Source organism: Listeria sp. MAN/IMW/UF555, assembly GCF_058684075.1.
In genome coordinates this window covers 1325152-1382822 of the sequence record NZ_JBZWZS010000001.1, presented here as the reverse complement: position 1 = coordinate 1382822, position 57671 = coordinate 1325152, and the positions used below count along the sequence as shown (strand labels likewise).

The window sequence follows — 57671 nt, the reverse complement described above, 5'->3', positions numbered from 1 at the left end:
GCGGCATCAGAAGATTATTATTTAATTGAACAAAATAAACCCGCATCAAAAAGCGATGCATTAAAAATTATCACAGAAATTCCAGACGGGAAAACGAGATTCGATAAATTTATACTGGCGGTATTGGATGAAAATGAAAAACCAATCGGCTTAGTAGATATTGTTTCTGATTATCCGAGAAAAGGTCGCTGGTTTATTGGCCTATTATTATTAACACCAGACGCTCGTGGCAATGGCCTTGGAAAAGTACTTCACCAAACTATTAAAGAATGGGCAAATGATGGTGGAGCCGATTCCTTAGCACTTGGAGTTCTAGCTGAAAATGAAAAAGGACGCGGTTTTTTCGAGCATCTCGGTTATTCGAAACAAGAAACGAAACAAGCGACATATGGTGGAAAAGAGCAAGAAGTTGATATTTACACTATTGATATTAAATAAAAAAGGATGCAGCGTATATGCTGCATCCTTTTCCTTATCTTATAGCATCATTATTTCTTTCTAGAAGTGCTTTCATATTAACATGCCATTGTAGTTTTACTTTTGAAATAATACCAGCTTCTTTTAATTCTTTTAATTGAGAATAGAAAAATGCTTTTGAAAGCGTACAGTAGTTTTTAATAACGGTTGTGCTGACTGCTTTAGGGATTATCGCTACGCCGTCTTCAGGTTGTATATCCAGGATTTTAATAAGCATTTCAAAAACAAAAGCTAATTGGTCTTTTTTATCACGATATTGTAGAAGTGATTTGTAATAGCCGTGTTTAGCAATAGATCGCATAATTGTATACTGGAAGCCAAAGTTTTCAGGGAATAGGGAAAGAGAATACTCAATGTCTTTTTTCTTGTAGATGATGATTTCGCATTCTGTTAAAGTTTGGTACGTCAAAACAAGAGGTCTATTTTGAAAAATGGTGTAGTAACCCATGAAAAAATTAGAAGTAAATATAGAATAAATTTTATCATTGTCAAAATCGATATATCCTGCTAATATACCGGATTTTAATAAATAAACGCAGTCTTTATTTTCGAGAACTAAATCATTTAGTACCGTGTGTTCTGGTATAGTAATGCTGTTGGATTTTAAATTGTACTGTTCCATCATTGTAACAAATTCTTTGTGATTAAATGGATAGGCCATCTTTTATTTCGTCTCCTTCAGGTTCAGTTGTATGTACACAAGTATATTGTATCATCGTACAAGTGAATAAAGGTACTAAAAAAAGACCCTTTAAATAGCTTGTCTTATGCAATTACCCGTTTGTGAGAAAAGTAATCGTAATATTTTTGCCACATTTGTGAGGTAAAACGTCTAAAAAAATAAATAACAGCAAAGAGCTAGGAATAACAGCAGTTGTGCATTCCTAGCTCTTTTAAATAATTTATTTTCCTATTGTATAATTAGCGCCATTACCAGTAACAACGATGGTTTTGTTGCGGTCTGTCCGGTAAACTTTTGCTTTTGCTTTGGTTAATGTGGTAACCGTTTGCGAGGTAGGGTGGCCGTAGCCGTTTTTACCAACGCTTATTATCGCATATTTTGGTTTTACAACATTGACGAAAGCTTTACTAGTAGCTGTTTTTGAGCCTTGAGTGCTTACTTTTAACACGTCAGCTCGTAAAGTTTTCTTCGCTTTTATCATATCTGTTTCTGCTTTTGTTTGAGCATCTCCAGTGAGAAGAAAGGTATTTTTTTTATAAGTTAGGTGAAGGACGGCGCTCCAATTATTGCGATCTGTTTTTCCGTATGTTTTTACAGGACCTACAAATTGTGCGTTTACACCTTTAATTGGTAATTTCACACCAGCTTTTGCCGTTTTGATTGGTAGTTTCTTCTTTTTGGCTGTATTGACAAAATCTTTGTAAGCAGCTGTTGTGTTTGTGGAGTTTGGCGCATAGAGGCTCTTGACTTTAATGCTATTCATCACTTCGGGCAGACCGCCAATATTATCTGCATCGGGGTGAGAAGCAACCATGACTTCAATATCTTTTACTTTTAATTTCTTCAAATAGTTAACTACAATTTTCCCTTTTCCTTTGTTGCCGGCATCGATTAAAATATCTTCGCCACTAGGAGCCTTGATGTAAATGGCATCCCCTTGACCAACATCAATGAAATGCACTTTTATCGTTGGTGTTGCGGCTTCGGCTTGAATGGAGCTTGGTACCGAAATCCCAGCTACTAAAGCTAACACTAGAAACAACTTTAAAATCCCTTTTTTCATCCCTTTTCCTCTTTTCCTATGAAATGAATTCTTTTAGAAATTTGTAAACCCCATCTGCTTCATTCGTGTCTGTAAGTTGATTTGCTGCTGCTTTGACATTATCGCTTGCGTTAGCCATTGCAACACCAGTTCCTGCATATTGTAGCATGCCAATATCATTTTCACCATCACCAAATGTGATAATTCTTTCTCTAGGAATACCGTAATATTTTCCAAGCGCTTCCACAGCAGTTTTTTTGTCAGAATTAGCAGGGAGAATCTCTAAATTATTATGGTGAGAGGAAAGTACGCGAATTCCATTTGCTTGATTTAACGCTTGACGCACATCGGCTAGTCGAGACGTATCGTCCTCTGAAACTACGATGGCGTTTAAAAATTGATTCATGTTTTCATCAAAAACATGCGAATCATTAATAGAAACGAGTGAAAAACTATTATGTCCAGTATCGAGTCGGCTTTTATCAGCAAGCTCTCGGAAAAACTCAGGTGGTTCTTTTGTGTAGAATAATGTATTTGTAGAGAAGAAAAATAGTGGTAAATCAAAATCGCGCATAATATCATATGTTTCACGAATGGCTTTTTCTTCTAAAGTAGTTTTAAGAAACTCTTCGTCACGAATGGCTGCGTAAGAACCATTGGATGCAATAACATGACCAGACTTACTAACTTGAAAACCTACTTCACGGGCGGAACGATACATCCGTCCAGTAGAAATTGAAAAAATATGACCGTCATTTTCTAAAGTTTGGATTAAATCACGTGTTTTTTCAGAAACAGTCTGATCTTGGCGCAGTAGTGTACCATCAATATCCGAACAAATTAAATATTTATTAGTCAAATAAAATCATCCTTTTTAGTTAATAACATAAGTATACCATGTGCGAATCGGAATAGTTATATATGATACAATAGTTTTTGACAAGTTCGAAAATAAATATTTGGGGGAATTCCACGATGAAAAAGCTTAACTGGGCAATTCTTGGACCAGGTTCGATTGCGCACCAATTTGCGGAAGGAATGCAAGGGTTAAATCGCGAAATCTATGCAGTAGGAGCAAGAAGTATAGAGAAGGGACAAGTTTTTGCAAATCAATACGGGATTGAAAATGTATACAATGATTTTGATGCGATGCTTGCTGATCCTATGATTGATGTAGTGTATATTGCTACACCTCATTCTAACCACTACGAATTTATTATGAAAAGTTTACATAATGGGAAGCATGTTTTGGCAGAAAAAGCGATTACTGTGAGCAGTGCGGAATTGAATGAAATAAATGCATTAGCTAAGGAAAAAGGGCTAATTGTTAAGGAAGCCATGACGATTTTCCACATGCCACTTTATAAGAAATTACGGGAAATAGTTGATTCAGGCGTAATTGGTAAACTTAAAATTATCCAAGTAGCTTTCGGCAGTGCTAAGGAAAAGGATCCGAAAAATCGTTTCTACAATATGGATTTAGCTGGTGGGGCATTACTTGATATTGGTACATATGCATTGAGTTTCGCGCGTTACTTTTTAAGCGCGGCACCTGATGAAGTATTAACGACGATGAAGAAATTCGAGACGGGCGTAGACGAACAATCAGGTATTTTACTGAAGAACAAAGAAGAAGAGTTGGCCGTAGTGTCGCTTTCTTTCCGAGCTAAAGTACCAAAACGCGGTGTTATAGCCTGTGAAGAAGGATTTATCACTGTAGATGAGTATCCGCGGGCAGACCGAGCAACGGTTACTTACACTGCGACAGGAAAAGTAGAAGAAATCGAAGCGGGTGAAACTGATAAAGCTTTAGAATATGAAATTACAGCAATGGAAGAAAGTATTGCAACTGGAGAAAATACAACCTATCAATTAACGAATGATGTTATCGCGATTATGACGGATGTTAGGTCGCAGTGGGGAATTAAATTTCCTTTTGAAAAATAAGAAAACCCCCGCCACATGTGGCGGGGGTTTTTTAAGTATATTAATCAGTTAAGTTATCTTCTGTTTCTGGGTCAAAGAAGTGAGATTTAGACATTTCAAATGCTAAAGTTAATACTTCATTTGGTTGGTGTTCAGAGCGAGCATCAACACGAGCTACGAATTCGTGTGTACCAACGCGGCTATGAAGCATGAATTCAGCACCAGTAAGCTCGGCAACAATAGTAGTCGCTTTGAAAGTGTAACCTGGGTTTGCTTCAATAACGATTGGTTCATCATGAATATCTTCTGGACGAATACCGAAAACGATTTCTTTACCGTCAAATCCTCTGTCTTTAAGAAGTTTAAGTTTACCTTCTGGAACAGCGATAGTGAAATCATCACCGATAAAGTTAGAACCTTCTAAACGACCTTTGAAGAAGTTCATTGCTGGGCTACCAATAAAGCCGGCTACGAACATATTCACTGGGTGATCGTAAACTTGTTTTGGTGAACCAACTTGTTGGATAACACCGTCTTTCATGATAACGATACGAGTTGCCATTGTCATTGCTTCTGTTTGGTCATGGGTAACGTAAATCATGGTAGTATCTAATTGTTGGTGAAGTTTTGTGATTTCCGCACGCATTTGCACACGTAATTTCGCATCCAAGTTGGAAAGTGGTTCATCCATTAGGAAGACTTTTGCATCACGAACGATTGCACGACCTAGAGCAACACGTTGACGTTGACCACCGGAAAGCGCACTTGGTTTACGTTTTAAGTATTCAGTTAAGCCAAGAATATTTGCTGCATGCTCAACACGTTTTTTAATTTCGTCTTTTGGCATTTTACGAAGTTTTAAACCGAATGCCATATTATCATATACAGTCATATGTGGATATAATGCGTAGTTTTGGAATACCATTGCGATGTCACGGTCTTTTGGCGCAACATTGTTCATTACTTTACCATCAATAGATAATTCGCCTTTTGAAATTTCTTCTAATCCAGCAATCATACGTAAAGTTGTAGATTTACCACAACCAGATGGTCCTACAAAAACGATGAACTCTTTGTCATCGATCTCTAAATTAAAGTCAGATACCGCAGTTACTTTGTTATCGTATATTTTATAAATATGTTCTAATGATAATTGTGCCAACTTACTTCGCCTCTTTCTATTTTTTAACTTGTGTTTATTGTATATGAAAACGCTTTACAAAAACTATGGCAATTTGCACAAAGAAAAAATTCATCTGTTGGGCAACTTGCATAAGTAGCAAAAAAATATAAAGAAGTAAAGTGACAAAAGACCTTTTATGTGAAATATTTTTCATGGCTTTTAATTCTTTAGTCCCAATTCAAAAAAATCCCCAGATATCATTACAAAAAAACTTTATCTTGTGTTATATTATTATAGCAGACACAATATATAGTTAGTGGGGGATTATCATGTACGTGGAACAACTTAATGAACAAATGGTGATAAAAAGGGATGGCCGCAAAGCAAACTTTGATTTAATTAAAATTCGTAATGCCGTTGAAGCATCCATGAAAGCAATTGAATTAGAGGACGAAACTTTTTTAGAAGAGATTTTGCTTGAGGTTGTAAGTGAATTACCTAACAAGACAGATATGACCATCGATGAAATCCAGCAATGCGTCGAAAATACTTTAATGAAATCGACGTATCCTGATGTAGCGAGGGCTTACATAGAGTATCGTCACGACCGGGATCACGAGCGCGAAAACATCACAGATATGCACAAAAGCGTCGAAAAATTACTACAAAAAGACAAAACAGTAGTGAACGAAAATGCAAATAAAGATGCGACTGTTTTCAATACACAACGCGATTTGACAGCAGGAGCCGTAGCAAAAAGCTATGCCTTAAAATACATGCTACCAAAACACGTATCGAACGCTCATTTAAAAGGGGAAATCCATTTTCACGATTTAGACTACAGTCCATACCATGCGATGACAAACTGTTGTTTAATCGACATCGAAGGAATGTTATCAAAAGGATTTACGATTGGTAATGCCAACGTAGAAAGCCCGAAATCAATCCAAACAGCTACAGCACAAATTGCTCAAATCATCGCAAACGTAGCAAGTTCACAGTACGGCGGCTGCTCAGTTGACCGAATTGATGAAGTTTTATCCGTTTACGCGCGCTTAAACTTTGAAAAACACAAAAAAGATGCGGCTGAATGGGTCGTTCCAGAAAAACAAGAAGGTTACGCAGCGGAAAAAACACGCAAAGATATTTACGATGCAATGCAAAGCTTAGAATATGAAATCAATACATTATATACAAGTAACGGCCAAACTCCATTCGTCACACTAGGCTTTGGGCTTGGGGAAGATTGGTTTGCCCGTGAAATTCAAAAAGCAATCTTAAAAGTTCGTATTGGCGGGGTTGGTAAAGATAAACATACTGCCATTTTCCCAAAATTAGTATTTTCGATTCGTCGTGGAACTAATTTAAATGCGGAAGATCCGAACTATGACATCAAGCAATTAGCGCTGGAGTGTTCCTCAAAACGGATGTATCCAGATGTACTTAACTACGATTCACTCGTTCGTTTAACAGGCGATTTCAAAGTACCAATGGGTTGCCGTTCATTTTTACCAGCTTGGAAGAACGAAAACGGGGAACATGTTAACGCGGGACGAAACAATCTTGGGGTTGTAACGCTTAATATTCCGCGAATCGCCATTCAAAGTGGCGGAGACAAAGAACGTTTCTGGGAAATTTTCCACGAACGTATGAAAACCGTCAAAGATGCGCTACTTTTCCGTTTAAATCGTGTTCGTCAAGCTCGTCCAGAAAACGCGCCAATTCTTTATAAATATGGAGCTTTTGGCAAACGACTACAAGACGGTGAAAATGTAGATCAACTGTTCAATAAAGAACGCTCTACGATTTCGATCGGCTATATCGGTCTTTATGAAGCTGCAACTGTATTTTATGGCGGCGAATGGGAAGGCGACAAAGAAGCAAAAAACTTCACGCTCGACATTGTGAAAGAACTAAAAGCCTATGCTGATAATTGGAAAGATGAATATGGCTACTGGTTTAGCGTATATTCTACTCCAAGTGAAAGCTTAACGGACCGTTTCAACCGTTTAGACAAAGAAAAATATGGCGTAATTAAAGACATTACAGATAAAGACTATTATCAAAACTCTTTCCATTACGATGTTCGTAAAAAAATCACACCATTTGAAAAAATCGATTTTGAAAAAGATTATCCAGAATTTTGCTCTGGCGGATTCATTCATTATTGTGAGTATCCAAAAATGGTTCACAATACGAAAGCACTTGAGGCTGTATGGGATTACTCCTATGATCGTGTAGCTTACCTTGGTACAAATACACCAATTGATAAATGTTACGAATGTGATTTTGAAGGTGAATTTGTTCCTACAGAAGAAGGCTTTAAATGCCCAAGCTGTGGAAACACTGATCCTGAAAAAGCAGATGTTGTAAAACGTACTTGTGGTTATTTAGGTAATCCGATGAAACGTCCAATGGTTCATGGACGCCACGTAGAAATTAGCAATCGTGTGAAACATATGGAGAACTTAGGTGAATAATCCAAAACCGTGCGAATGGAAGTCGAATGAATTATCCAGAGGGTATATCGCCGACTATAAAGCATTCAACTTTGTCGACGGGGAGGGCGTCCGGTGCAGTTTATATGTATCTGGATGTCCTTTCCACTGCGAAGGCTGCTACAACAAGGCCGCGCAATCATTTAAATACGGCAAACCTTACACAAAAGAATTAGAAGACGATATTCTAAAAGACATCGGACATGAGAGCGTTCAAGGTCTGACGTTGCTTGGCGGGGAACCATTTTTAAATACCGCCACATGTCTATCTGTCGTGAAACGAATCCGCGCGACATATGGGAAAACGAAAGACATTTGGTCATGGACAGGCTACACTTGGGATGAAATGATGCAAGAAACAACTGACAAACTCGAACTTTTATCCTTAATAGATGTCCTTGTAGATGGCCGCTTTGAACAAAAGCTATTCGATCCAAACTTAGCATTCCGCGGTTCCAGCAACCAACGAATTATTGACGTACAAAAATCACTTGCTGCTGATGAAGTAGTGTTATATGAATTGTGAAAGGAGCCCTCTATCACGGAGGGCTTTTTTAATAAATGTGAACACTTATTTAGGCATAAAATACGCTAAAAAAGCTAGCAATTGACTAATTTTTAACGCAAAGGTTCACAAAAAGCTCACAAAATGAAAACGCATTGATGATATAATGAAAGAAATCGGGTGAATAGTTCGAAAAATTCGAAAACGGTATTGAATAGGCTTAGTTAACATTATTTCTAGAATGGAGAGAATAATATTTTGGAAGATATTAGTTTGAACATACATAACCTACAAAAGAAATACGATGATAAGACTATAATAAATAATTTGAGTATTACAATTAATTTTAATCATAAAATAACTTTAATAACAGGAATGAATGGTTCGGGGAAATCAACATTAGCAAAAATAATAGCGGGAATTATTTTACCTGACGAAGGAACGTTACAGATTTCAAACCATACCAATTTTTCAAAATGGACAAAGAGAACTACGTACTATTTATCAAGTGCAGAACGAGGCATGTTTTATAAATTGAACGGCAGACAAAATATTGAATATTTAACATCATTAAAAGGTACAAATAAAAACGATGTGTTAAAAAAACTATCTAATTACTGTGTGAAATTAAATTGCAAAGATATTTTAGAAATGTCAGCAGAAAAGCTATCTACAGGCCAAAAAAAGAAAGTATTTATCTTGTCTGCGTTATGTTCGAACTGTCAGCTATTATTATTGGATGAACCTACAAACGGGTTGGATGATGAGAGTTTTTATGCATTTATTGAAATTCTGGCTAAATTAAGGCTAGAAAAAAAGATAGTATTAATTTCTCATGATAAAAGATTTTTAGATATGCCGAATATAGAGAGAATAATTTTTGAAAAAAACGGTGAGATTTATTGGGAAGGATGTTAGTATAATGGATTATTTTGGGGCTTGTATAGGAACACTTAAAGCAAATATTCTTATTCTTTTTAAGTACAAGAAAAACCTTGTTTCGGAATTAATAATGTTTACTGGTGTATATCTGGCAATATTAATGTTAAATGATAGCAGTTCAGTAACTAAGTTTTATGGTGCTTCTGCAATTCAGGGGCCTATTCTTTTATTAATTGGATATATGTTTTGGGCATTTTCTGATATGGCATTATCGAGTACGGCCAACTGGATTAGTACGGATGCCAAGATGGGACTGCTGGAACCCAAAGTCCAAAGTATATTACCTTATCCTGTACAATCATTTTTGTTACTTTTAATCAGTATTTTAGAAACGATTATCATTCTTGTGGTAGTTGTCCTTATTTCCATTTTCGCTGACAAAATTAGTTGGTCGCAAGTTCCATTCATTTTTTTATCCGTCATCATCCTTTTGCCGTCTGTTATAGGAATGTTTGGAATGGGTCTGGTATTCGGCGGTTATGCGGTTAAAGAGAAGAGTTTAGGGAATTTCGTAAACTTGTTTGCTGGCGCCTTAATCATTTTTTCCAATACATTTATCGTGGGTCTACCAAAAATCATTTATATCATACCATTTACTTCGGGCGTGGATTTTACGAGCAATCTGTATGTTTCTGGCAAAGCCGATTTAGGTCTCCTAAGCATAAATTTATTTATTAATACAATTTGGCTTATTGTAGGACTGATATTCTTTAATTATTCGTTAAAAAAAGAAAGAACTGTTGGTAGTTTTGATACTTTTTAAAAGATAAATGATCGTTGTTTGTGAGTTTATAAGAAAAACTCCATCTATAACGCAGATGGAGTTTTTATACATCAATTTCTCTTGCTTTTAAATAATCATATACCTCTTTATTCTTAAGAACCCATTCTCTATCGTTTTTCCATATTTTTCCCTGGTCTTTTAAACGCGCTAATTGTTTGTAAAAACTGCTTTTTGAAAGATTACTGTAAGCGGCTATAACACTAGTGCGCATTTCTTTTGGTAAAATGACACTGTCTTTTTCATATGGAGTGCCGTGAAGTTTTCCGATGTTGATAAAAGAAAGCTCTAACTTATCGGAGGAACTCGTTTCGGATGAAAGGCTTTTGAAGAAAGCATGGCGAGCCAAGTCACGCATAATGAAAAATTGAAAACCAAAGTTCTCAGGAAACATTGAGAGAAAATACTCTAAATCTTTAAACGTGTATTTATAAACCGTACAAGTCGATATCGTTTTAAATAAAAAGTCATCTACATTTCCTTGGAATAGACTATAGTAATTGACGAAGGAGCCTTTTCCAAGAATCGTGTAAATACTGTTTGATTCTGGGTTCATAGAAATGGAAACAAATCCGTCGATAATTAAATAGACATGACTATTTCTTTGATCGGCTGTATTAACTAATTCAGTATTTTTTGGAACTTTTAATTTTTCGTAGTTGATGTTACCTTCGTGAGATAACCGAATGAATTCTTTGTGGTTAAATAGTGCATCCATTGTTAGCAGCTCCTTTACTCTTTCGTTAACTATAATACATAATAACAAAATTAACAAAATTTAATCCACATAAATGATACCAAATTGCCACTTTATTGGTGGAAATTTGAAGATTTAATGAGAAATTGTAAAAAAACGCTATTCTGATTTTAGTATAGTTCAGGACGACGGTCGGTAAAAACAGGAATTATCCCTCTAGTTTCAGCGACTAAATTCAAGTCGATTTCAGCATAAATATTGCCTTCCTCTTCGCCACCATGAACAATAACATTTCCTAGTGGATCAATAACGAGCGAATGACCGTTAAAATGATTATTTGGATCATCGCCAACCCGGTTGACAGCAACAACAAAAGCTTGGTTTTCAATCGCACGAGCAATAAGTAGTTGTTCCCATTGTTTAATGCGTTCAGCTGGCCACTGTGCAGAAACAAAAATAACTTCTGAGCCTTCTGAAGTATGTTTGCGAATCCATTCAGGAAATCTAATATCATAACAAATGAACCCTGCGCAAGAAATACCATCTAGTCGAAATAGATTTTTATCATTTCCAGGTTCTAAGTATAAGTGTTCATTCATAAGTTGGAATAAGTGGACCTTTTTATATGAAGAAAGTAGTCCGCCATATTTATCAAAAGCGTACATCGTGTTGGAAAACTTGCTTCCTTCTGAAATAGAAACCGAGCCGCCAATTATAGCGATTTGGTGTTTTTCTGAAAGGCCAGCTAAAAATTCTTTTGTTCTCTCCCCATTTAAATCAGCAACCCCAGCTAATTCATTTAAAGCATAACCTGTATTCCACATTTCTGGTAAAACTGCTATATCGGCCCCATTTTCAGCAGCTTCAACAATTGCTTTTTCAATCCGTGCATAGTTTGCATCTGGATATTTAAAAACTACATCGGTTTGACATAATGCCAACTTCCACATGTTCTTCGCTCCCTTTTTCTTTTAAAAATAACATAAGCTTGGTGGCGAGTCCATACCGGAACACTACGCACCAAGCTCTTAGTAGTAAAATTAATCTTTTTTAAGACGTCTAGATAAGAAATTTCCGAATGATTGTAGTGCTTGTACCATGATAATTAAAATAATGATGGTTGTATACATGACAGTCGGCTCAAAACGCTGGAAACCATATTGATATGCAATCGTTCCAAGTCCGCCAGCCCCAACAAGTCCAGCCATTGCAGTTGCGCCGATAAGACCAATTGTAGCAATCGTTAAACCGAGAACGATACCAGACCGAGCTTCGCGAATAACTACGCTCCAAATGATTTTTGGCGTTGAAATCCCCATTGCTTGGTAGGCTTCAATAACACCACGGTCAACTTCAAGTAGGGCAGACTCCATCAAGCGAGCGATATAAGGTGCGGTGAATACAACAAGTGGCATAATCACACCTTGAATTCCAATTGTAGTACCAACAACAAAACGAGTTACCGGAATCATTAAGAATAATAAAATAATGAAAGGTAACGAACGTAAAATATTAATTACCCAGTTCAAAATACTATATACAACCAGATTTTCTGATTGACCGCCTTTACGCGTTAATGTTAAAAATACGCCAAGTGGCAACCCAATTGCTAGTGAAATTACAAGTGTAATCCCAGTCATTGTAAGAGTTTCTAAAAATCCTTGCCAAAGTATCGGTCCCCATTCTTCAAAAAACAAACTCATAGTAACTCGACCTCCTCAACAACGACTCCAGATTCTTTCAAATAAGCAATAGCTTTACTATATTCGGCTTCGTCCCCTTTTAAATGAACGAGTAGTTTTCCAAGTGTTCCGTTTTTCAAATGATCTATTCCACCAGCTAAAATGCTTGGAAGAACGTCGAATTTGCGTGATACAAGAGCGAGCGCAGGTTCATCAGCCTCATCACCAATAAAATGAAGTGAAACTAATTTTCCGGTCGCGATATATTTTTCAAGCAAATCTTGCGGGATGTCGAAACTAGCTTCCGAGCCAACAAAGCGTTTTGTTGTCGCATGTTTTGCTTTGGTGAAAATATCAAGAACGGTACCTTGCTCTACTAAATGTCCATTTTCCATCACAGCAACCCGGTCACAAATACGTTGAATGACATCAAGTTCATGTGTAATTAAGAAAATCGTAATGCCAAGCTCAGCGTTAATCTTAAGTAACAACTGCAAAATTGCTTCTGTTGTTTCAGGATCCAAAGCACTTGTCGCTTCATCGCTTAAAAGAATTTCTGGTTCATGCGCAAGAGCACGAGCAATCGCAACACGTTGTTTTTGACCGCCAGAAAGCTGACTTGGATAATTGCTTCTTTTATCCTCTAAGCCAACAATCGACAAGTATTTATTTACGCGAATCTCGATTTCGTCTTTTGGAACACCTTCTAATTTTAACGGTTTGGCAATGTTATCATAGACAGTTGCGGTTTTAAGTAAGTTATATCCTTGGAAAATCATACCAATTTTCCGACGAGCGACACGAAGTTCTTTACTTGAGAGGGTAGACAAATTCTTCCCGTCAATTAAAACTTGGCCGGCATCAGGACGTTCAAGCAAGTTGATGCAACGAACGAGCGTACTTTTTCCGGCGCCACTGTAACCAACGACACCGAAAATTTCTCCTTTTTCGACTGTAATAGAAACATTTTTGACGGCTTCTACGGTTTTTCCATTTACATTAAATGACTTTGAAACTTGATGTAATTCGATCAAAATAAAACAACTCCCTAGAATGCAGGTACTACAGACCCATTAAATTCTTTTTCAATAAATGCTTTTACGTCATCAGAATGGTAGTATTTTTCTAATGTTTTAACGACTTCATCATCTTTGTTTTCGCTACGAATAACAAATACGTTTGGATATGGATTGTCTTTTGTTGGTTCATGGTAAATTGCGTCTTTATTAATAGAAAGTCCAGCACCCATTGCGAAGTTAGTATTGATAGCTGCTGCTGCAACTTCATCTAATTGTGCAGGGATTTGAGAAGCTTCAAGTTCAACGATTTCAAGGTCAAGTGGGTTTTCAGCAATGTCTTTTTTTGTTGCTTTTTCTTCCACGCCATCTTTTAATTTAATAATGCCAGCATCTTCAAATAGTTTTAAACCACGGTATTCGTTACTTGGATCGTTTGGAACGGCAATTTTGTCGCCTTTTTTAAGATCTTTTAAGTCTTTAATATCGTTGGAGTAAACACCCATTGGGAATGCTACTGTTTTAAAAGCAACGTCTAATTTGTAGCCTTTATCTTTCTTTTGTTGCTCTAAGAACGGGATTGTTTGGTAGTTATTCGCATCGAGGTCACCGTCGTTTAAAGCTGTATTTGGTGTATTATAATCATCAAAAGTTTTGATTTTGATTTCAAGGCCGTCTTTTTTCGCTAATTTTTGAACTTCTTCAGCGATTTGTTGGTGAGGTCCTGCTGTTGTTCCAATGGTGATTTCTTTTGTGCTTAAGGCTTTATCGTCACTTCCGCCTCCACATGCTGCTAAACCTAGAATAAGGCTTGATGCAAGTAAAATTCCTAACCCTTTTGTTAATTTTCTCATCTTTTTTTCCTCCCTAGTATGTTGATTATTTATCCAGATTTATTCATGAAAGCAATAAAAAAACTTCTCTATTTAGAATAGAGAAGTGGAAAGTCGAACATATCCAGCTCCTCTCATCTACCAAAACGGAATACACCATTTTGCTGGAATTAGCACCTTCACTTTACGCTTAAATAAAGTTAGGTTGCCGGGCTTCATCGGGCCAGTCCCTCTGCCGCTCTCGATAAGAGAAAATATTTTAGAAAAACCTGTTAGTTAAAAATATACGCATTTTAAGATAATTTGTCAATGCTTTTTTAAGTTTAAAAAAAATCATACTGGACAAATACTTCAGAAAACTTTACTATTTTAATCAATGAAACTTGAAAAGGACGGGTGCCAAATGAAAATTTCCAAACGCTTGCAAAATTTACCAGATCAATTTTTTTCTAGCCTTGTAGAAAAAGTGGGAAAGAAAGTGGAAGAAGGTCATGACGTGATTAATCTAGGTCAAGGAAATCCAGACCAGCCAACACCCAAGCATATCGTGGAAGCAATGAAAACAGCTTCAGAAAATCCAATCAATCATAAATATTCGTTGTTTCGTGGAAAACAGGAACTTAAACAAGCCGCGGCTGATTTTTATGCGCGTGAATATAATGTAACCATCGATCCAAATACAGAAGTAGCCATTTTATTTGGGACGAAAACAGGGCTTGTTGAACTGCCAATGTGTTTAATGGATCCAGGTGACGTAATGCTTTTACCAGATCCGGGCTACCCAGATTATTTATCAGGAGCCGTTTTAGGAGAAGTTCAGTTCGAAACAATGCCACTTATTGCTGAAAATAACTTTTTACCAGATTTTAATAAAATTCCTGAAGAAATTGCGAAAAAAGCGGAGTTGATGTATTTAAATTATCCAAATAACCCCACTGGCGCGGTTGCTACGACTCACTTTTTTGAAGAAACGGTTGCTTTTGCTAAAGAAAACAATATCACGATTGCACATGATTTTGCTTATGGTGGTATTGGTTTTGATGGGAAGAAACCGATTAGCTTTTTAGAAACTCCAGGAGCAAAAGAGATTGGAATCGAACTTTATACGCTTTCGAAAACATACAATATGGCTGGCTGGCGCGTAGGATTTGCTGTTGGGAATAAAGACGTTGTCGAAGCAATCAACCTCATTCAAGATCATATGTATGTAAGTTTATTCCCAGGTATTCAAGATGCTGCAATTGAGGCGCTCACAGGCGATCAAACTTGTGTACAAGAATTAAATGCTCGTTATGAAAGCCGTAGAAATGCATTTATAGCTGCTTGTGATAAAATTGGTTGGGAAGCAATTGCTCCAGCGGGCTCTTTTTTTGCATGGATGCCCGTTCCAAAAGAGTTTACAAGTAGTGAATTCGCGGATTACTTATTAAATGAGGTTAGTGTAGCTGTTGCTGACGGAAGTGGTTTCGGAACTTTCGGTGAGGGTTATGTACGCGTAGGACTTTTAATGGATGAAAAACGATTAGAAGAGGCAGTGGCGCGAATTTCCAAGCTACATTTATTTGATAAAGTGGCACAAAATTAAGAGATTATGTGATTTTAAGAGAAAATAGCTTGTAATAATTCAGATAATTAACTGTATGTGTTATAATTGATTAGTAAGTCTATTCTTAGCATGTTGTTTTATGAAGACAGGCCGGAATTTAAAGTATTTAGTGAGATTTTTTTGCATTAAATAAAAAGTATCTGTCCCGGTTAAAGCCGGCGAAATCCAGGAATGAGAGGACTGTAAAAAAATGGCAGAAAAGAAAATTCTTGTAGTAGATGACGAAAAACCGATTGCGGATATAGTTAAGTTTAATCTAAATAAAGAAGGCTTTGATGTATATTGCGCCTATGATGGCGATGAAGCGTTAGAACTTGTAGAAGAAGTTCAGCCAGATTTGATTTTACTGGACATTATGCTTCCAGGTCGTGATGGTATTGAGGTATGTCGTGAAGTACGTAAGAAGTATGATATGCCAATAATTATGGTAACTGCAAAAGATTCCGAAATTGATAAAGTTATCGGACTTGAACTTGGTGCCGATGATTACGTTACGAAACCATTTAGTAACCGCGAATTAATCGCTCGTGTGAAAGCCAACTTGCGCCGTCATAGCCAAGTAAGCTCAAACGCTGCCGAGGAAGAAGAAAACAGTGAATTAGAAATTGGTTCATTAATTATTCATCCAGACGCATATGTTGCTTCAAAACGTGGCGAAACAATCGAACTTACGCATCGTGAATTCGAATTACTTCATTATCTAGCCAAACATATGGGTCAAGTCATGACAAGAGAACATTTACTTCAAACAGTTTGGGGCTATGATTACTTCGGTGATGTTCGTACGGTCGATGTTACTGTTCGACGTCTACGCGAAAAAATTGAAGATAATCCAAGCCATCCAGCGTGGTTAGTTACAAGACGCGGCGTTGGTTATTATTTACGCAATCCAGAACAAGAATAAATAAACAAGAAGTGGTCGCCAAGTAAAAAACTTGGAGGACCACTTTTTTTGGGTATATCCGCATACTTAATAATTATTTTTATAAATAAATTGACCCAAATAACAGGAAAAACAATACGTCTACCCCATAACATATGGTATACTAATTTAAATATATTACCCCGAATAGGAGTAGAAAGACTTATGCATAAAATGAGATTTTTTCAGTCTGTACAATTTAAGTTAGTTATTATGTATTTGCTATTAATTATTGTAGCAATGCAAGTAATCGGCGCGTATTTTGTACGTGAGCTGGAAGGGCAACTGGAGAAGAATTTTCAAGATTCCATCACGAATAGCATCACGTTGCTGGATTATAATGCTAGAGAAGAAATCATAAAAAATAGCGATAACTCAGTGAAGCTACAAAATGATATTCGAGAGCTTTTGGTCGACTATTCGCGTGCAAGCAGCAACATAATCGAAGTAAGAATAGTAGATGACAAAGGCAAAATTCTCGGGACTTCCAATTTAGATAATCAAGGTATCGTTGGGCAAAAAAGTAACGATCCCCTTGTTAAACGAACCTTATCACTCGGAACTACATCTGAGGATAAAATTTATAAAGACGAATCAAATAAAAATAACCGTGTCTGGGTGAACGTATCCTCCATCAAAAATAAAGGACAAGTGATAGGGGCTATTTATCTTGTCGCCGATATTGAAAGTGTATATAAACAAGTGGATGATATTACGAACATTTTCATTACGGGTACTTTGATTGCCATGATCATTACAGCGGTACTTGGAATTTTACTATCCAGAACGATTACGAAGCCAATTATTGAAATGAAACGTCAAGCCTATGCGATGGCGCGAGGAAACTACAGCCGGAAAGTTAAAGTCTATGGCGTGGATGAAATTGGCGAACTAGCTGATTCCTTCAATACACTAACAAAACGTGTTCAAGAAGCACAGGCCATGACAGAAGGAGAACGGCGCAAACTTTCCTCCGTACTTGCCTATATGACCGATGGAGTAATTGCTACAGACCGCCGCGGAAAAGTTATTCTTATTAACACGCCAGCTGAAAAAATGCTACGTGTTAAGCATGAAAGTGCCAATGGTCGATCAATTATTGATGTACTAGATATTGGTGATACCTATCAATTTGAAGATTTAATGGAAGTCGATGGTTCATTAACGATGGACCGTAGCACGCTTGATAAACCATACGTACTGCGCGCTAATTTTTCCGTTATTCAAAGAGAAACTGGATTTAATAATGGCGTTATTGCAGTACTTCACGATATTACCGACCAAGAAAAAGTCGATCAAGAACGCCGCGATTTCGTTTCTAATGTGTCGCATGAATTAAGAACCCCGCTTACAAGTATGCATAGTTACTTAGAGGCTCTAAGTGACGGGGCATGGGAAGATAAAGAAATTGCGCCACGTTTCCTTGAAGTGACTCAAAACGAAACAGAACGAATGATTCGTCTTGTAAATGACCTGCTTAAACTTTCAAGAATGGACGGTGGAAGAGAACAATTAGAAAAAAGCTTCGTGAATTTCACAGACTTCTTCAATCATATTATCGATCGTTTTGAAATGATGAAAAAAGAAACAATCATGTTTAAACGCCACATTCCAAAAGAACCGGTTATCATCGAAATTGATGAAGATAAAGTAATGCAAGTATTAGATAATATTATTTCGAATGCCAATAAATATTCACCGGACGGGGGCCGAATTTCTTTCTACTTGAAAAAATTTGAAGATGAAATTGAAGTTAGTATAGCTGACGAAGGCTTAGGCGTACCAGATGAAGATTTGGCAAATGTATTCGACCGCTTTTTCCGTGTTGATAAAGCTCGCTCGCGGGAAATGGGAGGAACAGGGTTAGGACTAGCGATAGCAAGAGAAGTTATCGAAGCTCATGGTGGCCGAATTTGGGCAGAACGCAACAAGTCCAAAGGTACGATAATTAAATTCACCCTGCCATACAGTGACTTACCGGAGGATGATTGGGAATGATGAAAAAAACAGGATTTCGCTCATTTTTATTAACAGTTCTAGTCGTGCTCAGTATCGTCTTAAGCTACTTTATTTGGAAGGGACAACCTGATTACGAAGCGATTAACGTTAAAGAAGTTGAAAAAACAACCATTGATAAAACCATGACAACATCACAAGTATTTAAACCATATAAATTAGCTGTTAATGCAAATGAAATTAATTACCAAAGCTTAGACTCAGACTTGTTAAATGAGTTAATGGCACAAGGCAAAGCATTTAGTTTCTCAGAAGTAGTTCTTGCCAATAAAAAAAGTAATGAAGAATACGAGAAATTAATCCATAAAAATGGGACGATAGAGATTATTTTCCCTAACAATATTCCATTTTCAATTTTTGCTCAAAATTTCCAAGTGGAAGGAGAAGGGCTAGAATCTGCCTTCTTTAATCGTATTGTATTTGATATAAATAACACGGATACTGGGCTTCATTCCGTTTATTTTGCCAATGATGACCAAGAAAATATTTACCAAAGCTCCTTGCAAAATAAAGATATTGATAAAATTGAAAAAATTGTTAAAAAGAACGAAAGTAAACTCGCGCAAAACGATAAAGTTATTTCCAATAAACGAAATCTGTTCTTAAGCTCCGAAAAAACAAAGCTAAATCGCAAAAAATACATTACGGATTCGCTTGAAATCAATCTATTTACCTCTGCGCTATTTCAAGATTCAGGTACAGTTAAGAGCGAAGGAAATACCTATACGGACGGCTCTAGCGTGATTGAAATGGATACAGAAAATAAGGTTTTAGAATATGTAAATCCTTCTCAAGAGCGCACTAATCCTGAAGATTTAAATAACGTCAAACGAGCTGGATTGATTCAAGATAGTTTCAATTTTGTAAATGATCATGCGGGTTGGACTGGGGATGGCGCTTATTATTTCACCGGTTATGCTGCCGAAAGCGCAACGACCAATTTTAGTTTGTTTATAGATAATTTACAAGTTTATAATGAAGATGGTATGGCTGATATTTCTGTTACAGAAGGCCTCGAAGCAGTTTATAAATACATGCGTCCATTTTTCCGTTTAGACACGGACGTTCCTGGAGAGAAAAAAGAAGTAACTATAGAGTCGTCTTATTCCGTCTACAATGCACTAGTTGAAAATCCTAATGTGAAAGCCGAAGAAATAGAAGATATTGTTCCTGGCTATCACATGAAAAGAAGTGAATCATCTGGTATGAACCGCATTGTTACTTTAGAGCCAACTTGGTTATATAAATATCATGATAAATGGTTCATCTTCCAACCAGAAGCAGAAAAGGCGGGTGAATAAAGATGGATTGGCGTAAAACACAAATGATTTTCATTGTAACGCTCCTCATTTTAAATGTCTTTTTAGCAGTGATTTTCTTTAATAAACAATTATCAGATGATCCAGACACACTAGGAAATGAAACTTTAGAAGAACGATTAAAAGCAGATAATATTTCTCATCCTGATTTATCAAGCAAGCCAACTAGTGGAGCTATCTTCACTACCGAACAAGCCGCTTTTACGACAAAAGATGTTAGTGATTTGACAGGACAAGCAATTACACTCAAAGACAACAATAAACAAATATATTCTGTCCTACAAACACCCATAAAAGCTGGCAAAAAAGGAAACAATCCTGATTTTCAAAAATTCATGGAATCCGATGTGTATCGCGGCGAGTCTTATGAGTTTTGGAACTACGACAAAGATGCGCGAACACTTACTTTCAATCAATTAATCAATAATAATATGGTTCTTTTTGACGAAGCTGGGCAAATTATCTTTTATTTAGATAAAGATGATCGAGTAATTTCTTACGAGCAAACGTGGATGTCAAAACAAGATGATTTAAAAGACAAGACAAACTTAATGTCGTCTACTGATGCGTTAGAAGCTGTTTACCAACACGGTGAGTTAAAACAAGACAGTGACGTTGTTTCTGCGACTTTCGGTTACTATACGACTGTACAATTGCCTTCAGGGAATGTTTATTTCCCAGTTTGGTGTTTTGAAGTGAAACATTCCGGCGAGACTAGTTACGTTCTTGTAAATGCAAAAGATGAACAAGTTATTAACCAATCCGAAAATAAAACAACAACCGAGCCAACCACAGAATTATCCAGTCGTCAAAAAGCAAAATAAAATCAGAGTCAACCTAAATACAATAAAATTTAGGTTGGCTTTTTCAACCGATTGGCATGCAATTTTACCGAATTAGCGTTACAATGGAAGATATATAAGCCTTTAGGGGGATAAAAAAATGTTCGCAAATAAAATTCTAACTGAAAAAGACACGGACCAAATCCGATTTAGTATATTAGCCAGTGGAAGTTCAGGAAATGCAACTCTTGTAGAAACTGGCGACCAAAAAATTCTCATCGACTGTGGTTTAAGCGGCAAGAAAATGGAAGGTTTATTCGCGCAAGTTGGTCGGGATATGAATGATTTAGACGCGATTTTAATTACTCATGAACACTCAGACCATATTAAAGGCCTAGGTGTGCTTGCTCGTAAATATAAACTCCCTATTTATGCTAATGCAAAAACATGGAAAGCAATGGATAATATGATTGGCGAAGTTTCTTCTGAACAGAAGTTTCAATTTGACATGGAAACAGTGAAATCTTTTGGCAGCATGCAAGTAGAATCCTTTGGTGTATCTCATGACGCGATTGAGCCGATGTTTTACATATTTCATAAGGGGAATAAAAAATTTGTAATGATAACCGACACAGGATATGTTAGTGATCGAATGAAAGGGCATATTGCAGGCGCTGATGCATACCTTTTTGAAAGTAATCATGATGTAGAGATGCTTCGAATGGGACGCTATCCTTGGAATGTCAAACGTAGAATTCTTGGCGACGAGGGACACGTAAGTAATGAAGATGCAGCAATAGCAATGAGCGAAGTAATTACAGATCAAACGAAACGAATTTATTTAGGTCATCTTAGTAAAGACAACAATATGAAAGAACTGGCGCGGATGAGCGTAACGCAAACTCTTATTTCAGAAGGAATCGATGTTGGTGGCAAGCTAGAGATTTTTGATACCGATCCTGATAACGCTACGTCTATCTTCACTATCTAAGTTTCACCATTTTTTTAAAGCTTTTTCATTGTTTTTTCATATTTGCGGTTTACTATGGAAGTATATAAATGCGAAATTTGCAGAGAGGAAGGAAGACATGGACGAGAAAGAAAAAAATTTAAATGAAAACAGCGAGAACGAGAGCACGCCAAAAAGAGAGGTCGAGGAGACTTTACATACAAAAGATAGCTCGCAACCAGTCCAAGAAACTCCTATAGTAGAAGGCGTGACACCAGAAGGAGAGAAATTTGCCGGGGCAACAGAAGAAGCTGCTGAGGCAAGCTCTACCAATGCATTTTTTGAGGAAGCAAGTAGTAAAGAACCTGAACCAGCCAGACCAGCTCCAGGGCCAAGACGTCCTAGTGGTGCAGGTGGTGGCACGATTCCACCGAATAGAGTGAATAACGGTGGCGGTGGCAGCGGGAATCAGCCTCCGAAACGCAACAAACACTTACTTGGATACTTTTTAACTGCACTTATTGGCGTTATTATTGGTGGACTTATTATATTCTTCGTAGCATGGGATAACGGCGATAACGCAGATACAACTTCTAACTCAAATAATAAACCGACTAAAGTAGAAAAAGTTTCTGTAAATACTACCTCTGATGTAACTAAAGCGGTTGATAAAGTACAAGATGCCGTAGTTAGTGTACTGAATTACCAGTCATCTTCATCTTTAGACGGAACAACAAGTTCTGAAAAAGAAGCTTCATCAGGATCAGGTGTTATTTATAAAAAAGCAAATGGAAAAGCATATATCGTGACGAATAATCACGTGGTAGCTGATGCGAATAAATTAGAAGTAACATTTACAAACGGTAAAAAATCAGAAGCAAAATTACTAGGAACAGACGAATGGAACGATTTAGCTGTCCTTGAAATTGATGATAAAAATGTTAGCACAGTTGCTGCGTTTGGCGATTCTGATTCATTAAAACTTGGTGAACCAGCGATTGCGATTGGTAGCCCACTTGGAACTGAATTCTCCGGTTCTGTAACACAAGGTATTATTTCCGGTTTAAACCGTGCTGTACCAGTTGATACAAACGGCGACGGAACAGAAGACTGGGAAGCAGATGTTATCCAAACAGATGCAGCAATTAACCCAGGTAACAGTGGTGGAGCTTTAATCAATATTGAAGGACAAGTAATCGGTATTAACTCGATGAAAATTTCAATGGAAAATGTAGAAGGTATTAGCTTTGCGATTCCAAGTAACACTGTAGAGCCAATCATCGAACAACTTGAAACTAAAGGCGAAGTAGAGCGTCCTTCTCTAGGCGTTTCCTTACGCGATGTTGATACAATTCCAGAAACACAACAAAAAAATATCTTGAAATTACCAGATAGCGTAGATTATGGTGCAATGGTACAACAAGTAGTATCTGGCTCAGCAGCAGACAAAGCAGGACTTAAACAATATGATGTTATTGTTGAACTAAACGGTGAAAAAGTAACTAACTCCATGACACTTCGCAAAATATTATATGGCAACGATGTGAAAATTGGCGATAAAGTCAAAGTGAAATACTACCGTGATGGTAAAGAGCAATCAACAGACATTAAATTAGAAGCAGCAAAAACAACGACATGATAACAAAAACCATCCTCTTAAAAAAGAGGGTGGTTTTTTTCTGTGGAAAACTTGTGGATAGTGATTTTTTTCAGATATAGATATGGTAGAGAACAAGAATTCGGCTACTAAATATAGGCAGTTATTGTGGATATGTGGATAACTTCTGTGGATAACCTGTGTGTAAGCAGTGAATATCTTGTGGAAAAGAACAATTTTGATAATTAAATCAATAAACTCAGATTTATTTTTGAAAAAAACACATTTTTTGCGAAAATATAGGTCAAAAAGCAAAAATGTGGATAGAAAGCCATTTATCCACAATTGAAAGATAAATAAGGCGAAAATGTGAAAGCGAAAACAACTTTATTAAATATATAAATCAATGAGAGTGATTGTGGCACAGTTGGTTAGCTTGTTTTCAAAATGTACTTTCGATACAAAATAACAAGTATTTTTGCTTGTGGATAAGCTGTGGATAGTGAAAATGGGGTATCATATATATTGTATGGAATATACGTTCGGACACAAAATAGAGAATCGGCTTGTGGATATGTGGATAGTTTTTGTGGATAAGTTGTGTATAAGGGCGGGATAACCTGTGGAGTAAGTTTTTTGTAGTAATTTCTTTTTTTCATTTTGGCTAGTGTTGCGGGTGTTCTTTGAGGTATGATAAAAGTATTAATAAAGATGAGGGTGACGTAAATGAATATCCAAATTGTGACGGTCGGGAAATTAAAAGAAAAATATCTAGTCCAGGGGATTGCCGAATATTTAAAGCGGCTGAGCGCATATGCTAAAGTGTCTATTGTCGAAGTTCCAGATGAAAAGGCTCCAGAAGTGTTGAGTGACGCGGAAATGAAACAAGTGAAAGATAAAGAAGGCGTGCGAATTTTAGCGAAAATTCCAGATGATGCCCACGTGATAGCGCTGGCAATTGATGGGAAAATGAAGTCGAGTGAAGAATTTGCAGCTGATTTGGATAAACTGGCGACTTATGGTAAGAGTAAGGTGGCGTTTGTGATTGGTGGATCGCTGGGGCTTAGTGAGGCTGTTTTGAAGCGGAGTAATGAGCAAATTTCGTTTGGGAGGTTAACGCTGCCGCACCAGATGATGAGGTTGGTGCTTGTGGAGCAGGTTTACCGGGCGTTTCGGATTGTTCGCGGGGAGCCTTATCATAAATAGCTAGCTGCTTGAAAGGGTTGTAATCAACAACTTAACTTTTGAAAGCTGGTTTACTTTTTTCGATAAGCCATTTTTCACCATTTGAAATTGTATGATCTGCATGATAAATTAATGTTTTTCGAAGTGCTACATAATCTGTGGGTAATGTTTCGTAGTTTAGAAAATGATAGTTTAGTGCGATGCTTTCAGGAATAATTCCAACGCCAAGTTCATTATTGCAGATTTCGACAAGTGTTTCGGGAATATTGATCTCTGATATGGAAACATTGGGGATATTAAAATCGTTAATGAGAGAAGCCAAGGCGCGGTATGAATAACATTGTTTGCTGAAGACGTATAATCGTTCTTCAGCTAATATTTTTTGGACTGATTTTCCAGCTGTGTTGCCTGCGAAAACTAGTTTATCCCATGAGAGCGTTTGTGAGATGATTCGGCTATCTTGAAATAAATTTTCTTTTTCGAGTTCAGCGACATAAGCGATGGTTAGTTCTCTATTAGCTATTTTTGGTATTAATTCACTTGTACTTCCGCTAACAATAGATAATTTTTTATTTGGAAACTGTTGATAGAACTCTTTAATGATCGTGTTAAATTCCATGGGCAAAGAAGATTGCGTAATACCGATTGAGATCGTTTCTTCTTCGTTATTGATAATATCAATCGTTTCCTCCCATAATAAGATCATTTTTTTGAATTGCTGATAGATTTTTTCGCCCTCTTTAGTCAATTCCACACCATTCGAGTGCCGGAAGAAAAGCTGAGTTTGGAACTGTTTTTCGATATTTTTTATTTTATTGGACATATTAGACTGTAAATGATGCAGTTCATTCGCTGCTGCAGAAATACTCTTTAGTTCAGCTACTTTATTAAATGCTTTCATGTTTTCAATATCCATAATTTTCTCCTTTTGGTATCAAAAATAATGATACCGGCATATGATTTACGCATTTCAAATGATGGCGCAGATAGATTATACTTTATTTACAGTACAAATTCAAATTGGGGGTTATGTTATGAATGCAACAATTCAACAATTAGTTAAACATGTTTCAGTAAGAGAATTTAAAAATGAAAGATTATCTGATGAAACCAAACAACATTTATTAACGGCTGCGAGAAGTGCCTCTAGTTCGCATTTTGTGCAATCTTTTTCTATTTTAGAAATCACAGATGAAAAACTAAGAAAGGAACTAGCTGAAATTACGAATAGTGCTTCTTATGTAAATCAAACGGGGACCTTTTATGTGTTTGTAGGTGATTTATATCGACAATCAAAACTTTTACTGGAGAATAATCGAACTTTGGATGGGTTGAGAAATATGGAATCATTACTCGTATCGGTGATAGATGCAACGATTGCAGCTCAAAATATGGTTATAGCTGCTGAGTCTCTTGATTTAGGAATTTGCTATATCGGTGGAATAAGAAATGATATTGAAAAAGTAGCTGAATTGCTAAATTTACCGCCATTTACGATACCTGTTTTCGGATTAACTGTAGGCGTTCCAGAATATAAAAATCAAGTAAAACCACGGCTATTAGTAGAAAATCAAGTAGGTGAAAATCAGTACCCTCATGAACAATTTACAGATTTAAAAGCGTATGAGGAATTGACCAAAGAATATTATGCTTTACGTGAAAAAAATCAGCACCAAACTTCATGGGGAGACAAGAATGTAGAGTTTTTTGAAGAAATACGAAGACCAGAAATAGCGGGTTTTTTGAAAAAACAAGGATTTACATTGGATTAATTGGTTTTCGTTGTAAGGTGTATAAAAAATAATAGGATTAAATTTATGAAAAGCTGGAAGAGTATTTTTTCCGGCTTTTTATTTGATTTGGGCTTTTATTTAGTCATAGAAAGCTTAAACTAGATTAGATTGGGATAGATTTGTATAATTAATAGGGAATTTAAATTGCACTATTTTATCCTAAATAAATTTCATAAAAGGAGGATTCAAATGAAATTTCTAAAAAAATACGGGTTTTACTTTTTGTTACTCGGCGTTTTGAGTGATTTTCTAACGCCTTACATACTTGGAATCTTTTACCCAGAATTAAACCAAATGACGCGGGTTATGAGTGTGTTTGGGGATGTGGCTAGTCCGGTGCGGGGAGCGTTTTTGGTTTGGTCGGTTGTGTCTGGGGTGTTCTTTGTGCTCGCTTTGCCGGCGATTTATCAGAGCGTTGTTAAAACTTCGCGGACTTTGGCGATTTTGCTTGCTTCAGCGATTGGTTTGTATGGGATTGGCGATTGTATTTTTACGGGATTGTTTAGTATTGATACGGAGCAGGCGAGTTGGACGTTTTCGACTTGGGTTCATAATATTGGCTCGGGGCTTGGTTATGCGGGATTTTTGATTTTTCCGTTGTTTTTGGTCATTCTTTACCGGAAAACTGGCGATAAAACCCGCAGCAATGTCTATCTAGTATTACTCATTGTCAGTCTGCTGTCGGCCGGTGTTTATGGGCTTGCGCGGATTCCTGCTGTTAATCACTTACCGGTTTTAGACAAAATTGGATTTTGTCAGCGGATTAGTTTCTTTTTTAATTATTTGCCGATTGTTGTTTTTGGAATTGATCGGATTAGAAAACCCTAGATTGTTTAAGAATCTAGGGTTTTTTGTTCGCAAAGTTCGATAAATTGCTGGAAATCTTCTTGTTTGGCTAATTTTTTTACAAAGCTGCGTTCGTTTAAAATGGTTACGAGTTGGCCGAATAATTCTTCAAAAGAGTTGTCGCGTTCTTCTTTCATGGTGAGTAGGAGGACGAGTTTGACGCGATTTCCGCCCCAGTCAATCGGTTTATCAAGTGCGCATACTGCGACGGCATTTTTCTTCGCGCTTCGCTGGATGGCGTGCGGAATTGCGTAGTAGTTTCCGTAGCATGTGCTAGATAATTGTTCTCGTTCGAACACTTTTGAAACATAGTCGGAGTCGCAGTAGTCGAATGCAGTTAACTGTTCGCAAAGAAACGTAATTACTTCTTCTTTTGATTTGAAGTTTTGTTTTGGGAAGAAAAGCTCTTTTTTGAAAAATTTTCTGGAAATCGAATCGGTTTTTGGCTTAGTTTCTAAAATATGCTTGATTTTCTGCAAATCTGCTTCTGTTAAAAGTAAATCGTAATGATAGACTGGGATGTCGGTTGTTAAGTTTAATGGTTCGGCGGTAATAATTAAATGGATTTCTTTATCTAAGGTGAACTGCTTTATATCAAAAATAGATTGAGATACGAGTAAGTCAATCGAAAAATCAGCAATTTTCTTAAGTTGATTATGAATTAAACGTTGGCTGCCCGCGCCGTACGGGGAAACCAATAAGATTTTTCTTTTTTTACCGTGATTAATCGTTTCCGAAGCGGATAAAAAATGTAGCGCGATATAGGCGATTTCGTCATCTGGGAAAGTAATCGCTAACTCTTTTTGGATGAAGGCTGAAGCATAGACGCTGACGTTATAAATAAATGGAAACTTGTTTTTTAATTCTTCGGTAAGTGGGTTGGTTAAATATTGCTTATGGTTGGCTCTTTTGTATAGTGCTGAGATATGGGCCACTAAATAGGTGGCTATTTTTTCATCAGCGGAAAAATCAATATGAAAATTTTGGTCAACTGCTTCAAGGAGCCGAGTGACAACGCTGCCAAAAACTTGCGCGTCAATGGTTGAAGTGGTAACTAATTTTCCGGAATAAAGCCGGGCAATATAACTTAATTCTTGCGTTGGAATATTGATTTGCAGCTCATTTTCTAACGTTTCGGCTAGTTGCTCTGCCATTTCAAGACTAGTTTTATCTTGTTCTGTTAAAGCCGTTCTTTGAATATAACTACCCATACTAATTCGCTCAATTAAAACAGCAATATGCAAGATGAACGAAATCGTTGAAAAGTCATTCATAAAAAACTCGTTCTTTTTATGATATGCGATAATGAGCTCGGAAAGTTGTTTTAGATTGCAGTAATCGAAGTAATCCGCGTATTTATCAAGGCTTAATTGATGGTTTTCGATTTCTTGATTGAGGAATAGATTGAAGATGCGGCGCTTTTCTTCTTCGCCGCCCTCGGTCAGTAGTTCGTTGTTTTTTCGAATAATACAAAGCGACTCATCTTTTTCAGCGATAACGGTGTTGAGCTCTTTAATAATACGAGCTAACGTCGATTCGCTAATGAAAAATTGATCTGCTAAATCATAGAAATTGGTATGATCTTGTTCGATTATATGGCGTAATAATTCAAAATGTAAGTTTTCGTTATTTTTGGATAGATTCATTTGTGAAAGTTGCTCATTTGGTGTTAAAAAATAGCCTTTTCCAGCTTTTGATGCAATGATTGTGGAACTAAATGACTGGTTAATTTGAATAATGTCATTTCGCACAGTTTTGGAAGAAACGCCTAACATTTCTGAAAGTGCTTTTGCTGTTACTGTCTTTTGGCTGTCGTTAAGCTTTTCTAACAATGAACGTTGCCTTTCTGAAATAGTCATTATATCCCCCCTAATTCTCCCTTAACCTATTGTTATTATACAACACCAAATAGAGAAAGAGACGAGTTTTTTTTGTCCCAATCTCTATTTAAGTGGCTATTAATTAGCAGCGATGTTTTCTTCTTCGGCTTCTTTTTCTAAAGCAACGAGATTTTTCTCATATACTTTTAGGAATGGGTAGTACATTAGACCGTTTAAGAAAATCAGGATGAATACGAGAACGATGGCTCGCCAGTCCATGGTGGATAGAAATGCTCCAATTGGTGCGGGCATTTGCCAGGAGAAGACGGCGAACGTTTTTCCGACAATCCCGAAATACATACAAAGATAAGTGATAACCCCGTTGAATACCGATGTGAAAATGAACGGGAAGAAGAAAATTGGATTCAGCATTAGTGGTGTTCCGAAAATCAGTGGCTCAGAAATTCCGAATATGGAAGGTAAGAAGCCGACTTTCCCGACGGTGCTTAGTTGTTTGGACTTGGATCGCATCATTAAAAAGGCAAGTGCGAGAACAGAACCAGAACCACCTATGATAACGAAATACGTCCAGAACGGTGTCGTGAAAATATTCGTCAAATCTTGGCCAGCCATTTTTTCAGCGGCGTTGATAGAAAGGTTTCCGTCACGAATCGGGCCTAGAATTCCGGCAAGTGCGGCATCGTGTACACCGAAGAACCAGAATAGGTGAACTAGGAAAATACTTAGAATCGTGAATGGTAGGCTATCGGCCGCTTTGAAACTCGGCGCTATTTTTTCATATAAGAATTGGATGGCAGTTGTGTCTAGCAGGTTGAAAATGATAAAGATAATCGAGAAAAAGGTCATTAAAATAATACCAGGAACTAGGGCTGCAAATGTCTCGGATAGTGAGGCTGGGACGCTATCGGGCATGGTTATTCGACCGACGTTTTTCTTGCGCATCCAGTGATAACCTTCTACGGTAACGATGGCGACGAAAATTGAAAGTAATATTCCGCGTCCATCAAGGAAACTGATGTCGACCTCTTTGCCGTCCCAACCCATTTTGATTGGATTAAGTACGAGCATAAAGAAACCGGCGATAGAAAACATAAGTGGGCGTAAGAAATCTTCGTGGTAGTGTTTGCATAAATAATACGTGATACCGACGCAAATATATAACGACATGGCGCCAAGTGTGATTCCGCTAATCCAGTTTAGGATTAAATCATATTTTTCAGCAAATTTAGCCCAGGCAAGCAGGAAGCCGTTTTTCGTATCATCTGTGACTGGAGCCGCTTTCAAAATAATCGGAATCGAACCAAACAATGTAATTGGCAGCATGGACATAAAGGCATCTCTGGTTGCTTTCAAATGGCGTTGCTGGCTAAGTTTGTTAGCCAGCGGGGAAATATATTGATCCATTTTTTCGCTAATGGTATTAAATCGCATGTTTTTATCCTCCTATTAATTTCTGGATGTCTTCGTAAACCCCTTTGCCATCCATGATGCCGTATTTTACTGGTGAAATGGCATGGACTGGGACGCTGACGGCCTGTTTAATTTGTGGCATAAGGAAACGGATTTGTGGGCCGATAAGAACGAGGTCGACACCGTCCAAATAATCGGTATACTCGGATTCGCTATAAGCAGTGACGTTTAATGTATTGCCAGAAGCGGCTTCGATTTTTTTCGCAAGCATTCCTGTAGACATACCAGCATTACAAACTAACATGATATTTTTCATTTTCCTGCTCCTTTTTTTAAAATTCTCTTCGTTTGATGAGTTTTCCCTGACTTTCAATCATTTCTTTGAACCAGTAGTAGGAAGCTTTTGGTTTTCTGATTTGATTGTTTTCGAAATCAACGGCAACAAGTCCGTAACGCTTTTCGACACCATTTTTCCAAGAGTAAAGGTCGAACGGGGACCAAGCGTAGTAGCCGCGAACATCACAACCAGCATCGATTGCGTTGAAAATGGCGTTAATATGGTCATTCATAAAGGCGATTCGGTAAGCATCATCTACTTGTGGTACAGAAACGTCTTCGCGAACACCAATGCCGTTTTCTGTCACATAAAGTGGTAATTGATAGCGTTCGTATGCCTCGATTAAGCCATCTTGTAAGCCTTTTGGATAAATTTCTGTGTCCCATTCGGTTGTTTCGTTGGCGGGATCTTTCACTTGTTCGAACCAGTTTTTGATGAGAACTTTACTTTCGCCTTTTTTACCACTGTGGTTGAATTGTAGCTGGGTTTCGCCGCCAGTGTATGGTTTAACGAGCGTGCGCGAATAGTAATTTAAGCCGATGAAGTCGACAGTGTTTTGTTTAATTGTTTGTAGTTCGTCTGTTTTCATAAAACTGATGTCGTGCGATTTGGCTAGTTCGGCAATGAGGTCGACTGGGAATTCGCCAAGTGCGGCTGTGTCGAGAATCCAGTTATTGCAATAGTTATCAGCGTAGCGCATTGCAATTTTCGTTTCGATACTTTCATCGACCCCGTTCACCGGCGTGTAGCTGTGAACAATGCCAATTTGCCCAGGATAGCCACCTTCTTTAAAAGCCTTCACACCTAAAGCACTCGCGTACATCACATTATAAGCCGCAATCATTGTTTTTTGCGTATTTTGATAGCCGGGCGGATAGTTGCCGATTTTATATCCGTTAGCAACAAACCATTTTGGCTCGTTAAAAGTGGTCCAATTCGTGATTTTATCGCCAAAATGGTCATAACAAACTTTGGCATAATGCTCGAATGCAGCACAAACGTCGTGATCCAACCAGCCACCAGTTTCTTCCCAATATTGTGGCAAATCCCAATGATAAAGTGTCACAAACGGCTCAATATCATATTTTTTACACGTATCTAGCAAGTTTTGATAAAATTCGATCCCTTTTAAGTTGATGTCACCTTGCCTATTTTTAATAATTCGCGGCCAAGATAAGGAAAAACGATAGGAATTTTGCCCGCCTTCTTTCATCATCCGAATGTCTTCCTCGTAGCGGTGGTAGTGATCGCTCGCCACATCGCCATTCTCAAGATCTGCTTCGTGCAAGTAGTAGTCCCACATCGATTCCACCTTGCCATCCACATTCCAAGCACCTTCACATTGATAAGAGGCCGTGGCACCTCCCCATAAAAAGTTATTATTCATTAGATAAACTCCATTTCCATTGATAAATTTCTCCCAGTTCCCGAATCATTTCCACGGCAATATCCGTAGAAGACAAGTGACCTTCCGCATGAACCAGCAGTAAATCCACCTCTCTCATTCGGTTCTCTGAAGATAGTTTTCGTAAAAGTTCCGCGTGCGCTCGGTGCGCCAGTTTAATCTCATCTTTCGCTTCAGTAATTTTCTGCGTGAAAGCTTTGATGTTTTGCAGTTTTACTTCTTTCAGTGCCTCAAAAGCACAACTTTTCGCATTCCCGGCGTGTAAGATGATTGCCATGGAATCCAGTTCTGTTGTTAGTTCGTTGCTATCTGTCACGTAAAGACCTCCTTTTGATTTGTCTTTACTATAGCTGGAAAAATGGGGGAGGTGAAATTATTATTTGCCACTTTGGAAGTGGAAATTGGTTTTGGGTTGGAATTTAGGGGTTACTAGGATATGATGATAGTTAGAGAGAAAATATTACATAGGAGATGAATAAATGATGAAAAAAACAGTACACGGATGGGAAATAATATCTAATTTAGATGTACGAGTATACCAAGATGAAGCTGGCGGGGTTGCGATTTTAGTAGATAGAGATAATTTTGGTGATCAAGTGCCAGTGCTATTGAATTTTGATGGTGATGGAGTGGATATAAAAGCTCTTTCGCATTTAACAAAAAGTGTTCGAGTTTCGCTGGATAAGAAGGTGCTGATTGAATGGCATGATGAGTATTTTGAAGAGAAAACACAAGCAATGGAGTACATCGAGGTGGAACGGGATTAACCGTTAATTATATACAAAAAAAGGAGAGCAACGAGATGAGCAAAAAGTTAGTAAGTATTATATTTTTAGGGATTTGTCTTTTGTTAGTAGGATGTGGTAAAGAGGTTGTTGATAGCAAATTTACTGGGAAGTGGAAGTTGGAATCGGTTAGTGTAGGTACGAGTGACGGGAAGAATTTAAAAGATACAGGTATGGCAAGTAAGATGAGTGTGGATCTGGACATGGATGCAGATGGTAATGTAACAGAATTGTATATTGATGATGAAGTTGCCATAACAAATTCTTATAAATTAAAACAAAAAGATGGCGATAAATACCAATATGATGGTCCGGTAGTTAGTAAAAAAGTATATGGTTATGAAACAGAAAGTGAAAAAGAGAACGTGCAAAAAGCCCTTAAAATGCTTGAAGCACAGGATGGTATTGAGATAACGAAAAGTGAACAAAAAGGAAATGAATACCGCGTGGATACTAAAGAAAAAAGAGATTATGTACTTTCTATGGAGCTTGAAAGTGAGAATTTAGTTTTGAAAAAAGTGGATGACAAAGAGAACAGTTTGATTAAGGAAACATATAAGAAAAATTAAACTATATTAAGCGGGAATTGGAAGTCCGTTATAACCACCTATTGTTTTAAAAAATATAAAATAAACGCCTCCATTAATTTCATTTTAGATGAGATTAGTGGGGGTGTTTATGATAGAAGTCCTTTTTATATTTTATCTGAGATAGTAAATTTAAAAATATGCTTGTTTACGAAATATATGAAACTGATAAGTAAATAGGTTCCGCCGAAAATAAGAAGAAAGATAGAACTATTTAAATTATGACTACTAAAATAACCAAATAATAATGCTCCTATAGGTAATGTGGCTACACTTAGGCTATAAAGAGCGCTGAAAACTTTGCCCAAATGTTCTTTTTGAATTAATACTTGGAAAAAAGGTTTTTGGACAACATGGGTGACTCCTAAAAAAGTACTTGCAATCCCCCAGATAAAAATAATAAGGGAGGAATTTACAAAATAAGAGCTTATTAGCATTGTTAGTCCGAACATGAGCGTGCATAAAGTTAGTACTTTTCCAATTTTCATGAATTTTAGTAATAATGTTGCTAGGAGAGTTGAGCCAATCAATGTTCCAATGGCCATAGTTGATGTCAATAGTCCAAGCACAATGGCACTTCCTTGCTCTTTTGCAATTAATACTTGGTAGACATTCAATCCGCCGAACATAAAATTTGCCATGCCTCCGCCGATAGCGATAAATAAAATGGTTTTATTTTGAAATAGTTCAATGAAGCCTTTAAATACATTGTTTAAGAAAGGTTCAGGTTCTTTATTATTTGCTTCTGTAGGTTCTTTTATTTTTGAAAAAGAAAATATTGCGAACAAGAAGGTAAATATATTAGCAACTAAAAGGGTAATTGTTGAAAAAATATTGATTAAGAATCCTGTTAAGGCGTTGAATAAATATTCGGTACCATTATAAGCAACAGACATATATGATTGAGCACTTGCTAGCTGTTCTTTTTTTATGATAAAAGGAGTCATTGCGTCTTGTATAGTATATGTATTCATACCAAAAAGGGAAGCTAAAAATGCTAAAATACATAATAACAGAGGACTTTGAAAATCCAACAAAATACTGATAACCATAATTAAAATCGCAAATAATTGCCCGAATTCGCATAAAAGCAAGGATCTTTTTTTGGAATGTGTATCTATCCAGTGACCAAATAAAAAGGAAAAAATGTTAGGTATAAAAATAGCAAAATTAACTATCCCTACCCAAAAAGAATTATTAGTGAGTGTTAAAATGTACCAAGATAATACAATGTAATACATGCTATCCCCGGCATTACTGATTAAACGACCTAACCATAAATATCTAAAATTTTTGTTTTTTAACATGTGTTCAGTCCTTTTGTGTTTTATAATATGTTGTACTTCTAATTTAGCGGTTATAATTAGAATTGTCAAAATTTTTATTATAATAGTGTTGGAGGAGATTGATAGGAGAAGTTGCGGGAGTAGATTTGTTGAGTCTATAATAAATTAAAAGCTGAAGATTATAAGATATATTGGGTATATAATTGTTATACAATCAATCAAGTATATCGTAAAAGGAGTGAACCAAAATGACAAACACACTAAAAACTAGCTACCAAAAAACACCTTATAAACTAGGCGGGAACGGTCCGCGCAATGTTGGTGTTCTTACAGAAGCACTTCAAAATATTGATGATAACTCAGAAAGCGATATTTACGGAAATGGTGCAGTTATTGCAAACTTTGAAACAAAAATCGCGAAAATTCTCGGGAAACAATCTGCGGTATTTTTTCCAAGTGGGACGATGGCTCAGCAAATTGCATTAAGAATTTGGGCTGACCGGAAAGAGAATCGGCGAGTGGCATATCATCCGCTCTCTCATTTGGAGATTCACGAGCAAGATGGGCTAAAAGAATTGCAACAAATCACGCCAATATTACTTGGAACAGCGAATCGACTTTTGACAATTGACGATATTAAAAGTCTTCGCGAGCCAGTTTCTAGTGTGCTTATCGAACTTCCTCAACGAGAAATTGGTGGGCAACTGCCTTCTTTTGAAGAGCTTGAGGAGATTTCGGAGTATTGCCGTGAACAAGGTATTTCGTTACATCTGGACGGGGCGCGGTTATGGGAAATTACGCCGTTTTATCAGAAGTCTGCGGAAGAAATTTGCGCGCTGTTTGATAGTGTGTATGTGTCGTTTTACAAAGGGATTGGCGGGATTGCTGGGGCGATTCTGGCTGGGAATGCTGATTTTGTGCAAGAGGCGAAAATCTGGAAACGGCGGTATGGCGGGGATTTGATTAGTCTGTATCCGTATATTTTGTCCGCGGATTATTATTTTGAAAAACGAATTGGGAAAATGGCGGAATATTTTGAGGCGGCGAAAGGATTGGCTGAGCGATTTAATTCGTGTCCAGGCGTGAAGACTGTGCCGGAAGTGCCGGTTTCTAATATGTTTCATGTTTATTTTGAGAAGTCGACTGATGAGGTTGGGGCGATTTTGACGAAGATTCAGGATGAAACTGGCGTTGGGATTTCGGGGTATTTGCAGGAGAAATCAGCGGATGTTTGTGCGTTTGAGGTTTCGGTTGGGGATGCGTTTGCGGAGATACCGGAGGAGATTTTGGATTCTGTGTTTAAACAATTAGAGGTGGATTTACCATGCCAAAACTAATCATCGACGCAGACGATTTCGGTCTATCCAAAGCCATCAACCACGGCATTATCGAAAGCTACAAAACCGGCATCACAACATCCACCTTACTCATGCCGAACCTAGAAACTGCTGAGCACGCAATTACTCTCGCAAAAGACCACCCAGACCTATTCATCGGGCAACACACAAACTTCCTACTCGGGAAACCATGCGCGGACCCAGCGGAAATCCCGTCACTTGTTGACGAAAACGGGGAATTCCATCGTTCTAAATACTACCGTGCCAACCCAGAACTGAAATTCCAATACGAAGATGTACGAACGGAAACGATTGCTCAAATGGAACGGTTCAAAGCGCTAACTGGTCACTACCCAGAACACATTGACTGCCACTCAATTGGTGATGAAACGGTTGACCAAGCTTTCTTTGATATTGCGCGTGAGTTCGGGATTCACACCACTTTAAAATACAGTGGCGATAAAAAATGGCCAGATCAGGAAGGTTATTTGCCGATTACTAAACTGTTGGAGTCGGGCGCACTCCCCTACACAAATGGTGGTGTCTCGGTTGAGAACTTCCTTAACGATGATTTCGGATTATTAAAATTGGCACCAAACGAAATCGCTGAGATGCATTTTGATGTCGGTTTTTTGGATCAATTTGTGCTGGATAATTCTTCTTATACGTTGATGCGGTGCCGTGAGCTTGCGACGATTTGTGATGTGCGGGTGCGGGATTGGCTTCTTGAAAATGGGTTTGAGCTTATTACATTTGGGGATTTACAGCGGTAAAACTCTATGCTATGATGAACACAACTTAATAAGAAAAACTAGGGGGGCCGATTCTGGCTGAGATAGGAAGGTAATGCTTTCTGACCCTTTGAACCTGTTTGTTAGTGCAAGCGTAGGGAAGTGAATGTGAAAGTGACCGGAAAATTTATCGCGGCTACTGTTTCTTTGCTTATGCTAAGGGACAGTGGGCGCTTTTTTTATTGTTCAAAAGGAGGAGTTTGCATGTTTGTTCACGGTTTGCAAGAAGAAGTAGGGGATTTATGGCAGGAAACGTTGCGGCATCCATTTGTGCGGAGTTTGGCGGATGGGACGCTTGAGAAAGAGGCGTTTTATTATTATCTACTCCAGGATGATTATTATTTGTCGCATTTTGAGAAGGTGATTGAGAAAAGTGTGGAGCAGGCTGGGACAGCGGAACTTGCTACGGAAATGAGGGAAGTACAGGTGCGGCTTCAGCAGTCGGAATTGTTGATGCGCGAACAGTTTTATCCGCGGGTTGGGCTAACGGAGCGTGATTTTTCCGAGCGAAAACCGGCGCCAACTGCTTATCATTATACTTCTCATCTTTACCGGATGGCGGATTTTGGCAGTTTTGGGGTGACAATTGCGGCGCTTTTACCGTGTTATGCGCTTTATGCGGATATGGGGAAAATGTATGAAACGGCGCGGAGTTCGGAGCCATTTTATCAAGAGTTGTTGGATAGTTATGTGGATGAAAATTATCAAAAAGTGGTGTTGCAGCAGAAGCGGTTGGTGGAACAGGCGGCGAGTATGGCGGATGCGCGGGAACTTGCTCTGATGAAGCAGGCTTTTCAAATCAGTGTGGAAATGGAATGGGCGTTTTTTGATATGGCTTATAAAAAACAAAATTGGCGTGGGAGTTTGAATTATGTTTGATTTTATGACGTTGGAAAAAGTGCGGGAAAGAGGCCCGTTGGTGCATAATATTACGAATATCGTGGTTGCGAATGACTCGGCGAACGGGTTGCTTGCGATTGGCGCGTCACCGATTATGGCTTCTGCGAAAGAAGAAATGGATGAACTTGCGAAAATGGCAGATGTGCTCGTGATTAATATCGGAACGCTAGACGGTGAGCTAGTTACGGCGATGAAAATTGCTGGACGTGCGGCAAATGTTGCTGGAACGCCGGTTGTGCTTGATCCGGTCGGTGTTGGCGCGACTTCATACCGTCGTAAAGTGGTGCAAGAATTATTGGCAGAAATTCAGTTTACGGCGATTCGTGGAAATGCGGGAGAGCTTGCGGCGATTGCTGGTGAAGCTTGGGAAGCGAAAGGCGTGGATGCGGGCGTTGGTTCGGCGGATGTGCTGAGCATTGCTGAAAAAGTGGCGAACGAATGGAGCACGGTTGTTATTATTAGCGGTGAAGTGGATGTGATTTCAGACGGAACGCGCTTTGCAAAAGTGGCTAATGGTAGCGCGCTGCTTCCAAGAATTACTGGTTCTGGTTGTTTGCTGAGTGCGGTTTGCGGTAGTTTTATCGCCGTTCAGGAAGACGCTTTTCGAGCTAGTGTCGAAGCGTGCGCGAGTTATGCGGTGGCTTCTGAGTACGCGGAAATCGAGTTAGAAAGAAAACTTCCAGGCTCATTTCGACCACTATTTTTAGATGAACTGGCTAGCTGGTCGGTCGAAAAAACGCGTGCCAAAGCCAAAATCCAAGAAAGTGGTGAACGCAAATGATTTTCCCACAAGTATTAACGATAGCTGGTTCAGATTCTGGCGGCGGCGCGGGGATACAAGCGGATATCAAGACATTTCAAGAGCGTAAAACCTTTGGCATGTCCGTCATCACGGCAATTACGGCGCAAAATACGTTAGGGGTAAAAGCAGTGCATAAAATCCCGATAGATATGATTCGAGAACAGTGCGATGCGATTGCAGAGGATTTCCAAGTGAGCGCTGTGAAAACTGGGATGCTTGCGGATGCAGAAATTATCCGAGAAGTGGCGCGAAATATACGTTTGCACAACTTCCCAAATATCGTCATTGATCCCGTGATGATTGCAAAAGGTGGCACTGCTTTGCTTGAAAACGAGGCGACACAAGTGTTGAAAGATGAGCTTTTGCCACTTGGTACGATCATTACGCCGAATATTCCAGAAGCGGAAGAAATTCTGGGAGAAAAAATCACAACCAAGGCGGAAATTGAACAAGCTGCTAAGAAAATTTTTGATTTAGGTGTAAAAGCAGTTGTTATTAAAGGTGGACATAGCGAAATGAGTGAGGCGGCTGATTTTTACTATGATGGTGAAATGACAAAATGGCTTACGAGCGAGCGCTTTGATACGCCTCATACGCACGGGACGGGTTGCACTTTTTCGGCATGTATTGCGGCTGAACTTGCGAAAGGGAATTCACTTTTAGACAGTGTCGTAGTTGCGAAAGAGTTTATCACAAGTGCCATTAAATATCCGCTTGGAATTGGTCACGGTCATGGTCCGACCAACCATTTTGCTTACCGATTGGAGGATGGGAAATGAGAGCTGAACTAGCTGTATATTTTATCGCTGGAACGCAAGACATAGTCCGCGGAACGTTGCCAAGTGTGTTAGAAGAAGCACTGAAAGGCGGAATTACTTGTTTCCAATATCGCGAAAAAGGAGCAGGCTCACTCCAAATTGCCTCCGAAAGAAAAGAAATGGCGCTAGAATGCCAACAATTATGCGCAAAATATCAAGTGCCATTCATTATTAACGATGATGTCGCCCTAGCTCTCGCAATTGGTGCGGACGGCATCCATGTCGGGCAAAACGACGAAGAAATTCGCCAAGTTATCGCGAGTTGCGTTGGAAAAATGAAAATCGGACTTTCCGTTCATTTGGTTAGTGAAGCAGCGGAAGCAGAAAGACTTGGTGCGGTGGATTATATCGGCGTAGGACCAATTTTCCCCACAATTTCAAAAGCGGATGCAGAGCCAGTGAGTGGAACGGCAATTTTGGAAGAAATTCGCCGGGCTGGAATTAAGCTACCAATTGTCGGGATTGGCGGAATTAATGAAACAAATTCAGCCGAGGTTCTCACAGCAGGTGCGGACGGGGTATCGGTTATTTCAGCGATTACTCGGTCGGATTATTGTCCCTCCGTTATCAAGCAATTAAAAAACCCAGGTTACCCTTCTTAAAAAGGGCAAACCTGGGTTTCTCATTTTTATAAATCTTCACCATTGGTAGCAATAACGTTCTTGTACCAATCAAAACTTTTCTTCTTATAACGATTTAGCGAGCCTGTGCCGTCGTTGTTGCGATCAACATAGATAAAGCCGTAACGTTTCTTCATTTCAGCAGTGGAGGCACTAACAAGGTCAATACAGCCCCATGAAGTGTAACCCATCAGCTCAACGCCGTCTTTAATCGCTTCTTTCACTTGCGATAAATGAGCGCTCAAATAGTTAATACGGTAGTCGTCATTCACTGTGTAATTGCCGTTTTCGTCTTGTTCAAGTTGATCGATAGCGCCAAGACCGTTTTCTACGATGAAAAGTGGTTTTTGGTATCTATCCCAGAATTCGTTTAGGACAACGCGTAAGCCTTTAGGATCGATTTGCCAACCCCATTCGGATGCTTCTAGGTAAGGGTTTTGCACGCCTCCAAGGATGTTTCCTGCACCAGCTTTACGTTTCGACTCGTCAGCTGTTTCAGTTGTGCTCATGTAATAGCTGAAGGAAATGAAATCTACTGTGTTTTTAAGGATTTCTAAGTCTTCTTCTGTTACGTCTAATTCAATATTATTCTCTCTGAAATAGCGTTTCATGTAGCCAGGATAAGCGCCGCGAACATGAACATCAGAGAAGAAATAGTTTTTGCGCTCTGCTTCCATAACAGCAATAATATCATCTGGGTTGGAAGTTAGCGGATAAGTTGGCATTGCTAGAACCATACAGCCGATTTGAGCTTCTGGCATGATTTCGTGACCAATTTTTGTAGCCAGCGCGCTCGCCACAAGTTCGTGGTGGACAGCTTGGTATAGGTCTTTTTGTGATAATTTATCTGGGCTTGTAGAAATACCGCCACTCATGAATGGTGCGTGTAAAATCGAGTTGATTTCATTGAAAGTGAGCCAATATTTTACTTTGCCTTTGTAGCGATTAAATACAGTGCGGACATAGTTTTCATAGAAGTCGATCATTTTTCTATTTACCCAGCCGTCGTAAGTTTTCGATAAGTGAAGTGGTGTTTCATAGTGAGATAAAGTGATTAGCGGTTCAATATTATGTGCTAGAAGTTCGTCGAATAAATCATCGTAAAATTGTAGTCCTGCTTCGTTTGGCTCAGTTTCGTCACCATTTGGGAAGATACGGGACCAAGCGATAGAAGTACGGAAAACCTTGAAGCCCATTTCAGCAAAAAGTTTCACGTCGTCTTTGTAACGATGATAAAAGTCGATTCCTTCTAATTTTAAGTTATCTGGTGTTGGACCGTCAGTAATTTGACCGAATCCGCCTTTTGGAGTAACATCTTGAACGGAAAGACCTTTTCCATCAACGTTGTAAGCGCCTTCGAATTGATTTGCGGCAGCAGCTCCACCCCATAAAAAGTCGGCTGGAAATCCTGTATTTGTATGCATGTTAAAAACTCCTTTTCTACATTTTAAAGTATCTATAAAAAAAACCAAATACTTTTCTAAATAAATGCAGAGAAACATTGTACTTAGAAAAATATTTGGTTATGCCCGGCTTTCGTCGGTAACATTCCGATTTATAATTAAAATATAGCAAAAATAACTAGGATAGTCAACGGAAACAGATAACATCTACTCTGTTTGGAGCGGATGTTATTTACGTTTAGAAAGAGTAAGCATACCGAATAAAATGCTTGCTGTGCTCGAGGATTCGTCTGTTTTTGTTGAATTTGATTGTCTTACAGAACTGATTTGCTTTTGTGCTATTCCTGCGTTCAGTTGTTGTTCTGGACTGGTCACAGTATCAATTTGCGCCTGTACGTCATTATGGGTTACTTTTTTCATAATATTTCCACCTGTCTCTGTATTTGAACGAACAATAGAAATTATACTATTATTATAGCCCTAACATGAATTTCCATTTTTAGTCACCGATTCCATAATGGGAGTTTTTATATAAAAATAGACTTTTAGAAGAATAACTTTGCTTGAAAAGTAGCGTTTTAGTGCATTTAATGAGCTGTTTATGGCAAATGTATTGTATTGTTTTTTTGGGGAAGAACATAAGGAATGATATAGCGACAATTGTTTGTTAGTGAGTATAAGAGGGAAAAAGGTAGATTGAATGATAAGGATTTGTAAAAAATGTATAGAGGGGGAGTCAGCGTGGGTTCAGCTTTTTCAGCTATTTTGTCACCGGCAGTAGGTATTTTAATTAGTCCATTTCCAATTGTAGGGCTTATTTTGATTTTACTGAGCAACAAGGCACGGATTAACAGTATTTTTTATACGGTTGGTTGGATTGTTGGGAATATTGCTATTTTCTTTATTGGATTATTTTTAATGAGTTCGGCGGTTAGTTCGTCCGGAGATCAGTCAACCTTGGTCAAAGTGGTACTTATTGTTTTAGGGGTTTTACTTATTTTGCTCGGTGCCCATGATTTTACGAAACGTCCGAAAAACGGGGAGAAAGCTGCAACACCAAAATGGTTTGAAAAAATGAGCAATATTAAACCAGGTGGCGCGATGATTTTTGCTTTCTTATTATCTGCGGTGAATCCTAAGAATATGTTGCTTTCTCTGACTGCGGGTGTTAGTGTTGGTGCCCTGAATTTAACTGGCGGGCAAGAAACAACGGCAACTATTATTTTTGGAATTATCGCTTGTTGTTCGATTTACATCCCAACGATTGCTTTCTTACTGGCTGGGAATCGACTTAACAACGCATTAGATAGTACGCGTAAATGGCTTATCCAGAACAATTCAGTGATCATGGCTGTACTGTTCTTGTTTATCGGTCTAAGTGTTATTAGTAAGGCATTTTAAATGATAAAAGGGCTACTTGTTCTCAAGGATTAGTAGCTTTTTTTTATTTAAAAATGCAGACTGTTCACACAATGTCTACATACTATGAAAACGTTTTATGCTAATATAGCTTTACTTGTTCATTTAAAATTGAATAAGAATACATACAACAAAAAGGATGGGTTTCATGTTTGACAAACTAATGGGAAAAGCAGCAATTGTTACCGAATCATCTTATGGCATAGAACGATTTTTAGAAGATGATGAAAAGATTATTCAAATTTTTAAATTTATAAGAGATGAAGTTATTATTACTTCAAAAGGGATTTTTAATGTGGATGCTCAAGGGATAACTGGTAAGAAAGTAGAATACAAGTTTTTCCCGAAGAAGGCATTAAAGTATGTTTCGATCGAGACTGCGGGAACTTTAGACCGTGACTTTGACTTGAAAATTGGTGTTGATGGCAATACGGTCGTGACACAAAACACCTCTTTTTCTGCGCCAATCGCTTTAAAAGTGCATAAAAATGATACAGAAATGGGATTTGCGCTTTATAAAATGATTAAAGAAATGTTATAAGTGAAAGAGAAGACGAATTTTGTCTTCTCTTTTTTATGTCCATTCAAGTGTTGCAGTCACAGGGAAATGGTCAGATGCAGAACAGCCATCCACTTGATCCGTGATAGTTTTGTAAGAGTGTACGCGGAACTCTTTAGACACGAAGATGTAATCAATTTTTTCTAATTCGTTTTCAGGTCGGAGTGGTTGGAAGTCATGAAAGCTACCAATTGGGCCTTTTATAGGAGTCTGAGAAATCAACTGCGCATCTTGGTATTTTTTTGTTATGAAGTTATACGTTGGTGTTTCTGGTTCTGTATTGAAATCTCCTAGTAAAATCACTGGTAAATTCTCTGCAATCAGACCGGCTTTTTGCAGTAAAAGTTGGCTTGCAAATAGACGAGCTTCCTCCGAGACATGATCCAAATGCGTATTGAAGATATAAAACTGTCTTCCATCCGTCGAATCTTCTAGTTTTCCCCAAACGCAAATTCGCGGAAACATCGCTGTTGAATGAATAGAAGGAACATCTGGCGTTTCTGAAAGCCAAAAATGCCCTTCTTGCAGTAATCTAAAACGAGTAGAATTATAAAAAACAGCCGTAAATTCTCCTTTTTCAAAACCATCATCTCGTCCTACCCCGAAATAATCCCAATCTAGCATTTCTTTCATGTCGCGCATTTGTGGCAGAAGAGGTTCCTCCACCCCCATGAAATCCCATTGATATTTATCAAGTAATGATTTTGTTAGTGTTTTACGCAATTCCCAGCTCTTTTTTCGCTCAGAGGTATCATCAAAACGAATGTTAAAAGTAGTTACACTGAACATTTTTCCACATCCTTCTTTTCATTGGAATGTTTACAAAGAGAGTTTAGCATATTTATGAAAGCGTTTCACTGATTTGGGTTTTATGTAGTATATATTCTACATTTTTTCCTGAAAAGTAAAACCATTGTATTGTTGTAAAAAGGGAGTGTCACTATGTTGCGAAAAGGTAGTTGGTTGCTCATATTATTACTATTGATAGTATTAGTGGCATTATCAGCATGCGAGGACAGCGGGAATGGAGATGTTTCGGGTGTGCCAGCTAAAAGGGGAAAACAGCATTTTCCTCCAAATGATACGAAAAAAGGATGGATAGAACTTCTTGCCACGGATGATATTTCAAGTCAAGGTGACCTGCCTTGTGTTTATGAAGAGGCGGAATCTGTAGAAAAATTGGAAATTCATATGAAAGAGTTGAGTACGGCAAGCCTAACCTATATTTACATTGACGGCTACATCGTACAAATGGAACAAGGCGGCGACGAACTTTCTTTTCAAATTCAATTAAGTAAAACGGAATTGAGAAAAGGAATCCATGAATTAGCCGTTGTGCAATATCAAGAAAATAACCCCGAAACAAAAAAAGTGGAGTTTTTAAAACGCGCTAATTATGAAGTGAAACAAATAAAAAACGACTAATAATAAACACTTCAGAACCATATTTTTAAAGAGAATGTGAAAAATGACATTCTTTTTTTGTGCTATTAATACTTAAAAAAGGAAGATGACGATATTGTAAGTAGCTTTTCGCCTGTAAAAGAATTAAACTACTAGTGTTTAGGGTATATATTTTAAGAACAATGATTCCTAAATTGTTTGGAGTAGAGAAATTAAAGCATAGACATAGATACTGCATTCCGACTTTTTGAAATAGAAGAACTTAAATAGGAGGATAGCATATGGGTTCATATGGCGAATTGATTCGGGAAATACGGCTTTCTAAAGGGTTAACTCAAAAAGAGGTATACACAGGAATTATATCTAGGTCTTATGCAATCGGATTTGAAAAAGGAAAACACGAAATTACTTTAAGTTTGTTTGAAGAAATTTTAAAGCGGGTTATGGTTCCTTTAGATGAGTTTTTCTTTATTTATAGAGATTTTTCTTCGACAGAGGATGATAGTTTTTAGATTGATTTCGTCGAGCTATCAGGTAAAAATGATGTTGTAGGGATGCAGGCGTTGCTAGATAAAATAACTTTAGAGCGAACGGAGCAGACAGAAGTTAGAAAAGCGATACTTCATACGAGAATTCAAACTATTAATCATTATTTGCGTACGAATGTGTTTGATGAATCGAATATTTCTGATGAATATAAAAAAATTATCCATGACTATCTTTGGAAAATGCAGACGTGGACTTTAGAAGAGGTTCGTATTTTTTCCAACGGCATATCTTTTTTTGAGGAAGAAGTACAAATTCACTTTTATCAAATTATGTTGAAATCGTATGAAAAGTATAGGTACTATGATAGAGGAAGACTGCTATTTTGCCATCTATTTGCTAATCTGACAGATGAACTCATTATACAGAATAAAATCAATTATGCGAAACTAGTGCTCGAAAAATTAAAAGAAGCATCTGAAACAAGTGGTAGTTTTAACAGTGCTTTTTATCGAATAGTAGCCAATTATTATCAAGGAGCCATTTGGATGAAAGAAGGCGAAGTGGAAAAGGGCTATCACCAGGCCAAAAGAGCCATTCAAACATGGAAAGAACTGCACTATGAAGCAATAGCAGATTTGTATAGCGTAGTTTTAAAACAATTTTTAGAAAAAGAAAATATCCAAGTAGAAGATTAACTATCCGAAGATTTTCTATTTAAAAACACTAAAATGGAGTCGTTTTAGTGTTTTTTTGTTTGTAGTAAAGAGGTTTTATGTACTATATATAGCACTATTTACAGAGAGAAAACAAAGGAATGTAAAATAAAAGCAAGAAATGAGTCAAGAGGAGGTCTTCGGATGATAAGTTATGGTGAGTTGATTCGTCAAATAAGGCAGTCTAAAAAAATTTCCCAAAAAGAAGTGTACACAGGGGTTATTAGTAAATCTTATGCAATTGAATTTGAAAAGGGAACCCATGCAATATCGAGCATTCTACTAGAGAAAATAGTAACAAAGCTAATGGTAAGTATGGAAGAGTTTTTCTTCATGTATCATCAAGAGGAGTTGCCTGAGAAAGAGGACTTTTGGGAAGCCTACGAGCGGGCGTGTAAAACGGATGAAATTGCTATTTGGGAATTACTTTATCAAAAAATATCATCGGAAGAAGGAAAAATCAATCAAGTAAAAAGCGCGGCGATAAAACTTGAATTAGACCATATAAAAGGCAAACAAGTTACGGATAAAAAAGTGGTTCGGATTTTGGAGAACTACCTGATTGAAGCCGTTTTTTGGACGTTAGAGGATATATTCTTATTTACTCGGATGTTGCCGTACTTGTCTTTGAAAAGTCGGGTGCCGTTTTATTATAAATTATTAAACACGCTGGATAGGTATCGTCATTTTGAACGAGGAAGAAGTATTTTACAAACAGCACTTGCTAGTATTATAGATGATTTTATAGAGAGAAATGAAATCGAGCATATGGAGCTGATGATAAGAAGTTTAAAAAAGATTAGTGATGACTGTGAGGGTGCTTATTTTAAAATTCTCTGCATGTATTATCATGGAATTATTGAGCGGGGAGAAGGCGCAGAAATCAAGCAGGCGATAGCTATTTTACGGGTGTTAGGTTATGAGAATAAAGCGTTAAAGTATGAAGCAATGTATCGACAATTTAGTTTAAAAGCAACGATATAAAAATAATTTAAAGAAAGCTAAAAAGAACCAATCTTTTTAGCTTTCTTTTTTCGAGTAGTATATATGCGACATTAGAAAATTTTAAGACTCCGCATAGTATTATATAGACTGAAGTACGGCTTAAAGCCACATTGACAGTGAAGGGAGGGGCTTTGGCAAAGAAACTAAATGCCAACTGACACTGCAAATTTAGCGTTAAAAGGAGGAAGATTGTTATTTTAAAGAAAATATTTATTGCATTAATTGCGCTTGTAGTTATTATCAATACAGTTAGTTTTACGGCTGTTTCTGCAAGCACACCTACATGGTTAGAACAAACCATGAATAGTAATGAACCGTTTATAAAAGAGATTGAAAAAGAAACTGGTAAGACGAGAGCGAATATTACACAGACAGATTTAGAAGCTATAACTGCCTTGCGAGTAACAGGGGCAAGTGATATTCCGACCAATATCGATATGTTAACTCATTTAACTACGTTAGAAGTTAAAAATGGAACATTATCTTCCGTATCTAACTCAGTGGGGAATTTAAAGGAGTTAAAAATCTTAGTTCTGAATGATAATAATTTAAGCACCTTTCCAATGATTGTTTTCCAACTACCTAAGTTAGAAGAATTACAAGTTTCTGGGGGAACAATAGAAGAAATCCCTGCAACAATAACAAATATGGCGAGTCATTTGAAATTCTTAGGAATATTAAATAACCATTTAGTGAAGGTTCCAGACGCAATTTTCACTACGAACTGGACAAATGCAACCGGGGGAGACTTAGACTTAATGGCTGCAGGGAACCAGATTGTAACCAATATTCCTGCCAACTATATAAGCCAGTTTAATAATGGGAATAACCTATTAGAATTTTACGATAACAACTATCAAAAACAAGACCAACTAACTACAACACCTGGATATACCATTGATGTACCTGTTGGAACTGATTTTAATCAATTAACACCAGACAAAACGAAACTCGCACTAACATCTGGACGAACTTTACTCGCGCAACACGAATTCGAGTATTATGATGATGGTTCAAGTTCACTAATCCACAATGGCGTGGCAGCAGCACCGGGTCAAGCGACCATTTTCATCAAAAGCAAGTTTTCCACGCAATCAAACAAATTTGCCAGAACACAAGTTACAGTAAACATCACCGCGCTAAACGGCGGACCTATTACAGTGAAACATGAAGATACGAAAGGACAAGAACTTGCGCCACCTGTCATTTTAAATGGTAAAGACGGGGACCCTTATACAACGACACAAAAAACTTTCCCAGGCTATACTTTAGTTGCAACACCAGCCAATCAAAATGGTACCTTCACCATGAACCCAGCTACAGTCAACTATGTATACAGCGCAAATGATTATAAACTAACATCTACTTTCAAAGATGCCCATGGTCAAGAACTGAAAGCACCAGTTGTGGATACAAAAGATTACCATATCCAAGACAACTATACTACAACAGCAGCAACCATTCCCGGCTATTCTTTAGTTTCCACACCTGCTAATCAGAACGGAACTTTTGGAGCTGGGAATGTCACGGTTAATTATGTATACAAAAAAGACGATTATACACTTACTTCCACTTACAAAGATACGAACGGTCAAGAACTAAAAGCACCAGTGGTAGATGCGACAACGTATCATTATCAAGACACGTATACAACAACAGCCGCAGTTTTCCCAGGTTATACGTTAGTAGCAACACCAACCAACGCTACTGGGACATTTGGTTCGTCAAACATCACTGTCCATTACGTATATCAAGCAAACGGCTATCAATTAACTTCTACATTTAAAGATCAACAAGGGAAGACAATCGCACCAGATGATGTCGATGCTAAAACATATCACGTGAACGATCCCTATACAACAACTGCCAAAACGATCCCGGGTTACACATTAGTGACGACCCCTACAAACAACCAAGGTAATTTTGGAACAAGCGATATTACGGTTGATTATGTTTATAAAGCAGAAGATTATACATTAACTTCGACTTACAAAGATGCACAAGGTAAAGAATTAAAAACACCCGTTGTAGATAGTAAAAAATATCATATTCAAGACAACTATTCTACAAGTGCAGCAACGATTCCGGGTTATACGCTAGTAGCGACACCTGCGAACGAAACAGGAACCTTCCATACGAGCGATGTTACGGTTAATTATGTGTATAAATTAACAGACTTAAAATTAACTTCAACATATAAAGATGCGCAAGGAACTGAGTTAAAAGCCCCCGTTGTAGATAGCAAAACGTATCATATTCAAGATAACTATGCTACAACTGCAGCTGTCATTCCTGGCTATACATTAGTCGCAACACCAGCGAATCAATCAGGTACTTTTGGTAGCACGGATATCCAAGTGAACTATGTATACCAAGCAGTTGCTTATAAACTAACTTCGACGTATAAAGATCAACAAGGGAACGATTTAGCTTTACCAAAAGTAGATACAAAAACGTACCATATTCAGGATGGTTACACGACGAGTGATATTGCTATTCCAGGTTATACATTAGTCGCGGCTCCAACGAATCAAACAGGTACATTTGGCGCGAGTGATGTAACCGTGAATTATGTCTACAAAGCCAATGACTACACACTAACTTCAACCTATAAAGATGCACAAGGTAAGGAATTAAAAACGCCAATCATAGACAGTCAAAAATATCACATTAACGACACTTATACTACGACAGGAGCTACTATTCCAGGTTACACATTAGTCGCAGCACCAGCGAATCAATCCGGTACATTTGGCGCGGCGAATGTAACAGTCAACTATGTCTACAAAGCCGATGATTATACGCTAACTTCGACCTACAAAGATGCAAACGGCAAAGAATTAAAAGCGCCAGTTGTAGACAGCAAAACTTACCATACAAAAGATAACTATTCTACTAGCGCAGCAACCATTCCTGGCTACACACTAGTGGCAGCACCAGCAAATCAAACAGGTACATTTAATACGAGCAATGTGACAGTCAATTATGTTTACAAAGCGAATGAATATACCTTAACTTCCACTTTCAAAAATGTACAAGGAACAGAACTAAAACCAGCTATCGTGAAAAAAGGATTTATTATTAAGGATGGCTATGCGACTAGTGGCGTAACAATTCCAGGCTATACATTAGTGGCAACACCATCGAACAAAAAAGGAACATTTGGTGCTAGTAATGTAACAGTTAATTATGTATATAAAGCGAATGGTTATGCATTAATCACAACATATAAAGACACACAAGGTAAAGACTTAAAACCACTAGCCATTGATACAAAAACATACAATATTAACGACCCATACACTGCAACAGCGCTAAACATCCCAGGTTACACATTAACAACTACACCAGCCAATGAAAAAGGTGTATTTGGCGCAAGTGATGAAACAGTTAATTACGTATATAAAGCAAATGATTATACGTTAACAACTACCTACAAAGACGCAAACGGCAAAGAACTACAAGCACCTAAAGTAGACGCGAAAACTTATCATATCCAAGACACATACAAAACAACTGCAGCAGTCATTCCTGGATATACATTAGTCGCAACACCTAAGAATGACCAAGGTACTTTTGGAGCGAACAATGTAACCGTGAATTACGTGTACCAAACGAATGATTACACGCTAACTGCGACATTTAAAGATGCTCAAGGAAACGAATTAAAAGCAGCAGAAGTAGACGCTCAAAAATATCATATTCATGACACTTACACATCGAAAGCAGCCGTGATTCCGGGTTATACTTTAGAAAAAACACCAACGAACGAAACGGGTACTTTTAATGCAAGTGATATTCAAGTGAATTATGTGTATAAAGCAAATGATTATCAACTTACTTCTACATTTAAAGATCAACAAGGCAACGAAATAGCATTACCAACAGTTGATGCAAAAACTTATCACATTCATGACGCTTATACAACGAAAGCTCGCTTGATTCCAGAATATAGCCTAGTAGTTACACCAAAGAACCAAATAGGTGCTTTTGGAACAAGTGATGTAACAGTCAATTATGTGTATAAAAAAGATGCTATTATAAAACCTATTACTCCAGCGAAACCAACTATTCTTACAATAAAAACACCTGCAAGCAAAGTAATTGAGACTAAAGTAGTTAAGCAAACTCTTCCTAAAACAGGGGATGATGATGCTGGACTATTAAACCTACTAAGACTTATAGGACTCGTTTTAATTTTAGGCGTATTTTTGGCAGTCGGAAGTAAAAAATTAAGATAAGCATAACGTAGATTAAAACACCGCCGCAGATTGTTGTGGTGGTGTTTTAACTAATATATACGACATTAGAAATACCCATTTGGAAAAGATGTATGATATTTATTATAAAGAATTTCACAAAGAGAAGAGGCGATTCTTTGTTAGAGAAAAAGTATCAAATCCATTTACAAAATCATTACGATGCAACGAGTAGACAAGTGCAAAAGAAAGAAATAAAAGTCTTAAAAAAACGCAGAAATTTATTAATTGGGGAAGTTTTTCCATATCAAATTTGTTTAGAAAGCACGATGGAATATTCAAGATTTATGTTGTGGTTTGAAAAAGAAGTCCAAAAAATCGTGAAAGAGCTTTGGAATCAACATTTTATTATCAAACTAACATTATCCCAATTGCATTTCCGCGAAACGATTCTTTTTTTCGAGCATTTAAAAGATTTTAGTAAACGAATAACGATTGAATTTATCAGCGAAGACACACCAGTAATAAAAAAACACTTTTCCGTCCAAGAGCAAGAAGCGTTTTTTATAGGGAAACTAAGAATGCTGAAAAAATGGAAATTCATTATTTCTAAACATATCGAAGGCTGCTCAGTGGAACAAACCCTTGCTTTTACCCCCTGTCTCCATGAAATAAAATACACGATGAGCCAGCAAGCAAGAATGGAAGAAAATATTATCGATTTGCACATGTTCATCGATTTTTGGGAATACTGGGCTTCACATAAAAAATTGAAATTTGTAGTCGAAGTGAAAGAAGAGGATTTTATTACGAGGTCTTTGATGAATAAAAAGGTGCACGTACAGTTTGAAAATGCTTAATAACAAAAGATAAAGAGGAGACAAGTTGTTGTCTTCTCTTTATCTTTTGTAGAATGATTTTGAGGAATTGAAAATTGTGTCTTAAATACAAGTAATTGTGAGCTTGATTAGGAGGAAAATTACATTATTTCATTTAAAAAGCTGATTTAAAGCGATTTTTTAATGAATAGATTCACAAAACGCTCACAAAAGAGGGCGACTTTCGATGCTATAATGAGGGGGAAAGATATACATAGAGAGGAAGCGTACAGATGAGAGAAATAAAAGTCAACGAAAGGGCCTTCCAACAGCACGCAACCAAATTAGCAAGTAAAAGTTCGGGAAGATACTTGCCATTAAAAAACGGGAACATGGCATATTCGAGAGTAAATTCGATTGATCAATTGCGCTCGGCATTGATTGAGTTGGTGGATGTGGTGGAAGATTTTCAACACGTGACCAAACAAGATGCGAGCAGACTAAAGAAAATGGGTATTGCTTACGCTAAACAAGACCAATTGATGGGACAAAAAATCAATCAGTTGGAGGTGCGTTAATTGGATAGTGCACACAGCCAGTTAGAACAACAACTCCAACAAATCAAAAAAGCAAAGATAACGGCAGAAACGAATGTCGATCAAACGAGAAGAAAACAAAATGAACAAGATTGGCTAGAAGAGGATAGTAACCAATTAGCACAAGAAAAACGGATGTTATTAGACTTTTTGCGCAGTGGCTGGCAAGGAGAAGCAGCCAGTGGTTTTCATCGGTATTTAGAAGAGCAACAACACGAAGAGTCCGTGACTTGGAAGAAGGATCTCCAAGATAAAAGAACTGATTTAGACACCGAACTACAAGAAAATAAGGACAGGCTCCACGCACTAGAAACAAAACAAGCCACCTTGCAAAAGGAGTGGAGTCAGTGAGCCGGATAGATATTGCAGAATTGAATGACTTTCTCCACGGTTTGCGAAGTAGTAACGCGGAAGCCAAAACGATGATTAATCAGATTAAAGATGCAGCGATGGATTACTCCCAAGACAACCGTTTAAAAGGAGAAGCAGTTAGTGCCTCCAAACAGTATTTTTCAAGTACATACACCCAAATTGCCCAAAGTATCATCGAAGCACTGGATGAAAGTGAGGAGCGATTGGCGCAATATATTCGCGAGTTCGGGAGCCAAGTGGATAATTCGCCTTCTGCCAGAATTGATGCAGAAATCTTACAAGAAGCGATGGCTCAAGTTCGCGAGTTACAGCGAAAAGAAGAAGACTTACATCGACAATTAACCGCGCCCAATACCAAGCCAGATATGCAACAAGTCTATGCAATAAAATCAAGAAGTGTCCACACGCAGTTACTGAAGGCTATTGAAAAAGAGAATATCTTAGAAAAATATTTAGCTTTCGAACAAAGCCATGGCCAGTTTTTTAGTGCATTATTTGAACTCATTCAAGCGACTGGACGCGCGGTGCAAGAGTTGTTACACAATGTCACTTTTGATGATAAAACAGGTACTTACTCCGTGCCGAAAAGTACGGCAAACAGCTTGTTGCTTATGAAAAAAGCACTCGATACCGCGCGAAAAGAAAATGATAAAGACCCATTTCCAAAAGCTTTTGAAGATTACACCGTGTTAGCTTATACTTATGTCAATGATCAAGGTAAAACCGTGACGATGTGGCTAATAGAAAAAGATGGAAAACGGGTAGAAAACAAGGAATTGCAAGATTTCTTAGAAAAACATGGTCAGGAATTAGACCCACTTCTTTATACCAATCTTTCTGGAGAAGAACTCGAACGAAAAGTGAATGATTCTTGGAAAGAGGGTATCAACTATTTAAATGGTCAAAAAGTATCTGGATTTTCTGGAGCCACACTGCGGTCATCCGCTTATGTGGCTAGTATGAAAGATTGGACAGATGATGCTGGGTTGACGGATATGGCATTAGGTTTAGGATTTGGGATTGCAGCAGCTAGAAATAAAGTGATAATACCTAAGAAAACTAGTACTGCTAAATCTTCTGGGAAGGATATATTTAATTATACAGACAAAGTAAATGAGCATATGGCTAATCTGGATAGAGCAGTTCCAGTTCAAACTTTGAAAGAAGCAATTAAAGGTGGTATTCCAATGCCTGACCCAAGAGGTTCTAGAGCCACAATGTATTACAGTGAAATATATATAAACGGTAAGAAATACAATTTTGAAGTTCTTTATGATAATACAACAAATACTATCTATCATTTTAAATATGATAGAAGACCATTAGGGCCATTGTCCGCTATATCAAAATAATAATATTGGAGGAGAATTATTATGACAAAAAAAGAACAACTATACTTTTTATTAAATGGACTGGATAATGGAGAAATAGAGATTAATACCTTTATAAATCAGTTTATAAAAATTTTTGATTTAGAAATAGATTATGATGAATTGTCCAAGGATGAATACACAATTTTAGGGAATGTGTCTGATATGGCTGCTAGATTCTCTGATAGCGAAGAAGATTTGAAATTACCTAATGTTTACTACAGTGAAAAGCAAGTTAGAGAAGAAGTGACTCGTTCTTTAGAAGCTTTAGCTTGAATCATAATTAAAACAGGATAGCTTTGAAGAGTTGAGTTATACCTATCCCAATAACAGAAGAAATTGAATGTAAATATAACTGATTATATAGCATCTTCTTTTCGAGCGTAGATTGTTAGTTAAAGTTTTTCATAAAAAAACTAAATCGTTTGGAACTGGGAAAAGAAGGCATATACAAAGGTACTTCATTCGAATTTTGAAATAAAAAACATAGAAAGGAGAAAATCATATGGTTTCACGTAAACAATTAACCCATAAAACACAACTTTCTAAAATAAAAAAACAAACTCTAAAAGTAACCATAGATCGCCCTATAGGTTATACTGACAAATTCGGCAATGTCTATCCGCTGAATTATGGATTTGTGGAAGGTATCATTGGTGGTGACGGGGAAGAACAGGATGTTTATATTTTAGCGAGAGAGATTTCTGAGCCGATTGAAACGTTTCAAGGTGATTTAATTGCGGTGATTACTCGGAATGATGATGTGGAAGATAAATGGGTTGTCGCACCGCCAAATGAGAATTTCAGCATAGAGGAAATTAGGGAGAAAGTACATTTTATCGAGCAATATTTCGATTCGGAAATTAAATTGATTTAGGGTGCTTTTACAAGCTAGACAAATAAAAACAGGAATTCTCTATTTGGATGTAGAGAATTCCTGTTTTTTACAGTTCATTTTAATTGCTTGGAAATTGATTTGTTACATTTAAAGTGTTCATTCCGCCCCAAAAGCCTTTTGAAAGAGCAATTTTTTCTATCTCTTTTAATACGTTAGCTTCCTCAGGATTTAGATGGATTTTTTCGACGAAGCATAAGGTATGGATGTTTTGATAGACAGAACGGGCTTCTAATTCGACTGTTTGAGAGGCTTTTTGGACTCGGGTGATAGCTGTAGTCAAAATTTCTTGTAGCCGGGACGAATTTTGGTTGTTTAAAGAAGTATCCGACTCAAATAAATTCTTCAATTCCTCGAATAAATCTATAAGCGCCTCTGGAGTATTCTTTTTCATTAAAACGCACCTCTTTTAATAAAGTATCTTCTTATAGGATACTCCATTCCGCTAATAGAATCCACCTACAACTGCTTCAACGCAAGCTCCGTTAAATTCTCTACAGTAAATCCAAATCGTTCTGCCAGCTCGTCTCCCGGGCCTGACATACCGAACGAATCAATCGCGAGGATTTCTCCTGCGTCGCCGAGGTATTTGTGCCAGCCGTATGATGCGCCCATTTCAGCGGCGAAGCGTTTTTTCACTGCTTTTGGTAAAATGGACTCTTTATATTCGGGGCTTTGTTTGTCGAATAAATCAAAGCTTGGCATGCTGACTACGCGTGCGCCGAAGCCTTTTTTAGCAAGATTGTCTCTGACAGCGGTCATTAAGTGTACTTCGGATCCGGAAGCGAGAAGGATAATATCTAGTTTATCAAGCGGAGAATCGGCTAAGATGTAAGCACCTTTTGCAAGTCCGGTTTTTGCTTTTGCTGCGCTATTTGGCAAAATTGGCAGATTTTGGCGGCTAAGAACGAGCATGGTTGGTTGTTCTTTTTGAGTAAAGGCATAGCGATAAGCTTCTACGGTTTCGTTGCCGTCAGCTGGTCGGATAACGTGAAGTCCAGGCATGGCGCGGAAGGATGCGAGATGCTCGATTGGTTCGTGTGTTGGACCGTCTTCACCGACTGCGATGGAATCATGGGTCATAATGAAGGTGGATGGAATGCCCATTAAGGCTGCTGAACGAATCGCGGAACGTAGATAATCCGAGAATACGAAGAAGGTCGCGCCGAATGCTTGAACTCCGCCGTGAAGCGTCATGCCGTTGACTGCTGCTCCCATCGCAAATTCGCGGACGCCGAACGAAATATTTTTGGCGGCATAGTTACCTGGAGCAAATCGTTCGCTAGCTTTTAAATTGGTTTTGTTGGAGGAGGCCAAATCAGCTGCGCCACCAAATAAGTTAGGCAATTTTTTCTCTAATTCTTGAAGGACAATCCCTGATACTTCACGAGTTGCAACTGGTTTGTCCGCATTTTCATCAAAGACAGGTAATTCTGCATCCCAATCCGCATTCAAATTATCATCCATTAATTGTTGTAAGCTTTCTGCCAGTGTTGGATATTTTTGTTTGTAAGCATTGAATGTCCGGAGCCAGCTGCTTTCACTAGCACGACCTTTAGAATGATAAAATTCTTTCTGATTTTCGACAGTTTTTGGTAATTCAAAAGGTGGCATTTGCCAGTCGTAAGCTTCTTTTGCTAGCTTGAGTTCTTTTTCACCAAGTGGGGAGCCGTGTGCCGCTGATTTTCCGGCTTTTCCGGGGCTACCGTAACCGATGACTGTCTTCACTTCGATTAAAGTAGGGCGGGATTTTTCGGTTTTTGCAAGATGGATTGCTGCATCAAGCGCATCTAAGTCATTCCCGTCATCCACACGTAGCGTTTGCCAACCGGCTGCTCGGAATCTAAGCTCGATGTCTTCTGAAAATGACTCATTCAAATCACCATCAAGTGAAATATCGTTTGAATCATATAAAACAACTAATTTTCCTAGTTTTAAATGGCCGGCAAGAGACGCGGCTTCGTAGGAAATACCTTCCATCAAGCAGCCGTCTCCGCATAGCACATAGGTATTGTGATCAACAACCGGGAATTCTGGTTGGTTAAATTTGGCGCCAAGGTGAGCCTCGGCCATTGCCATCCCAACTCCCATTGCGAAACCTTGACCAAGTGGACCGGTAGTTGCATCGACACCAACCGTATGACCAAATTCAGGATGACCGGGCGTTTTACTGCCAGTTTGGCGGAAGTTTTTCAGCTCGCTCATTGGTAAATCATAACCAAATAGATGTAGCAAACTATAAAGCATTGCCGAACCGTGACCAGCTGACAAGACGAAACGATCGCGGTTAA

At 37.9% G+C, this 57671-nt stretch carries 55 protein-coding genes, 2 pseudogenes and 2 riboswitches (2 of these 59 only partly in view); of the genes and pseudogenes, 36 read left to right on the top strand and 21 right to left on the bottom strand.

Annotation, left to right across the window (positions count from 1 at the left end):
- A protein-coding gene (locus AC4PG8_RS06905; protein ID WP_003760151.1) for a GNAT family N-acetyltransferase crosses the window boundary here: on the top strand, window positions 1-438 show its 3' portion. Its footprint begins 66 nt before the window's first position; the window shows 438 of its 504 coding nt (coding positions 67-504); the start codon falls outside the window, past its left edge; its stop codon occupies window positions 436-438.
- 34 nt (window positions 439-472) lie between these two features.
- Here the strand turns inward: AC4PG8_RS06905 and AC4PG8_RS06900 are convergent, their stop codons facing one another.
- The 3 genes from AC4PG8_RS06900 to AC4PG8_RS06890 form a co-directional block, all read right to left on the bottom strand.
- On the bottom strand, window positions 473-1138 hold the full coding sequence (locus AC4PG8_RS06900) for a Crp/Fnr family transcriptional regulator (protein WP_492170192.1): 666 nt from the start codon (window positions 1136-1138) through the stop codon (window positions 473-475).
- Window positions 1139-1379: 241 nt separating this feature from the next.
- Entirely contained in the window at window positions 1380-2222 is an 843-nt protein-coding gene (locus AC4PG8_RS06895) for a ComEC/Rec2 family competence protein (protein ID WP_033533509.1), read from the bottom strand.
- 16 nt (window positions 2223-2238) lie between these two features.
- A complete protein-coding gene (locus AC4PG8_RS06890; RefSeq protein WP_003770182.1) occupies window positions 2239-3060 on the bottom strand; it encodes a Cof-type HAD-IIB family hydrolase in 822 nt (273 codons plus the stop codon).
- Between the two features lie 116 nt (window positions 3061-3176).
- Between AC4PG8_RS06890 and AC4PG8_RS06885 the strand changes: the two genes are divergently transcribed.
- Entirely contained in the window at window positions 3177-4148 is a 972-nt protein-coding gene (locus AC4PG8_RS06885; RefSeq protein WP_492170191.1) for a Gfo/Idh/MocA family protein, read from the top strand.
- A 40-nt stretch (window positions 4149-4188) separates the two neighbouring features.
- On the opposite strand, the gene AC4PG8_RS06880 is transcribed toward AC4PG8_RS06885, so the two are convergent.
- Complete coding sequence (locus tag AC4PG8_RS06880) at window positions 4189-5289, bottom strand: ABC transporter ATP-binding protein (protein ID WP_003770185.1); 1101 nt, start codon at window positions 5287-5289, stop codon at window positions 4189-4191.
- Between the two features lie 290 nt (window positions 5290-5579).
- On the opposite strand from AC4PG8_RS06880, the gene nrdD reads away from it, so the two are divergent.
- The 4 genes from nrdD (at window position 5580) to AC4PG8_RS06860 (ending at window position 9958) form a co-directional block, all read left to right on the top strand.
- Window positions 5580-7730 carry an anaerobic ribonucleoside-triphosphate reductase gene (gene nrdD, locus AC4PG8_RS06875; protein ID WP_010990320.1) on the top strand — a complete coding sequence of 717 codons (2151 nt, stop codon included), beginning with the start codon at window positions 5580-5582 and terminating at the stop codon, window positions 7728-7730.
- Window positions 7723-8274, top strand: coding sequence for an anaerobic ribonucleoside-triphosphate reductase activating protein (nrdG, locus tag AC4PG8_RS06870; protein ID WP_003770189.1), 552 nt, complete (start codon window positions 7723-7725; stop codon window positions 8272-8274). Before nrdD ends, nrdG begins: the two co-directional genes overlap by 8 nt.
- Window positions 8275-8511: 237 nt before the next feature.
- A complete protein-coding gene (locus tag AC4PG8_RS06865) occupies window positions 8512-9171 on the top strand; it encodes an ATP-binding cassette domain-containing protein (protein ID WP_185540534.1) in 660 nt (219 codons plus the stop codon).
- A gap of 4 nt (window positions 9172-9175) precedes the next feature.
- A complete protein-coding gene (locus AC4PG8_RS06860) occupies window positions 9176-9958 on the top strand; it encodes an ABC transporter (RefSeq protein ID WP_185540532.1) in 783 nt (260 codons plus the stop codon).
- A gap of 64 nt (window positions 9959-10022) precedes the next feature.
- Here AC4PG8_RS06860 and AC4PG8_RS06855 read toward each other — a convergent pair whose 3' ends face one another.
- From AC4PG8_RS06855 to AC4PG8_RS06835, 5 genes are all read right to left on the bottom strand, one after another.
- Window positions 10023-10694: a Crp/Fnr family transcriptional regulator gene (locus tag AC4PG8_RS06855; protein WP_003770192.1), complete on the bottom strand. Its 672-nt coding sequence runs from the start codon at window positions 10692-10694 to the stop codon at window positions 10023-10025.
- Between the two features lie 149 nt (window positions 10695-10843).
- On the bottom strand, window positions 10844-11623 hold the full coding sequence (locus AC4PG8_RS06850) for a carbon-nitrogen family hydrolase (protein ID WP_003760181.1): 780 nt from the start codon (window positions 11621-11623) through the stop codon (window positions 10844-10846).
- A 90-nt stretch (window positions 11624-11713) separates the two neighbouring features.
- Complete coding sequence (locus AC4PG8_RS06845; RefSeq protein ID WP_003760183.1) at window positions 11714-12376, bottom strand: methionine ABC transporter permease; 663 nt, start codon at window positions 12374-12376, stop codon at window positions 11714-11716.
- Complete coding sequence (locus AC4PG8_RS06840; protein ID WP_185500663.1) at window positions 12373-13389, bottom strand: methionine ABC transporter ATP-binding protein; 1017 nt, start codon at window positions 13387-13389, stop codon at window positions 12373-12375. Before AC4PG8_RS06840 ends, AC4PG8_RS06845 begins: the two co-directional genes overlap by 4 nt.
- A 14-nt stretch (window positions 13390-13403) precedes the next feature.
- Entirely contained in the window at window positions 13404-14225 is an 822-nt protein-coding gene (locus AC4PG8_RS06835; RefSeq protein ID WP_003770196.1) for a MetQ/NlpA family ABC transporter substrate-binding protein, read from the bottom strand.
- A 110-nt stretch (window positions 14226-14335) separates the two neighbouring features.
- Window positions 14336-14455: riboswitch (SAM riboswitch) on the bottom strand.
- Window positions 14456-14607: 152 nt separating this feature from the next.
- Here AC4PG8_RS06835 and AC4PG8_RS06830 point away from each other — a divergent pair.
- From AC4PG8_RS06830 to rlmH, 8 genes are all read left to right on the top strand, one after another.
- Entirely contained in the window at window positions 14608-15789 is a 1182-nt protein-coding gene (locus AC4PG8_RS06830) for a pyridoxal phosphate-dependent aminotransferase (protein ID WP_185540530.1), read from the top strand.
- Window positions 15790-16000: 211 nt separating this feature from the next.
- Entirely contained in the window at window positions 16001-16714 is a 714-nt protein-coding gene (gene yycF, locus AC4PG8_RS06825; protein WP_003724221.1) for a response regulator YycF, read from the top strand.
- 183 nt (window positions 16715-16897) lie between these two features.
- On the top strand, window positions 16898-18730 hold the full coding sequence (gene walK, locus AC4PG8_RS06820) for a cell wall metabolism sensor histidine kinase WalK (protein ID WP_003770200.1): 1833 nt from the start codon (window positions 16898-16900) through the stop codon (window positions 18728-18730).
- Window positions 18727-20049: a two-component system activity regulator YycH gene (yycH, locus tag AC4PG8_RS06815; protein WP_492170190.1), complete on the top strand. Its 1323-nt coding sequence runs from the start codon at window positions 18727-18729 to the stop codon at window positions 20047-20049. The genes walK and yycH overlap by 4 nt, the downstream gene beginning before the upstream one ends.
- A 2-nt stretch (window positions 20050-20051) precedes the next feature.
- Window positions 20052-20891, top strand: coding sequence for a two-component system regulatory protein YycI (locus AC4PG8_RS06810; RefSeq protein WP_003760196.1), 840 nt, complete (start codon window positions 20052-20054; stop codon window positions 20889-20891).
- 118 nt (window positions 20892-21009) lie between these two features.
- A complete protein-coding gene (locus AC4PG8_RS06805; RefSeq protein WP_010990327.1) occupies window positions 21010-21840 on the top strand; it encodes an MBL fold metallo-hydrolase in 831 nt (276 codons plus the stop codon).
- A gap of 97 nt (window positions 21841-21937) precedes the next feature.
- Entirely contained in the window at window positions 21938-23437 is a 1500-nt protein-coding gene (gene htrA, locus AC4PG8_RS06800; protein WP_153648444.1) for a serine protease HtrA, read from the top strand.
- 684 nt (window positions 23438-24121) lie between these two features.
- The gene (gene rlmH / locus AC4PG8_RS06795; RefSeq protein WP_492170189.1) at window positions 24122-24601 is read left to right on the top strand and encodes a 23S rRNA (pseudouridine(1915)-N(3))-methyltransferase RlmH; all 480 of its coding nucleotides are present in this window, start codon (window positions 24122-24124) and stop codon (window positions 24599-24601) included.
- Between the two features lie 31 nt (window positions 24602-24632).
- Here the strand turns inward: rlmH and AC4PG8_RS06790 are convergent, their stop codons facing one another.
- A complete protein-coding gene (locus tag AC4PG8_RS06790) occupies window positions 24633-25496 on the bottom strand; it encodes a LysR family transcriptional regulator (RefSeq protein WP_160464330.1) in 864 nt (287 codons plus the stop codon).
- 118 nt (window positions 25497-25614) lie between these two features.
- Between AC4PG8_RS06790 and AC4PG8_RS06785 the strand changes: the two genes are divergently transcribed.
- Both AC4PG8_RS06785 and AC4PG8_RS06780 read left to right on the top strand, forming a co-directional pair.
- Window positions 25615-26352: an NADPH-dependent oxidoreductase gene (locus AC4PG8_RS06785; RefSeq protein WP_160464329.1), complete on the top strand. Its 738-nt coding sequence runs from the start codon at window positions 25615-25617 to the stop codon at window positions 26350-26352.
- A gap of 210 nt (window positions 26353-26562) precedes the next feature.
- Entirely contained in the window at window positions 26563-27201 is a 639-nt protein-coding gene (locus AC4PG8_RS06780; RefSeq protein ID WP_160464328.1) for a DUF998 domain-containing protein, read from the top strand.
- Between the two features lie 5 nt (window positions 27202-27206).
- On the opposite strand, the gene AC4PG8_RS06775 is transcribed toward AC4PG8_RS06780, so the two are convergent.
- The 5 genes from AC4PG8_RS06775 to AC4PG8_RS06755 all read right to left on the bottom strand — a co-directional run bounded on the left by AC4PG8_RS06775 (window position 27207) and on the right by AC4PG8_RS06755 (window position 32528).
- Entirely contained in the window at window positions 27207-29078 is a 1872-nt protein-coding gene (locus AC4PG8_RS06775) for a BglG family transcription antiterminator (protein ID WP_492170188.1), read from the bottom strand.
- A 99-nt stretch (window positions 29079-29177) separates the two neighbouring features.
- The gene (locus AC4PG8_RS06770) at window positions 29178-30491 is read right to left on the bottom strand and encodes a PTS sugar transporter subunit IIC (RefSeq protein WP_492170187.1); all 1314 of its coding nucleotides are present in this window, start codon (window positions 30489-30491) and stop codon (window positions 29178-29180) included.
- A 4-nt stretch (window positions 30492-30495) separates the two neighbouring features.
- Entirely contained in the window at window positions 30496-30786 is a 291-nt protein-coding gene (locus tag AC4PG8_RS06765) for a PTS sugar transporter subunit IIB (protein WP_003722919.1), read from the bottom strand.
- Between the two features lie 16 nt (window positions 30787-30802).
- Window positions 30803-32194 (bottom strand): glycoside hydrolase family 1 protein, encoded by a 1392-nt coding sequence (locus tag AC4PG8_RS06760; protein ID WP_185540525.1) that lies wholly within the window; start codon window positions 32192-32194, stop codon window positions 30803-30805.
- Window positions 32187-32528 carry a PTS sugar transporter subunit IIA gene (locus tag AC4PG8_RS06755; RefSeq protein ID WP_061677123.1) on the bottom strand — a complete coding sequence of 114 codons (342 nt, stop codon included), beginning with the start codon at window positions 32526-32528 and terminating at the stop codon, window positions 32187-32189. The genes AC4PG8_RS06760 and AC4PG8_RS06755 overlap by 8 nt, the downstream gene beginning before the upstream one ends.
- A 166-nt stretch (window positions 32529-32694) precedes the next feature.
- Here AC4PG8_RS06755 and AC4PG8_RS06750 point away from each other — a divergent pair, with 166 nt between their 5' ends.
- Both AC4PG8_RS06750 and AC4PG8_RS06745 read left to right on the top strand, forming a co-directional pair.
- A complete protein-coding gene (locus AC4PG8_RS06750) occupies window positions 32695-32979 on the top strand; it encodes a hypothetical protein (protein WP_185540618.1) in 285 nt (94 codons plus the stop codon).
- 35 nt (window positions 32980-33014) lie between these two features.
- Window positions 33015-33566 (top strand): hypothetical protein, encoded by a 552-nt coding sequence (locus AC4PG8_RS06745; protein WP_160464325.1) that lies wholly within the window; start codon window positions 33015-33017, stop codon window positions 33564-33566.
- A 125-nt stretch (window positions 33567-33691) separates the two neighbouring features.
- Here the strand turns inward: AC4PG8_RS06745 and AC4PG8_RS06740 are convergent, their stop codons facing one another.
- Window positions 33692-34891 carry an MFS transporter gene (locus AC4PG8_RS06740; RefSeq protein WP_160464324.1) on the bottom strand — a complete coding sequence of 400 codons (1200 nt, stop codon included), beginning with the start codon at window positions 34889-34891 and terminating at the stop codon, window positions 33692-33694.
- Window positions 34892-35118: 227 nt separating this feature from the next.
- On the opposite strand from AC4PG8_RS06740, the gene AC4PG8_RS06735 reads away from it, so the two are divergent.
- From AC4PG8_RS06735 to thiE, 6 genes are all read left to right on the top strand, one after another.
- A complete protein-coding gene (locus AC4PG8_RS06735) occupies window positions 35119-36207 on the top strand; it encodes a threonine aldolase family protein (protein WP_185540523.1) in 1089 nt (362 codons plus the stop codon).
- A complete protein-coding gene (locus AC4PG8_RS06730; RefSeq protein ID WP_185540520.1) occupies window positions 36195-36980 on the top strand; it encodes a ChbG/HpnK family deacetylase in 786 nt (261 codons plus the stop codon). The genes AC4PG8_RS06735 and AC4PG8_RS06730 overlap by 13 nt, the downstream gene beginning before the upstream one ends.
- A gap of 30 nt (window positions 36981-37010) precedes the next feature.
- Window positions 37011-37116, top strand: a riboswitch (TPP riboswitch).
- A gap of 86 nt (window positions 37117-37202) precedes the next feature.
- Entirely contained in the window at window positions 37203-37877 is a 675-nt protein-coding gene (gene tenA / locus AC4PG8_RS06725) for a thiaminase II (protein WP_185540518.1), read from the top strand.
- Complete coding sequence (thiM, locus tag AC4PG8_RS06720; protein WP_185540516.1) at window positions 37870-38679, top strand: hydroxyethylthiazole kinase; 810 nt, start codon at window positions 37870-37872, stop codon at window positions 38677-38679. The genes tenA and thiM overlap by 8 nt, the downstream gene beginning before the upstream one ends.
- Complete coding sequence (thiD, locus tag AC4PG8_RS06715; protein WP_492170186.1) at window positions 38676-39479, top strand: bifunctional hydroxymethylpyrimidine kinase/phosphomethylpyrimidine kinase; 804 nt, start codon at window positions 38676-38678, stop codon at window positions 39477-39479. Before thiM ends, thiD begins: the two co-directional genes overlap by 4 nt.
- Window positions 39476-40120: a thiamine phosphate synthase gene (gene thiE / locus AC4PG8_RS06710; protein ID WP_492170185.1), complete on the top strand. Its 645-nt coding sequence runs from the start codon at window positions 39476-39478 to the stop codon at window positions 40118-40120. The genes thiD and thiE overlap by 4 nt, the downstream gene beginning before the upstream one ends.
- A gap of 26 nt (window positions 40121-40146) precedes the next feature.
- Here the strand turns inward: thiE and AC4PG8_RS06705 are convergent, their stop codons facing one another.
- Together AC4PG8_RS06705 and AC4PG8_RS06700 are read right to left on the bottom strand one after the other, a co-directional pair.
- The gene (locus AC4PG8_RS06705) at window positions 40147-41562 is read right to left on the bottom strand and encodes a glycoside hydrolase family 1 protein (protein ID WP_160464317.1); all 1416 of its coding nucleotides are present in this window, start codon (window positions 41560-41562) and stop codon (window positions 40147-40149) included.
- Between the two features lie 207 nt (window positions 41563-41769).
- On the bottom strand, window positions 41770-41961 hold the full coding sequence (locus AC4PG8_RS06700; protein WP_492170184.1) for a hypothetical protein: 192 nt from the start codon (window positions 41959-41961) through the stop codon (window positions 41770-41772).
- A gap of 321 nt (window positions 41962-42282) precedes the next feature.
- Here AC4PG8_RS06700 and AC4PG8_RS06695 point away from each other — a divergent pair, with 321 nt between their 5' ends.
- Both AC4PG8_RS06695 and AC4PG8_RS06690 read left to right on the top strand, forming a co-directional pair.
- A complete protein-coding gene (locus tag AC4PG8_RS06695) occupies window positions 42283-42942 on the top strand; it encodes a GAP family protein (protein WP_003760247.1) in 660 nt (219 codons plus the stop codon).
- A gap of 166 nt (window positions 42943-43108) precedes the next feature.
- Window positions 43109-43501 (top strand): PH domain-containing protein, encoded by a 393-nt coding sequence (locus AC4PG8_RS06690; protein WP_050511695.1) that lies wholly within the window; start codon window positions 43109-43111, stop codon window positions 43499-43501.
- Window positions 43502-43534: 33 nt separating this feature from the next.
- On the opposite strand, the gene AC4PG8_RS06685 is transcribed toward AC4PG8_RS06690, so the two are convergent.
- Window positions 43535-44308 carry an endonuclease/exonuclease/phosphatase family protein gene (locus AC4PG8_RS06685; protein WP_033533478.1) on the bottom strand — a complete coding sequence of 258 codons (774 nt, stop codon included), beginning with the start codon at window positions 44306-44308 and terminating at the stop codon, window positions 43535-43537.
- Window positions 44309-44464: 156 nt separating this feature from the next.
- On the opposite strand from AC4PG8_RS06685, the gene AC4PG8_RS06680 reads away from it, so the two are divergent.
- From AC4PG8_RS06680 to AC4PG8_RS06635, 10 genes and pseudogenes are all read left to right on the top strand, one after another.
- Window positions 44465-44944, top strand: coding sequence for a superoxide dismutase (locus AC4PG8_RS06680; protein WP_160464375.1), 480 nt, complete (start codon window positions 44465-44467; stop codon window positions 44942-44944).
- Window positions 44945-45204: 260 nt separating this feature from the next.
- A pseudogene (locus AC4PG8_RS06675) lies at window positions 45205-46107 on the top strand (XRE/MutR family transcriptional regulator).
- A gap of 162 nt (window positions 46108-46269) precedes the next feature.
- The gene (locus tag AC4PG8_RS06670) at window positions 46270-47109 is read left to right on the top strand and encodes a helix-turn-helix domain-containing protein (protein ID WP_185513111.1); all 840 of its coding nucleotides are present in this window, start codon (window positions 46270-46272) and stop codon (window positions 47107-47109) included.
- 215 nt (window positions 47110-47324) lie between these two features.
- The gene (locus AC4PG8_RS06665) at window positions 47325-51371 is read left to right on the top strand and encodes a MucBP domain-containing protein (RefSeq protein WP_492170212.1); all 4047 of its coding nucleotides are present in this window, start codon (window positions 47325-47327) and stop codon (window positions 51369-51371) included.
- Window positions 51372-51508: 137 nt separating this feature from the next.
- The gene (locus AC4PG8_RS06660) at window positions 51509-52189 is read left to right on the top strand and encodes a hypothetical protein (RefSeq protein WP_160464312.1); all 681 of its coding nucleotides are present in this window, start codon (window positions 51509-51511) and stop codon (window positions 52187-52189) included.
- A 251-nt stretch (window positions 52190-52440) separates the two neighbouring features.
- Entirely contained in the window at window positions 52441-52725 is a 285-nt protein-coding gene (locus tag AC4PG8_RS06655) for a DUF3130 domain-containing protein (RefSeq protein ID WP_160464311.1), read from the top strand.
- The gene (locus AC4PG8_RS06650; RefSeq protein ID WP_160464310.1) at window positions 52726-53094 is read left to right on the top strand and encodes a ribonuclease P; all 369 of its coding nucleotides are present in this window, start codon (window positions 52726-52728) and stop codon (window positions 53092-53094) included.
- Window positions 53091-54191: pseudogene (locus AC4PG8_RS06645) on the top strand (T7SS effector LXG polymorphic toxin); the annotation flags it as partial. The gene AC4PG8_RS06650 and the pseudogene AC4PG8_RS06645, both read left to right, overlap by 4 nt.
- A gap of 297 nt (window positions 54192-54488) precedes the next feature.
- A complete protein-coding gene (locus AC4PG8_RS06640) occupies window positions 54489-54761 on the top strand; it encodes a hypothetical protein (protein WP_070039848.1) in 273 nt (90 codons plus the stop codon).
- A 229-nt stretch (window positions 54762-54990) separates the two neighbouring features.
- Complete coding sequence (locus AC4PG8_RS06635) at window positions 54991-55362, top strand: inorganic diphosphatase (protein WP_160464308.1); 372 nt, start codon at window positions 54991-54993, stop codon at window positions 55360-55362.
- A gap of 79 nt (window positions 55363-55441) precedes the next feature.
- Here the strand turns inward: AC4PG8_RS06635 and AC4PG8_RS06630 are convergent, their stop codons facing one another.
- Window positions 55442-55774 carry a bacteriocin immunity protein gene (locus tag AC4PG8_RS06630; protein ID WP_033533469.1) on the bottom strand — a complete coding sequence of 111 codons (333 nt, stop codon included), beginning with the start codon at window positions 55772-55774 and terminating at the stop codon, window positions 55442-55444.
- A 65-nt stretch (window positions 55775-55839) separates the two neighbouring features.
- On the bottom strand, window positions 55840-57671 hold the 3' portion of the coding sequence (gene tkt, locus AC4PG8_RS06625; RefSeq protein WP_185540509.1) for a transketolase. The gene runs 166 nt beyond the window's last position; only the last 1832 of its 1998 coding nucleotides appear in the window; its start codon lies beyond the right edge, outside the window; the stop codon is at window positions 55840-55842.

Bases quoted from the DNA above. Each gene is read 5' to 3' on its own strand.
- AC4PG8_RS06900 (WP_492170192.1), bottom strand. From the start codon at position 1,138: ATGGCCTATCCATTTAATCACAAAGAATTTGTTACAATGATGGAACAG.
- AC4PG8_RS06895 (WP_033533509.1), bottom strand. From the start codon at position 2,222: ATGAAAAAAGGGATTTTAAAGTTGTTTCTAGTGTTAGCTTTAGTAGCT.
- AC4PG8_RS06885 (WP_492170191.1), top strand. From the start codon at position 3,177: ATGAAAAAGCTTAACTGGGCAATTCTTGGACCAGGTTCGATTGCGCAC.
- nrdD (WP_010990320.1), top strand. From the start codon at position 5,580: ATGTACGTGGAACAACTTAATGAACAAATGGTGATAAAAAGGGATGGC.
- AC4PG8_RS06860 (WP_185540532.1), top strand. From the start codon at position 9,176: ATGGATTATTTTGGGGCTTGTATAGGAACACTTAAAGCAAATATTCTT.
- AC4PG8_RS06855 (WP_003770192.1), bottom strand. From the start codon at position 10,694: ATGGATGCACTATTTAACCACAAAGAATTCATTCGGTTATCTCACGAA.
- AC4PG8_RS06850 (WP_003760181.1), bottom strand. From the start codon at position 11,623: ATGTGGAAGTTGGCATTATGTCAAACCGATGTAGTTTTTAAATATCCA.
- AC4PG8_RS06845 (WP_003760183.1), bottom strand. From the start codon at position 12,376: ATGAGTTTGTTTTTTGAAGAATGGGGACCGATACTTTGGCAAGGATTT.
- AC4PG8_RS06835 (WP_003770196.1), bottom strand. From the start codon at position 14,225: ATGAGAAAATTAACAAAAGGGTTAGGAATTTTACTTGCATCAAGCCTT.
- AC4PG8_RS06830 (WP_185540530.1), top strand. From the start codon at position 14,608: ATGAAAATTTCCAAACGCTTGCAAAATTTACCAGATCAATTTTTTTCT.
- yycF (WP_003724221.1), top strand. From the start codon at position 16,001: ATGGCAGAAAAGAAAATTCTTGTAGTAGATGACGAAAAACCGATTGCG.
- walK (WP_003770200.1), top strand. From the start codon at position 16,898: ATGCATAAAATGAGATTTTTTCAGTCTGTACAATTTAAGTTAGTTATT.
- yycH (WP_492170190.1), top strand. From the start codon at position 18,727: ATGATGAAAAAAACAGGATTTCGCTCATTTTTATTAACAGTTCTAGTC.
- AC4PG8_RS06810 (WP_003760196.1), top strand. From the start codon at position 20,052: ATGGATTGGCGTAAAACACAAATGATTTTCATTGTAACGCTCCTCATT.
- AC4PG8_RS06805 (WP_010990327.1), top strand. From the start codon at position 21,010: ATGTTCGCAAATAAAATTCTAACTGAAAAAGACACGGACCAAATCCGA.
- htrA (WP_153648444.1), top strand. From the start codon at position 21,938: ATGGACGAGAAAGAAAAAAATTTAAATGAAAACAGCGAGAACGAGAGC.
- rlmH (WP_492170189.1), top strand. From the start codon at position 24,122: ATGAATATCCAAATTGTGACGGTCGGGAAATTAAAAGAAAAATATCTA.
- AC4PG8_RS06790 (WP_160464330.1), bottom strand. From the start codon at position 25,496: ATGGATATTGAAAACATGAAAGCATTTAATAAAGTAGCTGAACTAAAG.
- AC4PG8_RS06785 (WP_160464329.1), top strand. From the start codon at position 25,615: ATGAATGCAACAATTCAACAATTAGTTAAACATGTTTCAGTAAGAGAA.
- AC4PG8_RS06780 (WP_160464328.1), top strand. From the start codon at position 26,563: ATGAAATTTCTAAAAAAATACGGGTTTTACTTTTTGTTACTCGGCGTT.
- AC4PG8_RS06775 (WP_492170188.1), bottom strand. From the start codon at position 29,078: ATGACTATTTCAGAAAGGCAACGTTCATTGTTAGAAAAGCTTAACGAC.
- AC4PG8_RS06770 (WP_492170187.1), bottom strand. From the start codon at position 30,491: ATGCGATTTAATACCATTAGCGAAAAAATGGATCAATATATTTCCCCG.
- AC4PG8_RS06765 (WP_003722919.1), bottom strand. From the start codon at position 30,786: ATGAAAAATATCATGTTAGTTTGTAATGCTGGTATGTCTACAGGAATG.
- AC4PG8_RS06760 (WP_185540525.1), bottom strand. From the start codon at position 32,194: ATGAATAATAACTTTTTATGGGGAGGTGCCACGGCCTCTTATCAATGT.
- AC4PG8_RS06750 (WP_185540618.1), top strand. From the start codon at position 32,695: ATGAAAAAAACAGTACACGGATGGGAAATAATATCTAATTTAGATGTA.
- AC4PG8_RS06745 (WP_160464325.1), top strand. From the start codon at position 33,015: ATGAGCAAAAAGTTAGTAAGTATTATATTTTTAGGGATTTGTCTTTTG.
- AC4PG8_RS06740 (WP_160464324.1), bottom strand. From the start codon at position 34,891: ATGTTAAAAAACAAAAATTTTAGATATTTATGGTTAGGTCGTTTAATC.
- AC4PG8_RS06735 (WP_185540523.1), top strand. From the start codon at position 35,119: ATGACAAACACACTAAAAACTAGCTACCAAAAAACACCTTATAAACTA.
- AC4PG8_RS06730 (WP_185540520.1), top strand. From the start codon at position 36,195: ATGCCAAAACTAATCATCGACGCAGACGATTTCGGTCTATCCAAAGCC.
- tenA (WP_185540518.1), top strand. From the start codon at position 37,203: ATGTTTGTTCACGGTTTGCAAGAAGAAGTAGGGGATTTATGGCAGGAA.
- thiM (WP_185540516.1), top strand. From the start codon at position 37,870: ATGTTTGATTTTATGACGTTGGAAAAAGTGCGGGAAAGAGGCCCGTTG.
- thiD (WP_492170186.1), top strand. From the start codon at position 38,676: ATGATTTTCCCACAAGTATTAACGATAGCTGGTTCAGATTCTGGCGGC.
- thiE (WP_492170185.1), top strand. From the start codon at position 39,476: ATGAGAGCTGAACTAGCTGTATATTTTATCGCTGGAACGCAAGACATA.
- AC4PG8_RS06705 (WP_160464317.1), bottom strand. From the start codon at position 41,562: ATGCATACAAATACAGGATTTCCAGCCGACTTTTTATGGGGTGGAGCT.
- AC4PG8_RS06700 (WP_492170184.1), bottom strand. From the start codon at position 41,961: ATGAAAAAAGTAACCCATAATGACGTACAGGCGCAAATTGATACTGTG.
- AC4PG8_RS06690 (WP_050511695.1), top strand. From the start codon at position 43,109: ATGTTTGACAAACTAATGGGAAAAGCAGCAATTGTTACCGAATCATCT.
- AC4PG8_RS06685 (WP_033533478.1), bottom strand. From the start codon at position 44,308: ATGTTCAGTGTAACTACTTTTAACATTCGTTTTGATGATACCTCTGAG.
- AC4PG8_RS06670 (WP_185513111.1), top strand. From the start codon at position 46,270: ATGATAAGTTATGGTGAGTTGATTCGTCAAATAAGGCAGTCTAAAAAA.
- AC4PG8_RS06655 (WP_160464311.1), top strand. From the start codon at position 52,441: ATGAGAGAAATAAAAGTCAACGAAAGGGCCTTCCAACAGCACGCAACC.
- AC4PG8_RS06640 (WP_070039848.1), top strand. From the start codon at position 54,489: ATGACAAAAAAAGAACAACTATACTTTTTATTAAATGGACTGGATAAT.
- AC4PG8_RS06635 (WP_160464308.1), top strand. From the start codon at position 54,991: ATGGTTTCACGTAAACAATTAACCCATAAAACACAACTTTCTAAAATA.
- AC4PG8_RS06630 (WP_033533469.1), bottom strand. From the start codon at position 55,774: ATGAAAAAGAATACTCCAGAGGCGCTTATAGATTTATTCGAGGAATTG.